General features: G+C 61.6%; 51 protein-coding genes and 1 pseudogene (1 of these 52 cut by a window edge). 24 read left to right on the forward strand and 28 right to left on the reverse strand.

What is annotated here, in order from left to right:
- The 3 genes from R4P64_RS03075 to ggh form a co-directional block, all read right to left on the reverse strand.
- A partial coding sequence (locus R4P64_RS03075; protein WP_317819228.1) for an isopeptide-forming domain-containing fimbrial protein occupies positions 1-3,381 on the reverse strand: 3,381 nt, incomplete at its 3' end.
- A gap of 966 nt (positions 3,382-4,347) precedes the next feature.
- Complete coding sequence (locus tag R4P64_RS03080) at positions 4,348-5,094, reverse strand: glycoside hydrolase family 25 protein (protein WP_045065998.1); 747 nt, start codon at positions 5,092-5,094, stop codon at positions 4,348-4,350.
- 62 nt (positions 5,095-5,156) lie between these two features.
- On the reverse strand, positions 5,157-6,494 hold the full coding sequence (ggh, locus tag R4P64_RS03085; RefSeq protein WP_317819230.1) for a glucosylglycerate hydrolase: 1,338 nt from the start codon (positions 6,492-6,494) through the stop codon (positions 5,157-5,159).
- Positions 6,495-6,621: 127 nt separating this feature from the next.
- On the opposite strand from ggh, the gene R4P64_RS03090 reads away from it, so the two are divergent.
- Positions 6,622-7,533 (forward strand): cation transporter, encoded by a 912-nt coding sequence (locus R4P64_RS03090; RefSeq protein ID WP_033235253.1) that lies wholly within the window; start codon positions 6,622-6,624, stop codon positions 7,531-7,533.
- A gap of 46 nt (positions 7,534-7,579) precedes the next feature.
- Here R4P64_RS03090 and R4P64_RS03095 read toward each other — a convergent pair whose 3' ends face one another.
- The 8 genes from R4P64_RS03095 to R4P64_RS03130 form a co-directional block, all read right to left on the reverse strand.
- On the reverse strand, positions 7,580-8,029 hold the full coding sequence (locus R4P64_RS03095; RefSeq protein ID WP_258190609.1) for a RidA family protein: 450 nt from the start codon (positions 8,027-8,029) through the stop codon (positions 7,580-7,582).
- A complete protein-coding gene (locus R4P64_RS03100) occupies positions 8,022-9,611 on the reverse strand; it encodes a gamma-glutamyltransferase family protein (RefSeq protein ID WP_317819231.1) in 1,590 nt (529 codons plus the stop codon). The genes R4P64_RS03095 and R4P64_RS03100 overlap by 8 nt, the downstream gene beginning before the upstream one ends.
- Positions 9,608-9,997, reverse strand: a complete 390-nt coding sequence (locus R4P64_RS03105) for a Rieske (2Fe-2S) protein (protein ID WP_033235411.1) — start codon at positions 9,995-9,997, stop codon at positions 9,608-9,610. Before R4P64_RS03105 ends, R4P64_RS03100 begins: the two co-directional genes overlap by 4 nt.
- 38 nt (positions 9,998-10,035) lie before the next feature.
- Positions 10,036-11,475, reverse strand: a complete 1,440-nt coding sequence (locus R4P64_RS03110; protein ID WP_317541740.1) for an aldehyde dehydrogenase family protein — start codon at positions 11,473-11,475, stop codon at positions 10,036-10,038.
- Complete coding sequence (locus R4P64_RS03115) at positions 11,475-12,716, reverse strand: NAD(P)/FAD-dependent oxidoreductase (RefSeq protein ID WP_317819233.1); 1,242 nt, start codon at positions 12,714-12,716, stop codon at positions 11,475-11,477. Before R4P64_RS03115 ends, R4P64_RS03110 begins: the two co-directional genes overlap by 1 nt.
- A complete protein-coding gene (locus R4P64_RS03120) occupies positions 12,713-13,063 on the reverse strand; it encodes a Rieske (2Fe-2S) protein (protein WP_033235258.1) in 351 nt (116 codons plus the stop codon). The genes R4P64_RS03115 and R4P64_RS03120 overlap by 4 nt, the downstream gene beginning before the upstream one ends.
- A gap of 87 nt (positions 13,064-13,150) precedes the next feature.
- A complete protein-coding gene (locus R4P64_RS03125; protein ID WP_045066006.1) occupies positions 13,151-13,870 on the reverse strand; it encodes a TenA family transcriptional regulator in 720 nt (239 codons plus the stop codon).
- Positions 13,871-14,006: 136 nt separating this feature from the next.
- Positions 14,007-14,453 (reverse strand): heme-binding protein, encoded by a 447-nt coding sequence (locus R4P64_RS03130; RefSeq protein WP_317819234.1) that lies wholly within the window; start codon positions 14,451-14,453, stop codon positions 14,007-14,009.
- A gap of 173 nt (positions 14,454-14,626) precedes the next feature.
- On the opposite strand from R4P64_RS03130, the gene R4P64_RS03135 reads away from it, so the two are divergent.
- The gene (locus R4P64_RS03135; RefSeq protein ID WP_242484911.1) at positions 14,627-16,324 is read left to right on the forward strand and encodes a PucR family transcriptional regulator; all 1,698 of its coding nucleotides are present in this window, start codon (positions 14,627-14,629) and stop codon (positions 16,322-16,324) included.
- Between the two features lie 2 nt (positions 16,325-16,326).
- On the opposite strand, the gene R4P64_RS03140 is transcribed toward R4P64_RS03135, so the two are convergent.
- Complete coding sequence (locus R4P64_RS03140; protein WP_317541748.1) at positions 16,327-17,706, reverse strand: MFS transporter; 1,380 nt, start codon at positions 17,704-17,706, stop codon at positions 16,327-16,329.
- A gap of 290 nt (positions 17,707-17,996) precedes the next feature.
- Here R4P64_RS03140 and R4P64_RS03145 point away from each other — a divergent pair, with 290 nt between their 5' ends.
- Positions 17,997-19,592 (forward strand): hypothetical protein, encoded by a 1,596-nt coding sequence (locus R4P64_RS03145; protein WP_317541750.1) that lies wholly within the window; start codon positions 17,997-17,999, stop codon positions 19,590-19,592.
- A 63-nt stretch (positions 19,593-19,655) separates the two neighbouring features.
- Positions 19,656-20,369, forward strand: a complete 714-nt coding sequence (locus R4P64_RS03150) for a YoaK family protein (RefSeq protein WP_080711773.1) — start codon at positions 19,656-19,658, stop codon at positions 20,367-20,369.
- Positions 20,370-20,457: 88 nt separating this feature from the next.
- Here the strand turns inward: R4P64_RS03150 and R4P64_RS03155 are convergent, their stop codons facing one another.
- Positions 20,458-21,459, reverse strand: a complete 1,002-nt coding sequence (locus tag R4P64_RS03155; RefSeq protein WP_317819235.1) for a PHP domain-containing protein — start codon at positions 21,457-21,459, stop codon at positions 20,458-20,460.
- A 60-nt stretch (positions 21,460-21,519) separates the two neighbouring features.
- Here R4P64_RS03155 and R4P64_RS03160 point away from each other — a divergent pair.
- The 4 genes and pseudogenes from R4P64_RS03160 to R4P64_RS03175 form a co-directional block, all read left to right on the forward strand.
- A pseudogene (locus tag R4P64_RS03160) lies at positions 21,520-21,921 on the forward strand (TIGR03668 family PPOX class F420-dependent oxidoreductase); the annotation flags it as partial.
- On the forward strand, positions 21,922-22,638 hold the full coding sequence (locus R4P64_RS03165; protein WP_317819741.1) for a cyclase family protein: 717 nt from the start codon (positions 21,922-21,924) through the stop codon (positions 22,636-22,638).
- A 143-nt stretch (positions 22,639-22,781) separates the two neighbouring features.
- Complete coding sequence (locus R4P64_RS03170) at positions 22,782-23,912, forward strand: ABC transporter permease (protein WP_033235263.1); 1,131 nt, start codon at positions 22,782-22,784, stop codon at positions 23,910-23,912.
- Positions 23,909-24,592, forward strand: a complete 684-nt coding sequence (locus tag R4P64_RS03175) for an ABC transporter ATP-binding protein (RefSeq protein WP_033235264.1) — start codon at positions 23,909-23,911, stop codon at positions 24,590-24,592. Before R4P64_RS03170 ends, R4P64_RS03175 begins: the two co-directional genes overlap by 4 nt.
- Here the strand turns inward: R4P64_RS03175 and R4P64_RS03180 are convergent.
- From R4P64_RS03180 to R4P64_RS03190, 3 genes are read right to left on the reverse strand one after another with little or no spacing between them, the layout of a single operon-like run.
- A complete protein-coding gene (locus R4P64_RS03180) occupies positions 24,516-25,448 on the reverse strand; it encodes a metal ABC transporter permease (RefSeq protein WP_317819237.1) in 933 nt (310 codons plus the stop codon). The two genes, R4P64_RS03175 and R4P64_RS03180, sit on opposite strands and share 77 nt — an antisense overlap.
- 3 nt (positions 25,449-25,451) lie before the next feature.
- Positions 25,452-26,183 carry a metal ABC transporter ATP-binding protein gene (locus R4P64_RS03185; protein ID WP_317541754.1) on the reverse strand — a complete coding sequence of 244 codons (732 nt, stop codon included), beginning with the start codon at positions 26,181-26,183 and terminating at the stop codon, positions 25,452-25,454.
- Positions 26,180-27,103 (reverse strand): metal ABC transporter substrate-binding protein, encoded by a 924-nt coding sequence (locus tag R4P64_RS03190; protein ID WP_092805261.1) that lies wholly within the window; start codon positions 27,101-27,103, stop codon positions 26,180-26,182. The genes R4P64_RS03185 and R4P64_RS03190 overlap by 4 nt, the downstream gene beginning before the upstream one ends.
- A 77-nt stretch (positions 27,104-27,180) precedes the next feature.
- Between R4P64_RS03190 and R4P64_RS03195 the strand changes: the two genes are divergently transcribed.
- The 6 genes from R4P64_RS03195 (at position 27,181) to R4P64_RS03220 (ending at position 31,045) form a co-directional block, all read left to right on the forward strand.
- Positions 27,181-27,855, forward strand: coding sequence for an SDR family oxidoreductase (locus tag R4P64_RS03195; protein ID WP_233365568.1), 675 nt, complete (start codon positions 27,181-27,183; stop codon positions 27,853-27,855).
- A gap of 116 nt (positions 27,856-27,971) precedes the next feature.
- Entirely contained in the window at positions 27,972-28,121 is a 150-nt protein-coding gene (locus tag R4P64_RS03200) for a hypothetical protein (protein WP_287160744.1), read from the forward strand.
- Complete coding sequence (locus R4P64_RS03205) at positions 28,118-29,017, forward strand: TIGR04222 domain-containing membrane protein (RefSeq protein WP_287160746.1); 900 nt, start codon at positions 28,118-28,120, stop codon at positions 29,015-29,017. Before R4P64_RS03200 ends, R4P64_RS03205 begins: the two co-directional genes overlap by 4 nt.
- Positions 29,014-29,892 (forward strand): TIGR04222 domain-containing membrane protein, encoded by an 879-nt coding sequence (locus tag R4P64_RS03210; protein WP_317819239.1) that lies wholly within the window; start codon positions 29,014-29,016, stop codon positions 29,890-29,892. Before R4P64_RS03205 ends, R4P64_RS03210 begins: the two co-directional genes overlap by 4 nt.
- On the forward strand, positions 29,889-30,713 hold the full coding sequence (locus R4P64_RS03215; RefSeq protein ID WP_317541761.1) for a DUF692 domain-containing protein: 825 nt from the start codon (positions 29,889-29,891) through the stop codon (positions 30,711-30,713). Before R4P64_RS03210 ends, R4P64_RS03215 begins: the two co-directional genes overlap by 4 nt.
- Positions 30,710-31,045, forward strand: a complete 336-nt coding sequence (locus R4P64_RS03220; RefSeq protein ID WP_287160750.1) for a hypothetical protein — start codon at positions 30,710-30,712, stop codon at positions 31,043-31,045. The genes R4P64_RS03215 and R4P64_RS03220 overlap by 4 nt, the downstream gene beginning before the upstream one ends.
- Here R4P64_RS03220 and R4P64_RS03225 read toward each other — a convergent pair.
- The 8 genes from R4P64_RS03225 to leuS all read right to left on the reverse strand — a co-directional run bounded on the left by R4P64_RS03225 (position 31,034) and on the right by leuS (position 40,698).
- On the reverse strand, positions 31,034-31,828 hold the full coding sequence (locus R4P64_RS03225; protein WP_033235271.1) for a family 1 encapsulin nanocompartment shell protein: 795 nt from the start codon (positions 31,826-31,828) through the stop codon (positions 31,034-31,036). The genes R4P64_RS03220 and R4P64_RS03225 overlap by 12 nt on opposite strands.
- Positions 31,825-32,892 carry a Dyp-type peroxidase gene (locus R4P64_RS03230; protein ID WP_095888072.1) on the reverse strand — a complete coding sequence of 356 codons (1,068 nt, stop codon included), beginning with the start codon at positions 32,890-32,892 and terminating at the stop codon, positions 31,825-31,827. The genes R4P64_RS03225 and R4P64_RS03230 overlap by 4 nt, the downstream gene beginning before the upstream one ends.
- 56 nt (positions 32,893-32,948) lie before the next feature.
- A complete protein-coding gene (locus tag R4P64_RS03235; protein ID WP_317819240.1) occupies positions 32,949-33,905 on the reverse strand; it encodes an SMP-30/gluconolactonase/LRE family protein in 957 nt (318 codons plus the stop codon).
- Positions 33,906-33,938: 33 nt separating this feature from the next.
- Entirely contained in the window at positions 33,939-34,895 is a 957-nt protein-coding gene (locus R4P64_RS03240) for an alpha/beta hydrolase (protein ID WP_317819241.1), read from the reverse strand.
- 1 nt (position 34,896) lies between these two features.
- Positions 34,897-35,271: a nuclear transport factor 2 family protein gene (locus R4P64_RS03245; protein WP_317819242.1), complete on the reverse strand. Its 375-nt coding sequence runs from the start codon at positions 35,269-35,271 to the stop codon at positions 34,897-34,899.
- Between the two features lie 65 nt (positions 35,272-35,336).
- Positions 35,337-36,017 (reverse strand): HEAT repeat domain-containing protein, encoded by a 681-nt coding sequence (locus tag R4P64_RS03250; RefSeq protein ID WP_317819244.1) that lies wholly within the window; start codon positions 36,015-36,017, stop codon positions 35,337-35,339.
- Positions 36,018-36,080: 63 nt separating this feature from the next.
- Positions 36,081-37,586: an MFS transporter gene (locus tag R4P64_RS03255; protein ID WP_287160757.1), complete on the reverse strand. Its 1,506-nt coding sequence runs from the start codon at positions 37,584-37,586 to the stop codon at positions 36,081-36,083.
- A 265-nt stretch (positions 37,587-37,851) separates the two neighbouring features.
- Positions 37,852-40,698 carry a leucine--tRNA ligase gene (gene leuS, locus R4P64_RS03260; protein WP_317819246.1) on the reverse strand — a complete coding sequence of 949 codons (2,847 nt, stop codon included), beginning with the start codon at positions 40,696-40,698 and terminating at the stop codon, positions 37,852-37,854.
- A gap of 102 nt (positions 40,699-40,800) precedes the next feature.
- Here leuS and R4P64_RS03265 point away from each other — a divergent pair, with 102 nt between their 5' ends.
- Together R4P64_RS03265 and R4P64_RS03270 are read left to right on the forward strand one after the other, a co-directional pair.
- A complete protein-coding gene (locus R4P64_RS03265; RefSeq protein ID WP_317819248.1) occupies positions 40,801-41,280 on the forward strand; it encodes an SdpI family protein in 480 nt (159 codons plus the stop codon).
- Between the two features lie 5 nt (positions 41,281-41,285).
- Complete coding sequence (locus R4P64_RS03270) at positions 41,286-42,242, forward strand: DUF1648 domain-containing protein (RefSeq protein WP_317819250.1); 957 nt, start codon at positions 41,286-41,288, stop codon at positions 42,240-42,242.
- Here R4P64_RS03270 and R4P64_RS03275 read toward each other — a convergent pair.
- Complete coding sequence (locus tag R4P64_RS03275; protein ID WP_317819252.1) at positions 42,239-42,907, reverse strand: FadR/GntR family transcriptional regulator; 669 nt, start codon at positions 42,905-42,907, stop codon at positions 42,239-42,241. The two genes, R4P64_RS03270 and R4P64_RS03275, sit on opposite strands and share 4 nt — an antisense overlap.
- 175 nt (positions 42,908-43,082) lie before the next feature.
- Here R4P64_RS03275 and R4P64_RS03280 point away from each other — a divergent pair, with 175 nt between their 5' ends.
- Positions 43,083-44,216 carry an MFS transporter gene (locus R4P64_RS03280; RefSeq protein WP_308191093.1) on the forward strand — a complete coding sequence of 378 codons (1,134 nt, stop codon included), beginning with the start codon at positions 43,083-43,085 and terminating at the stop codon, positions 44,214-44,216.
- A gap of 4 nt (positions 44,217-44,220) precedes the next feature.
- The gene (locus R4P64_RS03285; RefSeq protein ID WP_033235281.1) at positions 44,221-45,201 is read left to right on the forward strand and encodes a bile acid:sodium symporter family protein; all 981 of its coding nucleotides are present in this window, start codon (positions 44,221-44,223) and stop codon (positions 45,199-45,201) included.
- Between the two features lies 1 nt (position 45,202).
- Here the strand turns inward: R4P64_RS03285 and R4P64_RS03290 are convergent, their stop codons facing one another.
- Together R4P64_RS03290 and R4P64_RS03295 are read right to left on the reverse strand one after the other, a co-directional pair.
- On the reverse strand, positions 45,203-45,808 hold the full coding sequence (locus R4P64_RS03290) for a YqgE/AlgH family protein (protein WP_116104206.1): 606 nt from the start codon (positions 45,806-45,808) through the stop codon (positions 45,203-45,205).
- A gap of 12 nt (positions 45,809-45,820) precedes the next feature.
- Positions 45,821-46,516: a TetR/AcrR family transcriptional regulator gene (locus tag R4P64_RS03295; RefSeq protein WP_045066036.1), complete on the reverse strand. Its 696-nt coding sequence runs from the start codon at positions 46,514-46,516 to the stop codon at positions 45,821-45,823.
- A gap of 153 nt (positions 46,517-46,669) precedes the next feature.
- Here R4P64_RS03295 and R4P64_RS03300 point away from each other — a divergent pair, with 153 nt between their 5' ends.
- From R4P64_RS03300 to R4P64_RS03310, 3 genes are all read left to right on the forward strand, one after another.
- Positions 46,670-47,611: an NAD-dependent epimerase/dehydratase family protein gene (locus tag R4P64_RS03300; RefSeq protein WP_317819260.1), complete on the forward strand. Its 942-nt coding sequence runs from the start codon at positions 46,670-46,672 to the stop codon at positions 47,609-47,611.
- 100 nt (positions 47,612-47,711) lie between these two features.
- Positions 47,712-48,146 carry an SRPBCC family protein gene (locus tag R4P64_RS03305; RefSeq protein ID WP_033235285.1) on the forward strand — a complete coding sequence of 145 codons (435 nt, stop codon included), beginning with the start codon at positions 47,712-47,714 and terminating at the stop codon, positions 48,144-48,146.
- Positions 48,147-48,172: 26 nt separating this feature from the next.
- Positions 48,173-49,468: an MFS transporter gene (locus tag R4P64_RS03310; RefSeq protein WP_317819261.1), complete on the forward strand. Its 1,296-nt coding sequence runs from the start codon at positions 48,173-48,175 to the stop codon at positions 49,466-49,468.
- On the opposite strand, the gene R4P64_RS03315 is transcribed toward R4P64_RS03310, so the two are convergent.
- Positions 49,465-50,916, reverse strand: coding sequence for a CCA tRNA nucleotidyltransferase (locus R4P64_RS03315; protein WP_317819262.1), 1,452 nt, complete (start codon positions 50,914-50,916; stop codon positions 49,465-49,467). The two genes, R4P64_RS03310 and R4P64_RS03315, sit on opposite strands and share 4 nt — an antisense overlap.
- Before the next feature lie 192 nt (positions 50,917-51,108).
- Between R4P64_RS03315 and R4P64_RS03320 the strand changes: the two genes are divergently transcribed.
- The 3 genes in view from R4P64_RS03320 to R4P64_RS03330 are tightly spaced (at most 2 nt apart) and all read left to right on the forward strand, a layout consistent with a single transcriptional unit that may run on beyond the window.
- Entirely contained in the window at positions 51,109-51,588 is a 480-nt protein-coding gene (locus R4P64_RS03320) for an NUDIX hydrolase (protein ID WP_080711774.1), read from the forward strand.
- A gap of 2 nt (positions 51,589-51,590) precedes the next feature.
- Positions 51,591-53,930: a DUF6049 family protein gene (locus R4P64_RS03325; RefSeq protein ID WP_410055762.1), complete on the forward strand. Its 2,340-nt coding sequence runs from the start codon at positions 51,591-51,593 to the stop codon at positions 53,928-53,930.
- Positions 53,927-57,671, forward strand: partial view of a murein biosynthesis integral membrane protein MurJ gene (locus R4P64_RS03330; RefSeq protein WP_317819263.1) — the 5' portion only. 164 nt of this gene lie beyond the right edge of the window; only the first 3,745 of its 3,909 coding nucleotides appear in the window; its start codon is at positions 53,927-53,929; its stop codon lies off the right edge, out of view. The genes R4P64_RS03325 and R4P64_RS03330 overlap by 4 nt, the downstream gene beginning before the upstream one ends.

Here is a 57,671-nt window from a genome sequence, read left to right on the forward strand (position 1 = left end):
CTTGATGTCCTGACCGGCAACAACATTCGAACCCGAAGCCGGATCAGAGGACTTCACCACAGCGATCTTCGGAGACACCACCGGATGCGTCGTGCACAGCTGCGTCGCCGGATCACACACCTCCGGAGGATCAACCGGAGGAGTCGTACCCGGAACAACGAAGTTGTTCACGAACACCCCACCGACGACATCGGCATTGACCTTCACCGAATACGTCACCGTCTTGCTCTCGCCGGCCGCCAGGGTTCCCGTCACCGAGAAACCATCCGCACCGACCATCGTCGCAGCCAACGGAGCATCAGCAGTCAAACCACTGAGAACACCCTTGTCCACAACCTGACGCAGATCGTCGAAGTACGCGACCTCACCCGCACCGTTACCGGTGTTCGTGAACGTGAGCGTGTACTTGATGTCCTGACCGGCAACAACATTCGAACCCGAAGCCGGATCAGAGGACTTCACCACAGCGATCTTCGGAGACAGGACAGGATGCTCGGTCGTCACCGGCGGAGGAGTGATCTCCGGACCGGTCGGCGGCTTCGCAGTACCGGTGACCTTGTTGTTGATCAGAACGCCGCCGGCAACACCGTCGTTGATCTTCACCTGGTAGGTCAGAACAACCGACTTACCCGCTTCGAGTGCACCGGTCCACGAGAGCATGGTCCCCGACAGAGTCGGAACAGCGGCAGGAGCACCATCGACCGTCGCCTTCAGCGAACGGTCCACCAACGTCGCGTTGTCGAGAACCTTCGACAGATCATCGGTCAACACCACCGGATTGAGCGTCGTCTTACCGGTGTTCGCACCCGTCACCGTGTACGTGATCGTCTGACCAGCATTGACGCCGGTACCCGGCGCCGGATCCGCTGTCTTCGCGACCGTGAATCCCGGAACCGAGTGATTCGTCTCCACCGAAGGAGGAGTGATCTCCGGACCGGTCGGCGGCTTCGCAGTACCCGTGACCTTGTTGTTCAAGACTGTGCCCGCGGCAACGCCGTCGTTGACCTTCACTTCATAGGTCAGAACAACGGACTTACCGGCTTCGAGAAGTCCGGTCCAGGAAAGCGTGGTGCCCGACAGCGTCGGGGCGGCGACAGGAGCACCGTCGACGGTCGCCTTCAGCGAACCGGGAACGACAGCAGCATTGTTGAGAACCGCACCCAGATCATCGTTGATCTTTACCGGATCAAGGTTCGTCTTGCCGGTGTTGGTTCCGGTGACGGTGTACTTGATCGACTCGCCGGCCTGAACCGTCGAACCGGAAATCGGATCAGCAGTCTTCTCCAGTTTGAAGCCGGGAACCGAGTGATTCGTCTCCACCGTAGGAGGAGTGATGTCCGGACCGGTCGGCGGCTTCGCAGTACCCGTGACCTTGTTGTTCAGAACCGTGCCCGCGGCAACGCCGGCATTGACCTTCACCTGGTAGGTCAGAACAACAGACTTACCAGCCTGGAGATTGGCGGACCACGACAAAATGCTGCCCGACAGGGTCGGAGCAGCGACAGCAGCACCGTCGACGGTCGCCTTCAGCGAGCCCGGAACGATAGCAGCATTGTTGAGAACCGCACTCAGATCGTCTTTGATCGTCGCGGGAGTTAGGGCCGTCTTGCCGGTGTTAGCACCGGTGACCGTGTACGTAATGGTATCGCCGGCCTGAACCGTCGAACCTGTCGCGGGCACAGCGGTCTTCGCGACTGTGAACCCGGGCATGGGATGCGTCGTGCAGAGATTGGTTGCAGGATCACATGTTGTGGGAGGAGTTGTTGTCCCCGGAACGAGGTAGTTGTTCAGGACTTTGTTACCACCGTCTTTGACCGTGACGGTGTAGGTGACTGTCCCTTTGCCGCCGGCTGGCAATGTGCCGCCGACTTTGATTTTGTCGGCGCCATCCAATGCAGCGGTGAGTCCGCCCGTAGCAGCACCGACCGCAACCGTTCCGTCATCGATGACGTCAGCGAGGTAGTCGGTGTAGTCAATCGTCGCCGGGGCAGTACCCGGGTTCTCGAAATTGAGTGTGTAGGTGATTGTTTGGCCGATATTAACCGTCTCACCGGTAGGTGGTGACGACGACTTCTTCACGAGAACCGGCGTGTTCTTGACCTTGCAGTAAACATTGTCACCCGGTGTGAGTGCTGCCTGCGCAACGTCACCGACCCTGAGTGTCTGGGTCACACCATTTACCTGGCAATCCCATGATGTCGCGTAGTTCGCGGTCTTGGTCGCCGAGGTAGTGGGCTTCTCCCAGAACGTGACAGGAGTAGGCGTCGTATCTGCGAGGAGCGTACGCCAGCCAGTCGATGCCGTTGTATCTGTAGCGCCGGTCGTGGTGCTCTTGATCTCGGTCGCTGCAGCAGCACCCGCGTTTGCGTGGTGGCCGGTGCTCATGCCGATAGTGAAATCGTCACCGGGGGTGACGCGCGTGAGGTCCTTGTCGATCTTGACCTTCGAGAGCAGGACACCGAAAGCCAGACCCTGACGAGAGGTGGCCAGAACGGTATTACCGAACGTCGCCGCGAAGTTGGTCGGAGCGGTCGATGCAACAACCAAAGTGCCCGGCGAATACTCCTGGTTGTTGACCAGGTTCCAAGAATCACATCGGACGGTGGTGGCGGGCATAGCCGTCAGCCCACCGTCACAAGCGCGAATTCCAGGGTAGCCAGGTTCGTCAACACCGACTGTGCGCGCGATTTGTCGCAGCGGCTTGTCCGAATTGAAGGCGAGGAACTCTTTGTCGGTTGACGTGTTTGCGTCAGTCGACTCCGCATCGGCTGCTACGAGACCGTAGTTGTACACCGTGCCATTGGGCCCGGTCATCACGATGTTCTTGAGCGACACCGTCCCGCCGGATTGTCCATTCACGGAGGACTTCTGGTAGATCGCGGGCTTGATCGTCGACGGCACACCCGTGTAGGCGGACGTTCCCAGCGCTGAGTAACTCAACGTGGGGAGTGCCTTCGCTTCGACCCCCTGATGCGTCTTTCCTGCTACCGAGTCGGTGAGGAAAGCCTTGAAGTTGATCTTGTAGCCCTCGGTGAGCTGGATTTCCATCGACTGCCCGGCCGCGGATGTAGCCGCGGCTTCGTTGAGCGCCGACATGTCGATCCAACAGATGTTCTGCGAGAAAGGGCCAGTGTTAGGGGCGCTGAAGGCACAGCCATTTGCGGGCTGTTCATCCGGCAGCACAGCGGCGCGAGCCGGCGTCTGAGCCTGAACGGGACCGCCGAGCGTCGCGGCCGGCTGTGCTGATGCAACTACTGCCGTCGCGCCGGAGATACCGAGAATCAACGCGATGGTGGTCCACACCACCGTCCACGCTCGCACCCAGGGCGGTAGCCCTGCGGTGAACATTGCCGACCTTGTCGGCGGTAAGTCGTTAGGCATTTCTAGCTCCCCAGGATGTGCCTGATCGATATTCGGTGGACGGAGATGCGAGAGCGATGGCGCGAACTCCCGTTTGATCGGTTGGTTCGGGTCGGTGCGCCGGTTTTCGGCTGATCGACCTCGCACCGGACGCTGCTGCCGGTCCTGCCATTCGAGCTCCTCTTCGGGTAACACCTGCGTGTTGGAAGAGCCGTCCTGTGCAGGACTTTGGCCCTCGAGATCCATGCAAATCGAGAGCAATCTTCCAGTTATCTCGATCAAGATAACAGATAACCGGGAGCTTGCCCACCGAAAGATGGACAAAGCAGACTGATAGTCGCTTTCCTTCGTTGATCGAACAAGGTCCGCTGGGCAGCTTTGGTCAACCGGACAATCTGACAAAATTGGCCGTCGCTGGGTCACACACGACTCGAAACGGCGTTTTGGCTGGATACGCCGGGTCGCTGGAATAATGGGGCGTCCTGGCAGATCTAGACAAATGACCAGTGCGCATAACCGCTGTTGGATGCACCACAGCGTATGAACTTCGACCCGGAACACTTACAACCGACGATGGTTCCGTCGGCAGCCCGAACGCGCCGAAATCGAATGAACGATCGCGATCAATTCATTCAGGGCCGTAGGTAACGAAGTGAGGGGAAGCCCCGATAGACGGATGGCAGGGGGCTCAAAACGCCACTGGTACGTGCTGTAACCACCCGGTAAGACCAAACTTCAAGTCCGTTTTGTGAAAATTTCCACGGGGGATTTCAGCCAATTTCCCACCATAGCTATCATCTGAGCCCACGTAGCTAGCAAAGTGTTCCCCGATTTTGGCTACCGTTCCGCTGAATTTCTCGTAACCACTGAGCTACATGCGGACCAATCGGTCACGCATCACGGGACACAGCAAACAAATTTCCAGGTCCTGAATAGGGCCAGAGGGCCCGAAAAGGACACTGCAAGAGCGCAAGCAGTCGCACACGCCTAGCTGCTGCCGAGCCCCACGCTGTTGGAGTAACGGCCGAAGTCACCCTGGGCTCCGCTGTAGACATTGATATCGGTGTTACCGACAATCCCCGGTATGCGTCCTGTGCTCGTGTACTGCCAGAAGGTCCAATTCGACCACCCACCAGGCAAGGGTCCCGGAGCGCTCTGACCGTTGTAGTCAGCAATCCAAAGCGGGTAGTGGTTGAACTCGGTTGTGTTCGCCATCTGCGTGTACCAGAAGTTGGGATACGTGTAGATGATCGGCTGCCGTCCCGTCAACGCCTGGACGGTGTTCAGGTACCGGTGAGTCCAGTCGATCACCTGTGATGCCGGCAGGCCTTTTGCGTCTTCGAGATCGAGGACGGGAGGCAAATCTCCAGGACCGTTGATACCGAGGACCATCGCCGCGTAGAACGCAGCTTGCGCTTCCGGCGACGCTCGCACGTCTGCGTAGTGATAGGCGCCGCGCGCAACGCCCGCAACGCGCATGCGAAGGCAATCCTGGACGAAATACGGATTCACGTAGTTCAGCGACTCTGTCGCTTTGACCATCGCGAACTCATGCCCCGACGCCCGCACCTGGAACCAGTCGATACCGGTTCCATCCACATGCTGCCAAGACGAAACGTCCGGCCCGCGGGGAGCATCAGCCGCAGCGAGACCCGGGGCCGTCAATGCAACGGCCGCAGCCATCACGATCGGGGTTAGTCTGCCTAAGGTCCTGACGGTGCGTCGCTCGGCCATTCCCCGAGCGTAGGGACTGCTGCCGGATTTGTCTGTTGTTTCACGAACTATTCAGACGCTGGTCATCCCAACCAATCGAGAACCGCTGCCGCCGTCCAGGATTGCTGCATGCTGCCCAACGGCTCACCCGTAAAGGGTTCGTAATACTCGGCAAAACTGCCGTCACTGGCCTGCCTGAGTCCCTCCGACCGGAGAACATACGATCGTTCAGCCCATCCACGACGCGCAAACGCCCATGAGAACAGCCAGGTGATCACCGGCCAGACAGGTCCACGCCAATACTCACGCGGACGGAAATCGCCGGACACCGGGGAAGTGGACGGCGGGACGGCAAATCTCATGTCCGGATGCCCGCAGAACTTCGGCCCCTCGAAGGTTCGTAACAGCGAACGTTCAGCATCGCGACTAAGTCCACCACACAACAATGGCGCAAACATCGCGATGGTCTCGGTATTCACCCAGCGTCCCGTACGGAGATCAAAATCCTTTGCCGCGCCGCTTCTTTCGTCCGTCGTGGCTATGACACCTCGACGGAATCGGTCTGCCCAACCGCGCAGATCTCGCACATCGGAGTTCGGCCGCGAATGTTCCTCGCCGATGGTCGCCAGGACATCGCAGGCCATAGAGAAGACGGCTGAGACAAATACGTCCTCGACTGCAAAACTCATTGCGGTAGAAAGCTGTTGGTCGTCGTAGCGCACCGATTTCATTTCTTCGAGCAGCCACAGATAGCGATCGTATTCGTGATCCTTGGGACGTTGCGTCAGGTCCGTTACAACAGCAAGGTCGGCTCGCTGGTACGCAGGAACCTGTCCCGCAACAACATTCCCGTACGCCGCATCCCAACGTGGAGAGTTGTCCATCCCCGATTCCCAGCCGTGATAGAGCGCTATCCGACCATTACCGTCGAGATCTCGTGCCTCGGCAAGCCAACGATGCCACCGAACCAGATCATTCCACCGCCGATCCAAGAACTCCTCGGCAACCGCTCGCGTCGTACGGCCGTGACGACGTGAATGATCGAGGATTCGTTGCACGGCAATCGCATGTACCGGCGGTTGGGTAATCCCGGATGTCGCCGTACCTATCGGCGCATGCGCAGCCAACGCATTGACGTCCCACCGCGTCGGACCGGGAAAATAGCCGTCGACGCCGTTTGCAAAAACGATGTGCGGGATCATTCCGTTCTTCCACTGCGCGTCGAGCAAGGTATCGAGTTCTACAACGGCTCGTTCCACACTCAACGGAGCCAATCCGACAGCAACAAACGCCGCGTCCCAACTCCACATATGTGGATAAAGCTTGGGAGCAGCGCTAGTCATCGTGCCCAGATCATTACCGCGCAGCAGATAGGCGGCTCGGGCAGCGAGCTGTGTCGGGGTGAATCCACGGTCGGCCATAGAAGTCTATTTTGCGTCGAGTACGGCTTCTGCGCTCATCGGAGTGGCGCGGTGAGTCTTTCTCGGAACCACTTTGCTGGTATTCCTACGGGAAGAAGTTACTAAACCGACAAGGCGGTTGCGGGTCATGGGCATCAAAGAAGAGTCAGCGGAGCGCGAGCGCAAGACCCTGCGGTACTCGCTGATGGTTGCGACAGCCTTGGCCGTCCTGGCCGCGGTGTGGGGGTGGATCTCGCAGTCTCAGGTAATCCTGCTCGACGGTGTGTACGCACTGATCGGCATGGTTCTGACCTGGATGTCGCTGCGCGTCTCCCGGATCGCAGATTCAGGCCCGACGGCGCGCTTCCCGTTCGGCAAGGAAGCTCTGATTCCGGTGGTGATCGCCATTCAGGGCATGGCATTGTTGGCAACTCTCGCGTACGCCGCCGTAGAGGCCGTACGGGTCATCCTGGCCGGCGGAGCCGATGTGACGGCCGGGTCGCTCGCAGCTTACGGCGCGATCAGTGCAGCAGTGTCCGTACTGATCTGGCGCTACGTCGGAAAGGTCGACCGCACATCCGATCTCCTGGTGGCCGAGGCCAGGCAGTGGGGAGCCTCGGCCGCCTTCAGCGCGCTGGTTGCCGTAGGCGCCGTTGTCGCAATGATCCTGGGGCGCACCGATTTCTCCGATGCCGATCGATACGTCGACTCCGTGCTCGTCCTGATCGGCTGTGCGATGCTGGTCCCACAACCCTTGGCTCTGTTGCGAACTGCTCTGGTGGAACTGCTCGAAGGCGCTCCCAGTCAACAGGTTCAGGCGCATGTCCACGACGCGATCGCAGCTGTTCGCGATGAATTCGATTTGGATGAACCAGCCCTGACGATGAGCAAGGTTGGCCGCAAGCTGTACATCGAAGCCATGTTCATGGTCCCTCCCCATACGTGGGAGATCGACGACGAAGATGCGGTACGACGCACATTCGCCAAACACCTCGCCGATCTGCCGTACGAACCATGGCTCAACATCGAACTGACCACAGATCCTGCCTTGATGCTGTAGACCTATCATATTTCGCTCGATGCGAGGTCTCACGGAGCCAAACCGACTATGCGTGAGGCTTCATATCGACCACGGCCGTGATGTCGACTTCCACCGGAGCACCTGACGGAAGGTTCTTGACGCCAATCGCGGCACGAACGGGAAGTGCTTCCCCACCAAGTATTTCAGCGATCACCGCGGACGCACCGTCGGCTACTGCCGACAGATCGAAGAAGTTGTCTGCGCAAGCCACATACACCGTCATGCGCAGACAGCGCTCGACTCGATCCATCCCTCCTGCGACCGAAGCAATTGCGGTGAGCGCATTCCGAGCGCACATCCCCGCAGCGGTAGCCGCATCCGCAATGTCTACCGCCTCGCCGACAACTCCGGACACTTGGAGGACTCCGTCGATCCGCGGTGTCATCCCCGCACTGTAAGCAATCGAGTCGTGAACTGTTGCCGCCATGTACTGTCCCTGCGGCACGGGCCCTCGCACAAACGAAATATCAGACACCTAGAGCTATCCCTTCCTGTCGAGGATCGGCTGCGCCGCTGAGTAGCCCACGCTCACGATCGAGTGAAATCACCTGAGCGCTGCCACCACCATCCCATGCTCCCTGAAGCGTCACATCGTGTCCTCGACTACGTAATTCGGACAACGTGGACTTTCCTATCCTTGATTCGCACCGAAGCTCAGCGGGCCGACCGATCACGTCTGAATCACTGCCCGGGTAAACCGTGAATCGCGGTGCCGCCACAGCCTCTGCCGGGTCGAGTCCGTGGTCGAGCAAATGGGACAGCAATTGCATGTTCCACTGGACCTGCCCGTCTCCACCCGGGGTGTTACCCACGTGAAGCAGTGCCCCCGCGGTGTCTGCTGCTATCCAAGCATTGAGAGTATGCACCGGTTTACGTCGCGGCGAAGCCGAATTTGGATGCCCTGGAATCAGATACGCACCACGACCGAACCTGTTGTTGAGTACTACCCCCGTACCCGGGACCGTGATCTTGGAACCGAAAGTGAAGGCAAGGGAATGAATGAAGCTGACCGCTCTTCCGTCGGAGTCGACGGCGACGATCGACGTGGTGTCCCCGCCGGCCACACTGAACTCCCGTCGCCTCGAGTTCGCATCCAATGATGCTCTCGATCGGGCCACTGTGTCGGGTAGCAGCAGTGTTCTCCATTCGTCATTGTCACTACCGCACAGTGCAAAGCGATCCTCGAAGGCGAGGCGGGCCGCCGATGCCAATCGGTCGATCGCGGGTGCCGCCATCCATGGCGAGTACCCGACTACACGGTCGCACAGAGCGGCTTGCTGAAGAACCATCCAGCCTGGCGTCGGCATCGCCGTCTGATATACCACCGCACCCGCGTACGTGCCGGCTATGGCGGGTTCCGGGTCGACCTTGAATCCATCCGCCCACTCGTTACCGCTGAAAGGCGCCCCACGTTCACGCAGTGTCGACACAGCTTTCTGAGCGAAGGATCCGAGATAGAAGTCCGCGGGATCGGACGCAAGTGAGCGAATCGTTCGAGCTAGATCAATTTGGGGGAGTTGTTGCCCCACATGAGGTAACCCGCCGCCGGGAAGATAGACAGCGGCGAGGCCGGGATCCAGCGCAATCGCCAGATGGGCTTCCCGGATGTCTTGGAGGGTCTTGGCTGAACACGGTAAACCTCGTTCGGCGCTACCTGCCGCCGGTTCCCACAAGTCAGACAGAGAACGTGTCGCCCCATTGGCATGAAGTGCTGCCAGGGCCGCAGGGGCGCCCGGTACGGCAACACCAAGGGGTCCGTCCAAGGGAATCGAGGTCAAACCTTGATCTGTGTAGAAATCCGTCTCTCCACCGTCTGGCCCGAATCCACTTCCTCCGACCGTCCAGACTCGTCCGTCGGGCTCACGCACTACAGCGAAGGCGTCTCCACCGATTCCGCATTGTCCTGGCAGTGCCAGCCATGTCATCGCCGCGATGGCGAGTGTCGCGTCGATCGCATTGCCGCCGTCGGCGAGAACCTGCACACCGATCGTGCTGGCTGCCGGATGACTGGAAGAGACCATGCCCCTGGTCGAGAGGGTTGGTGGCCTTGTGGTCATGTCAGGCCGCGGGTTGCACGTCGGCGGGGAGCTGAAGTCGTGTCCGATGGGTCGAACCCGACGAAAATCTCTCCCTCTCGTTCTTCGACGGCGTATGTCTTGATAGCCACCGTGGCCGGCGGATATACCGGCTCACCCGTCTCGAGATCGAAGACACTGCCGTGACATGAACAACCTATGCCGTCCTCCACGAGTTTGCCGGAAGACAGGAGACAGTCAAGATGTGTGCAGTAGTTGGACGTCGCGTACGCCTTACCGTCGAGTCGGGCGACGGCGAATTCGTGCTCGCCCGAAAAGAATCGACGGACAAGTCCTTCCGTCACCTGACCCGACCGAGCTACGCGGACGAACTCGACATTATCTGCTGCGGTCTTCTCTGGTTCCATGACGGTCCCCTCTCCGATTGTGCTGTGGTCGGCGGCGCTCATGCAAGCCCGCTCAGGTAAATCGTCTTCTCGCACTGGTAGAAACCCATCATCGATTCGCCGGCCTGCTCTTTGTTGGTCTGCGTGCTCGACGCCTTGAATCCACCGAACGGCGCGTTCATGCTCATGCCCGTCGTGGGTTGATTGATCTTCACCAGTCCCGTCTTCGTCCGAGCGGCAAAAGCCAACGCTGTTGCAATGTCGTTGGTTACGACCGAAGAGCTCAAGCCGTACTCGGTATTGTTTGCGAGGTCGACTGCACTATCGAAGTTTTCGGTGCGCAAGAAGACCAATAGTGGACCGAATACTTCTTCGGTTACGATGCGCATTTCGGGTGTTCCGCCAGAAAAAACCGTTGGGGTAACAAAGAAACCGTCAGCATTGTCATCGTGCGGCGTTCCACCGCAGATCAATTCAGCTCCATCGTCCAGACCTACCTGAACATAGTCCAAGAACTTTCGGTATTGTCCTGCGCTTGCCAACGCACCCATCGTGACGCCCTCGTCGCCGCCGGCCCCGACGACCAACTTCTGTGCCAGTACAACAACTCTGCTGAGTAGGTCATCATGGATGGCATCAACCGCAACAACGCGGCTTGTTCCGGTGCAGGCTTGGCCAGATAACCCGAAGGCGCCCTTCACAATCAATGAGGCTGCCTTGTCGAGATCGGCACCTTCCAGCACTACAACCGGATTCTTACCGCCCATCTCGAGCTGACTGCGGCGTTCCGGACCGACGGCGGCGTGGATCGCCCGTCCGGTCTGGGTGGACCCCGTGAAGGTGATGGCATCGACGCGGCTGTCTGCAACCACGGCTGCGCCTGCCTTTCCTGATCCTTGTACCAACGCGATAACCCCGGGAGGCAATCCACCGGCAAGTAGTGCCTCAACAAGACGCTGCCCCATCAAGGGAGTCAACTCGGATGGCTTGAGTAGCAGCACGTTTCCGGCGGCAAGTGCCGGTCCGATCTTTCGTGACGGTATGTTCAGCGGGAAGTTCCACGGCGTGATCGCCCCGACAACGCCGACCGGTTCACGGACGGTGAACACGAGACCTTCTCCCGGCGACGGGTATGTGGTTCCGGTAGTGCGAACAGCCTCGGCCGCATAGAAGCGCAAGTTCATCGGGGTACGCCCGACTTCCATGGTCGCTTCTGCGCGAGTCTTGCCTTCTTCTCGAACGAGTTCGTCGACGAGAGCCGCCGCATTCGATTCAAGGTTCGCCGCAGCAGCTTCCAGAATTTCTGCACGACGTTCGGGTGCGGTCGCAGCCCACGCCGGGGCTGCTTTGATCAATGCGGAGACGGCAATTTCGACGTCATCGTGTCCGGAGTCCGGGAATGTGCCAATTACGTCGGATCGATCAGCCGGATTACGACGCTCGAACGTCGCGCCGGACTGTGCAGCGACCCATCTACCGTCGATATAGTTCAGGCCCATCAGTTGCTCGCCGCCAATTCTTCGTCATCCAGCAGATCAAAAAGGTCAATATCGATGTCTCGCAACCGGTCTGCGCTACACTGTTTGCCGATCAGCTCACGCGCTGCCCCGATGTCGTCGCCGCGGTCGAGCGCGAATGCCCCACGCACAATTCCGTCATCGAGATAGAATGCTGTGAACTCTCCGTCGTTCACGTTGCCTCTCGTGACGATCTCGGTATGTTGGGCGCGGCCGGTGAATTGAAGATTGACGCCGAACTGGTCGGACCAGAACCAGTGCGGTGCATCGTTGACACCTTCGCGACCCAGCATCAGGTTTGCCGTCGCTGCACCCTGCCTGCTGGCGTTGTCGAAGTGCTCGACCCGCATATGGCGTCCCGCCCTGTCGGAATAGCGTGAAGCGACATCCCCGGCTGCGAAAACGTTGGGCGTTGCTGTACGTCCTTGCACGTCAACAACTATTCCATTGTCGACGGCCAGTCCCGATGCACGTGCGATCTCCACATTCGGTTCGATTCCGATTCCGATGACAACAACATCGGCGCTCACGATCTCACCCGAACTCAGCGAGATGCGAACCTCCGACTGTCCGGTGTGGACCGCCGTGACGTCGACGCCGGTAACGACGTGCACTCCATTGTCGCGCTGCAATCGGGTGCAGACGGCGCCCATTTCTGCGCCGACGATATGAGCGAGCGGGATCGGCGCTCGTTCGATGACCGTAACCTCGCACCCCAGACTTCTTGCTGTCGAGGCAATTTCGAGACCCACGAACCCGCCGCCGATGAGCGCTACGTGCGTTCCCGGACGAAGGTGGGTCGACAAGCGCTGTGCATCGTCGATAGTGCGGAGATAGTGCGTGCGTTCCGGGGCAGGTCCGGTGACGGCCATCGTACGTGGCCGACCACCGGTTGCGATGAGCACCGCGTCCGCCGCGATCGTACGGCCGTCAGCCAACTCGACGACGCCCGCGCCTGTGTCGATGCGACTCGCCGCAGTGCCGGTCAACAATTCCACGTGGTTCTTTTCACGCCAGGACGGCGGCAGCAGCATGAGGGAGTCGAGCGACTCCGTACCGGCAAGAAATTCCTTTGACAGAGGTGGCCGTTGATACGGCGCATGGTTCTCGTCGCCGATCAACACGATACGGCCGTCAAATCCCCTGCGGCGCAGCGTACGTGCTGCAACTGCGGCAGTCTGTCCCGCACCGATGGAGACGATGGTGTCGAGGGTTGCGGTCATGACAAGGCCTGTTCTCGTTCGGACGCCACAACGGTGCGCGGTGTCAAATCCACGTAGATGACGTCGTCTGCGACGGTTACGGGATAGGTCGGTTGGCAGAGGTCTTGGTCTTCTTCGTAGCCGGACTCGAGGTCGAAAGCCCATTGGTGTCCTGGGCAGATCACCCGCCCATGCAGAATCGTGCCCTTTGTGAGGGAGCGATCGGCGTGTATGCACAGGTCACGGAACGCATAGATACGCCCGTTGGCTTGAAAGAGTGCGATCGCGGTCGCGCCCACCTCGACGCGCAACTTGGTGCGCCTTCCGAGGTCGCGCAGGGCCGCGACGGCGGTCCAGTTCGTATCCATGTCTTCCCTTCGACAACTCGAGAATTCGATCGACTCGGCAGATGGCGGAGTCACCGTTCCGCCACCCGCCGGGACAATCAATCAGCTTCAGGCAGTGATGAGTTCGAGGTCAGACGCCACATAGGTGTCGTAGAGTCCCTTGGTGTAGCTGAAGCGCATTTCCGCACCCCACTTGACCAGCTGCAAGCAGCGGGCCTGCAACTCCGGGGTGTCTGCGTGGTCGAGCACGATCTGGTAGCCGCGCTCACCGTGCACGACATCGGATGTGATGTGCAGTTCGAAGAATTCGATCTCGTCCTCGGTGAATCCGTATACTTCTCGAAGCGGAATTATCTGCTTCTTGTAGATACTCGGGACCTGTGATTCCAGCCCGACAACCAGCGCTGCCGTCGCGACAACAAAGTGTTCACGCTGGGAAACGGCGTAGCACCAGGACTGTAGTCCGCGAGTTATGGCACTCATATTGGACGGATTCTCGATCTGCTCACGAGTGGTGCCGCATGCCTCACCGAACTTGATCAACAGATCGGTATGGCGAATATCTGCCAGTTCCTCCTCGTACATGTTCTGGAGAGTGAAGTCCTTGGCATTGGTGAACGTGTCGGGAGTATTCGAGTAGATGTTCGCGAGGTAGTCGGCGAACGGTCCGACGTAGTGGTAGTGGTTTTCGGCCCAGCGCGCGAAGTGGCGCTTCTCGAGCTTTCCATCTGCCCACGCCTTGCTGAAGGAAGCGTTTGCGGCCTCGCGGCCAACCAGCGCTCCTTCGAGAGCTGCGCGGAAATCTTCGCGGTTCAAGAGTTCGGTCATGATCTGCCTCGTTCTTTCTTGATGTTAGAAGATGATTCGTTGCCGACGGTAATAGGCGTTGCGGCGGTTCACTATGGTCAAAAGATCCGAATATCAACGTCTTTCGAGTGCACTGTGCACTTTTCGAACGAGTTTGTCAGACGTTGGCAGACGTGAGCGCCTCGAACTCCGCAAGCATGGCGGCACCTACTGCTTTGTCCTGCTTGCCATTTCCGCCGCTGATACCCACTCCCCCGACAATCTGACCGTTGTACAGCAAGGGGAATCCGCCGACGAATACGGCGAACTTACCGGGGAGCATGTGGCTGATGCCGAATGCTTCGTTGCCGGGAAGGGCTGGACCATCCGGGGCCTCGTTGAACAAGTGCGTTGCGCGCTCATGTCCTGCGGCGGTGAAGGCTTTGGCGATCGAGATGTCGACTCCGGTCAAACGTGCACCTGGCAACCTGTGCAGCGCAAGCACATTGCCCCCGTCGTCGACAACACACAGTGTCTGCCTGACGCCGATCTCTTCTGCCTTCGCACGTCCGGCGGCAAGCAGCGGTAGAGCATCGTCGAGTGTGATTCGGTGAACTTGGTGCATATCGTCTCCGTCGTGTTGGTTGGGCTGATAGATGGATTTCTACCAGCCCTGATCCCTCCGCACGATGGTCAAAAGAACCCGGACGAGCAGCACTGTGATAGTCATACTGCACATGACATGGGCTGGTTCCGTAGGTCATACTGCACACTTGATCCACCGCGAGGAGCGCAGTCATGAACCATCGACAGACCGAGAACATGACGGACTCGGAGCAATTCGAAGCCGAACGATTATCGCTACGGGGTCTCCTCGAGGAACCGATCTTCGACAAGGCGCACGTGCTGTCAGGTTACGACCAGATGGACTCCCAGGTTACGTGGTGCCTACCGTGGGACGAGGTGTTGAGCAGGCCGGATTCGCTGGTAGGCGTCGTTGTCTACACCCGTCCGGATACTCTTTCGGGCGCCGCCCTGGCATTGAAATCGCTACTCGCGCGTGGTGCCAGTGCTGTGATCGTCGACGGGACGGCTCCTTCCAGCACAGTCTGGCCGAAGGCACTACCGGCGGTGGAATTGGCTTTCCCCGTTGGATTTACCGTGCTGAACAAACTCCTCGCCGAGCGCGCACTCACTCAGGAAGCTCATGTGATGCGGTACGGGGTGATGGTTCATCAGTCTCTTGCTGCCCTACTTCACCGTGGCGCCGGCGTACCGATGCTCGTTCGCGAAGTAAGCTCTCTCACCTCTCGCCCCGCCCTCGCCCTCGACGTCCGGGGAAGGTTGATCGTCCAGTCCGGACTACCCGCCGAAGACAGCGAAGCGACTGCGGCGCTGGTGCAGTCCCTGACGGCAGCCCTTCCGAGCAGGACGGAAGAAGAAGTTCTCCACGCACATGAAGTGCATGTTCTCGAGCTTCCTCCGGCGCATTCGAATTCAGTTTCCGTGACAGCAGTTGCCTCTGCCATGCATCTCGCCGGTCGGCATGAGGGATGGGTTGTCGTCCTTACGCTCGCCGGCAAACCACGGCGGCACGACATCGCTCAGTACAAGGTAGTCGTGGAGCAAGCCGGCTCGATTATCGGTGCCGAGATGCTACGGCAGCGAAGCGTCGACGAAGCTGAAGAGCGCGCCAAGGGCGACTTCGTTCAAGCCCTTGTCCACGGAAACTTCGCCAGTGACCTCGACCTGAAAACTCGCGCCGAACTCCACGAAATTGATCTCGACCTCGACTACATCGTCTTCGTCGCACCTGGATTGGTCGACCGGACGGGCCCGCATCCGGGTGCAAGTATGGTGCGTCTCGCCCGGTACGCGGCAGGCGTACTGCCCCAGGTGGATGTCGCCTCCCACGTAACCGTGATCGGCGATTTTCTCATTGTCGTCAGGTCACTGCGAAGCGAGAGTCAGGACGAGATCGACGACTATGCCAATGCCATGTCCTTTGATCTGGAAAAGCGTCTGGGACAGCGCATTCCGGTGACTCATGGCCGACGATCGCATGGAGCGAAGAATATCGCCGCAAGCTACCGTGACGCTCGAATTGCACTCGGTATCGCAGCGCGACTCGAACTGTCGGGTTCGGTCTCGTACCGAGATCTCCGCGGATTCGGGGTGCTTGCGGTTGCGGCCGAGTCAGACGAAAGCCGTCGGTTGATCGACGACATACTTGGGCCACTACGAGGCCCCGGCGGACCACCGGACTTCGAGAAAATCCTGTTTGCTTATCTCGCCGAAGCCGGAAACATCAATGCTGCGGCCCGCAAACTTGGCTTGCATCGAAATACGATGATCTCCAAGCTTGATCGGATCTCTCGGTCGATGGGTCTCGATATCAAGCAAGCCGAAAATCAATTCACGATCTGGTTGGCATTGAGGTTGGATCTTTTGGCCACGGTGCGGGCGGGGGTTGACCGAGAGACGCGGAACACCTGAAATCACGCCGCGATTGGATCCTCGCCGACAAAGGTTGCCGCGAACCCGACGGCAACAACAGCCGAGGTGATCCCGAATAGGAGGGCAAACGGACTGTCTGCCACGTTAACGGCGATTCCGACCCACGCGGCGCCCACTGCAGACCCGCCGAAACGGATCAGATTGAACAGACCGAGCCCCGTACCTACTGCGCCGGCAGGTGAACGGGTCGAGCCTGCTGCAGCAGGCGTTTGCACCATCGCGACTCCGACTCCGACAACAATCAGCACCCCGCTCAAGGACCACATGTTCCGGACGTCGAGCTGAAGAATCGTTGCAAGAACGCATAATCCGACGATCAAGATCGACAAACCGCAGCGCATCGTCATTCGGCCGCCGAGCCTGTCCACGTAGCGTCCGACTACCGGCGCTGAAACAGTCATCGATAGCGGCAGTACAAAGAGAACAAGTCCAGCCGAGGTCGTGGAGCTGCCGCCTGAAGTCAGGTAGAGCGGTAACGCAAGCAACGTGGCTCCCAGCGCGAACATCTGAGCAAAAGCCGCGAGTGCGCTTCGCAGGAAACGTGATTCGAGGACCAGATCTATCGGAACGAACGGGTCCTTCGCCCGTAGGCACCAGGCAACGAACACAGAAACCAGCGCGATTCCGGCAACAACGAGAATTCCACTCAGCCAAGCATTTCGGCTCCCTTGCGAAGCGAGACTGATCCCGAGGACGATGGAACCGGCGCCGCAGGTCAGCGTGATCGCACCCACCCAGTCCAGCTGCATCTTCTTCGCGGGGTAACGCGGAATGAACTTCATGGTGGCGAAGTAGCCGATGAGCGCCGCTGGGATGAGTGGAACGAATACCCATCGCCAGCCCATCAAGTCGCTCACCACACCGCCCAGTGAAGGTCCCATGGCCTGCCCGATTCCGTTGACTGCAGCCCAAGCCCCGACTGCTCTGGCCCGCCGTGCCGGGCCGAACAGCCAGGCAATGAGACCCATGACGGCGGGCGCGAACGCGGCCGCCGCAACACCTCCGAACGAGCGCCACATCACCAGCACCGGGAGTGACGGTGCCAATGCCGCGCCCAGCGAGCAAATCGCAGTGCCGATCAACGCTGCGCAGTAAACCCGCCTGCGCCCGAACCGATCACCAATCCAGCCTGCCAGGGGCATCGCCGCTGCGAAGGTCAACAAGAATGCGACGACAACAAAAATTCCACTACTCAATGGAGCTTCGAAATCGTCGAGTATGGCCGTGAGTGGGACGTTGACGATGTTGTTGCTGACCGTCCCGACGAAAGTTCCCACCAGCAGTGCGGCAAGTGCGGGTGATGTGCCCCCGTCAACTCCCGCATTCATCCTCGATGCGGTCACGCTCGTAGTTGCACTCATCATGCTATCCGTTCCATTGCGGTTTGAAGGCAAGGCACAGAGGAACCACGTGCCCAGCTAAGGTTAGGGTACCCACATTTTATGGCCAGAATGTCATCGAAAAGCGCAGTCGCGCAACAATTCTTAACTCAACGGTCATATCGCCGCGCCGTTTTGCGCAATATGGGACATCCTGCACATCTAGGATCGGACTCGAGTGTGCAGACTAGCCGTTGACCCTGGAAACCGCCCCGCGCACTATCACTCAATCAGTTATCGCGACTTTGGCACGAACTCATAAGGGGCGCAACGTGGAAGTAAATCTAACTGCCGCACACTGGGTGTACCTCGCGGGCATACTCGTCATCCTGGCCACAATGATGCTCAGAAAGAACATAGTCGTGCCGGCGGTACTGGGTACATTTCTGACTGCATTCGTCTTTTCCGACAGCCTTGTCACTGGACTCGCATCAATCTTCAACGCAAGTCTCGTCGCCGCCAAAGAACTGTTCAACATCTTCCTGATCATCGCTCTGGTAACTGCGATGCTCGGAGCGTTGCGTCAGATGGGCGCCGATCGACTCATGGTTGCGCCGTTCCGGAAAGTTATGCGCGGTGGCACAAGTAGTTTTCTCGTTCTTGCCGCCGTGACGTACATGATCTCGCTGTTCTTCTGGCCCACACCGGCGGTTCCGCTCATCGGGGCGGTCTTGATTCCGGTCGCAATCCGCGCGGGTCTCTCGCCTATGGCAGTCGGTATGTCGATCGCCATCTGTGGGCAGGGAATGGCGCTCTCGGCCGATTACATCATCAAGGTTGCGCCTGGCCTGTCCGCAACTGCCGCCGGTGTCGATCCTGATGTTGTTGCCGACCGCGCTCTTGTCATGTCACTGATCGTGGGACTCACCGCATTGATCATCACGTGGCTGACGCAGCGCCGCAATATGCGAGCACCATCGCCCGAACTTCTCACGGAATGGGAATCGCGAGCCGAGCACGAGAACGGCCGCTCGACCCAGGCTGACGGCGACTCCGCAGGCGGCACTCCGGTACCGAGCGGAACCCTGCCTGGTACCGGAGCGGCGCGCGGGTCGAAAGTTCTGGTGACGGCCGGAGCGAATGTCGGTGTGTCGGTGGCCGAACGCGTCGACACCGATGACTCGTCGATGAAGGCAACCGTCGACCACGTATTCAAAAGCATCAGGGCCGCACGTACATTCGCAGTTCTGGTGCCGCTCGCCTACCTTGCATTCATTGTGTACCTACTCATCGGCAAATTCACTGACATCGTCCCGGACCTCAAGGGTGGCGACGCCGCGGCCATGGTCGGTGGTATCGCCGCGCTCATTCTGTTCGCGGCCGCGGCCACTAATGACAAGCAAGGATTCTTCGAGACGACCTCCGAGCATCTGATCGACGGTCTCGTTTTCGCCTTCAAAGCGATGGGGATAGTGCTTCCCATCGCAGGATTCTTTTTCATCGGGAACGGCGACTTCTCTGCCCAGATACTTGCTCTACCAGCCGATACAGCAGGCCCGACGCTACTCTTCGATCTCGTGAATGCAGGCCAGTCCCATCTACCGCAGAATCCGTTTGTCACATCGTTCGCGATCCTGATCATCGGAATGATCGCCGGACTCGAAGGATCAGGCTTCAGCGGCCTGCCACTTACCGGGTCATTGGCCGGAGCCCTCGGCCCGGCAGTAGGAATGGATCCGGCAACCCTCGCAGCAATTGGCCAGATGGGCAATATCTGGTCTGGCGGGGGAACTCTCGTTGCCTGGTCATCACTTATCGCGGTTGCAGGTTTCGCCAGAGTGTCAGTCCTCGATCTCGCCCGTAAATGCTTCATCCCCGTCTGTTCAGGACTCGTGCTGATGACCATTGTTTCGGTTCTCATATTCTGAACCCGTCTCCTGTTGCCGGGGAGACAACACTCCCCGGTCTCAGCTGTATTCTCAGGAAACTTCATGACAATCTCGTACAAGCAAAACACCGATGGCACCACCGCAAGCGCAAGTTTCAACCACGAAAGCATCGGCGTTGCAACGATGATGGCCCTGACCTTCGTGACCGGACTAGTCGACGCGGTCGGATACCTCGGCCTCGATCGGGTGTTCACCGGCAACATGACCGGCAACATCGTCATACTGGGTATGGCCGTTGCCGGCGCCGACGAGCTTCCCGTACTGGGGCCAGCAATCGCACTGATTGCCTTTACCTTTGGGGCGTGTACGTGCGGGCTGCTGCTTCGCGGGTCGCCTGCAGGATGGCACACACGGACCACAGCACTATTCGCGACAGGTGGAATAGTTCTCCTTGGCTTAGCCGTATCGATGTTCGTGGTCGGCGACACCATGTCGGCAGTCCAACAGATCGTCTTCGCAGCGGTTATTGCACTGGTCATGGGCGAGCAGGCAGCGGTAGCAAGGGCTCTCGCGGTCAAGGATATGACCACGGTCGTGGTCACTTCGACCCTGACCTCGCTTGCAAGTGAGACGTTCTTCGGAACGGGATCCGCGTTGTGGAATCGGCGCGTCGGCGCGATCGTCACCATTTTCGTCGGCGCAATTGTCGGAGCACTACTTCTGTTGCTGCACGTTGCGCTCGCGTTGTTGATCGCTGCGTGCATCACTATCGCCGTTTCATTTATCGGCCACCGCTACCTGACCCGAGTTGATTGAGATCAGCCGTCGTAATCAACATGGAAAGCAGTAAGAGCCCTCGGTCTTCGGCGCGGTCGCAGCGGACCACCGCTGCCTTCCAGCCCTCTCAGTTGCCAGCCCATTCGAGGAGCGCGTCCGCCGTCCACGTGTTGATCACCCGATCGGCGTCGACGCCGCACTTTTCGGCGCGCTCGCACCCGTAGCCCTGCCATGCCAATTGGCCGGGAGCATGAGCGTCGGTGTCGATGGAGAACATGCAGTCGAGATCGAGGGCCAACTCGATCAACCGCGACGGCGGATCACGACGTTCGGGCCGGGAATTGATCTCCACAGCAGTACCGGATTCGCGGCAGGCCTCGAACACTTTCTCGGCGTCGAACTGCGATTCGGGACGAGTACCGCGACCACCCTCGACAAGCCGGCCGGTGCAGTGGCCGAGAATGTCGACCCGCGGATTACGCACCGCGGCAAGCATTCTGCGAGTCATCGCCTCGCGTTCGGATCGCAGTTTGGAATGCACACTCGCCACCACGATGTCGAGTTCGTCGAGCAGATCCGGGTCCTGATCGAGGGAACCGTCTTCGAGGATGTCGACCTCGATCCCCGTAAGGATCCGGAACGGGGCCAGTTCCGCATTCAATGCGGCAATGACGTCGAGTTGAGCTCGCAGGCAATCCGCGGACAGCCCGTTGGCGACGGTCAGACGCGGTGAGTGGTCGGTGAGCGCGCAGTAGTCATGGCCCAACGCGGCAGCCCGTCGCATCATTTCCTCGATGGGGCTGCCGCCGTCGGACCAATCGGAGTGCGTGTGCAGATCGCCGCGCAAAGACTGCCGCAGCGGGCCGTCGCCGATAGGTTGCGCCTGTCCCCGCAACTCGGCGAGGTACTCGGGAACACCGTCGTACGACTGGGCAATGATCGTCGCTGTTTTGGGTCCGATGCCGGTGAGGGCTTTCCAACTGTCGGCCTTGCGACGCGATTCCTTCTCGTCGTCCGACAGCCCTGCGAAGACCTCAGCGGCACGCCGGTAGGCCTTCACTCGGTGCGTCTCGGCCCGCGATCGTTCGAGCCAGTAGGCGATCTCCCGAAGCGCTTCATCCGGTTCCATGGGTCCACTGTTCCGTCAGCAGCCGCTCGCGGCAACCCCTGATCCACTTACGCTGTGGATATGGACGATCCGAAAGCACGATTCTCCACAGCACGAGTAGCACGACTGGCGACCGCCGATACCAACAGTGTTCCCCACATCGTGCCGCTCGTGTTTGTTGTTGTCGGCAACACCGTCTACTCGTGTGTCGACCACAAACCGAAAACCACAACCGCACTTCGCCGGCTGAAGAACATAGCCGCGACGGGCCACGTCAGCCTGCTGGTCGATCGCTACGACGACGACTGGTCGCAGCTGTGGTGGGTACGGGCGGACGGTGATGCCGAAATTCTGGAGCCGGGAACCGACGAGGCGGAGAGCGCGATCGACGCCCTGGCTTCGAAATACCCTCAATACGTTGACACCCGCCCGAACGGCCAGGTGATCGCAGTACGCAATGTTCGCTGGTCTTCGTGGGAATCGCTGCAAAGCAACAGCTTTGGCACACCGCATCGCATCGTCTCGCTCTCACATGTCAACGACCCCGCATCCACGCCGATCTTTCCCGGCGACCCGGAGTTCGCCCTCGAGACGGCCACCACCGTCGAAGCTGACGGCTATTACCTGCAGTACGTCAAGCAGGGTGAACACACCGGAACACATTGGGGCGCACCGGCACATTTTGAACTCGGCGGCCTGACCGCGGATCAATTGGATCCTTCCGACCTGTACTTACCCGCAGTGAAAATCGACATCCGGGAGAAGTCTGCCCGGAATTCCGACTACATTCTCAGGGTCGACGATCTGGTCGACTGGGAATCGAGGCACGGGCGGATACCGGACGGCGCTGCGGTGATCTTGTGGACCGGCTGGGAATCCCGTTGGGGCACAGATCTGTACGCGAACATCGACGCCTCCGGTATTCATCAGCCGGGCTTTGGCGTCGACGCAGTTCGGTGGCTCCTCGATTCCGGACGGTTGGGCCGACGAGGCGCCCTGGGTACCGACACCTTCGGACCCGACGCCGGGAGCGACGACAGCTACGCCGTCTCCACCCTGCTGTACGGCGCCCATCGCATCAGTCTGGAGAATCTTGCCAACCTGAGTGCCCTCCCCACCACGGGTGCGCATGTGCTTGTGGGAGGCACTGTCAATCGTGGCGGTTCCGGGTCGCCGGCGACGGTGTATGCGCTGATCTGACGTAGATAACGACACTTACCGACACCCTGTCGACATGTTCCCGACAGGGCGTCGGTATGATTACGACACAGTGTCGTAATAGCTACAGCGTCGTAATTGTCGTACAACCGTCGGCCAGGTCGCCGACACACTTCGGAGGCATCATGTTTCTGGCCGTGCGCGAACTCGTGTTCGCGCGAACTCGATTTTTGCTGATGGGCGCCGTGATCGCCCTCATCTCGATCCTGATGGTGATCATGGCCGGACTGTCTTCCGGCCTCGTCAACGACGGCGTATCGGGCCTGCAACGCACACCGGCACAAGCCTTTGCTTTTGCCGAAGGCACCAAATCCGATTCCGCATTCAGCCGTTCGGTGGTCACCGAAGAGCAGGCCCAAGCCTGGCGTGAGCGTCCCGACGTAGCCAATGCAGCCCTGTTCGGAAACATGATCGTGAATGCAAAAACCCAGAACGGCACCCCCGTCGACCTCACACTTTTCGGGATCGAGCCTGGCTCGTTCCTCGAACCTGCGGCCGCAGAAGGTACCGCGCTGAGCGGCGAGAACACCGTCATCGTCAGCAACACCGCCCGCGACGAGGGTGTGAATCTCGGCGATACAGTCACCGTCGACCGCCTCGGAACGGATCTAACAGTTGTCGGATTCACCAGTGACCAAAGAACTTTCGGCCACGTCGACGTTGCGTATGTTCCGCTGAGCACCTGGCAACAGATCCATGCCGGCACCAAGGCCGGTGAGGCACCGCGCGCCGACGCCTACAACGAGGGCAGTGTTATCGCCATCCAAGGCGTCGACGGTGTACTTCCCGATCTGAGTGCCGGCGACGCTGCTGCCGGAACCGCATCGAAGACGTTGACTGAATCTTTCGAATCCTCACCGGGTTACAGCGCCGAGATGATGACGATGACGATGATCAAGGCCTTCCTGTACGCAATATCAGCCTTGGTGGTCGGTGCGTTCTTCACCATCTGGACGGTGCAGCGCAGCCGCGAAATCGCAGTCATGCGCGCCATGGGAGCGTCCACCGGATTTCTGCTGCGAGACGGTCTGATGCAGGCTGTGATCGTCCTCGTTGCATCCGTATTGACCGGTGTGGCCGTAGGTTTGGGTCTCGGTAGCCTACTCACCGGATCCGGGATGCCGTTTGCTCTCGAGGCGGGCCCCGTCGTCAGCGGTGCAGCACTGCTCACCGTCCTCGGTCTTGCCGGAGCCGTTGTTGCCATCGCCCGCATCTCGTCTGTGGACCCCCTTGCCGCGCTAGGAGAAAACCGATGACCGTTACAACTACCACGCTCGGATTGAATCTTGCTGCGGCGCAGCTCTGTTTCGGCGACGGCGACAACAACGTCACCGCACTCGACAATGTCGACCTGAGTGTGTTGCCCGGCGAGATCGTAGCCGTCGTCGGCCCGTCCGGTGCCGGAAAATCCAGTCTGCTTGCCGTTGCCGGTGGACTGACAACCCCGACGGGCGGCACCGTGACCGTGAACGGCACCACCATTACCGGCCTGTCCAAGAAGAAACTGGCCGAGTTTCGCCGCGACAACATCGGATTCGTGTTCCAGTCCGGCAATCTCATTCCGGCGTTGAGCGCGACCGATCAGTTGCGTCTGGTCGAGAAGATCACCGGCCGAAAGGGATCGAAAACACCGGCAGAATTGCTCGAGGCCGTCGGGATGACCCACCGCGCCAGCAGACGACCGGGTCAGCTGTCCGGTGGTGAGCGTCAACGAGTGGGCATTGCGCGCGCTCTGATCAGCGATCCTTCCGTACTGTTGGTGGACGAGCCCACCGCAGCGCTCGACCGGCAACGCAGCCACGACATCGTCGAACTACTTGCCCGCGAAACTCACTCGAGCGGCGTCGCCACCGTCATGGTCACCCACGATCACGAAGTGCTTCGTCACTGCGATCGAGTTCTGGAGATGATTGACGGGCGCCTGCAGGCGCACTGAGCGATCGTCTGCGCCGCTGCACAATCCACTTGGCCAGAACCCCGTGCCTGGGGCTGAACAGATAGACCAGAGTGAAGACGATCCCTTGCGTCATCACCACCATGCCGCCGGACGCGGTGTCGAGGTAGTAACTGATGTAGATGCCGGTGATCGCGCATGCTGCCGATATGGCGGGCGCGATCATCAACATCCGCGAAAACCTGTCGGTCAGAAGGTAAGCCGTTGCACCGGGAATGATCAGCATGGCAACCACCAGCACGACCCCGACGGCCTGCAGCGCGACCACGGCGGTGAGCGCGAGAACTCCCAACAGCAACGCACTGAGCCGCTTGGGGGAGAGCCCGATTGCGTTGGCGTGGACGGGATCGAAGGCAAACAGCGTGAGATCGCGGCGCTTGACCAGTAGTACGCCAAGGGCCAAAGCACCGAGCACCGCCACCTGCAGAAGATCCGACGAACTCACGCCGAGCAAGTTACCGAAGATGATGTGATTGAGGTCGGTCTGGCTCGGCGTGACCGAGATCAACACCAACCCGAAGGCAAAGAGTGTGGTGAAGACGATCCCGATCGCGGCGTCCTCCTTGACGCGACTCGTGTTGCGTATCAATCCGATCAACGCGACGGCGATCAGCCCGAAGATCAGAGCGCCGATGGCAAACGGTGCTCCGACGACGTAAGCCAGCACCACTCCCGGCAGGACGGCGTGGGACACGGCATCACCCATGAGCGACCACCCGATGAGCACCAACCAGCAGCTGAGCACGCCGCACACCACCGCGGCGACTACGGCAACAGCCAAGGCGCGCACCATGAATCCGTATTCGAGCGGATCGAGAAGTAGTTCCACGATGTTCATCGATCAGGTCCTGTCCATCACGTCGAGGCCGAAGGCGAGGGCAAGGTTCTCCGGCCGAAGCACGGTATCGGGGTCGGAATGGACCAGTACCTTCCGCATGAGAAGTACCGCTTCGTCACACAGTTTCGGAACCGCGTGGAGGTCATGCGTCGAGACCAGAATCGACCGTCCGTCGGCCGCCAATTCCCGAAGAAGTGTGGAAATAGTTGCCTCGGAACGCTTGTCGACGCCCGCAAAAGGCTCGTCGAGCAACAGGATCGACGCGTCCTGCGCAATACCGCGCGCAACAAACGCGCGCTTCTTCTGACCACCGGACAGCTGCCCGATCTGGCGGTCCGCGAATTCTGTCAGTTGCACTCGCTCCAGAGCGTGGGCAACAGCATCTCGATCAGCGCGTCGTGGACGCCGGGTGAACCCCATGTGCCCGTACCGGCCCATCATCACCACGTCGCGAACACTGATCGGAAAACTCCAGTCGACGTCCTCGCTCTGCGGAACGTATCCGACGTACCCCTTCTTGCGGGCCACCATCGCCTCGATGCCGGCGATACGCACAGACCCGCTGTCCGGCTTGATCATTCCCATGATCACCTTGAACAACGTCGACTTTCCCGAGCCGTTCATCCCGATCAGACCGCACACGCTGCCCGAGTTCAGCGTCAGGTCGACGTGCTCGAGCGCATGCACGTCGCCGTAGTGGACGCTGACGTTCTCGACGCGGATCGCTTCGCTCATGATGTGCCTCCGGTGAGTCCGCCGAGGATGACGTCGGTGTCGTGACGAATCATGTCCAGGTACGTGGGCACGGGGCCGTCTGCTTCGGACAACGAGTCGACGTACAGAGTGCCGCCGAATTTCGCTCCCGTTGCGCCGACAACCTGCTGCATCGGGGCATCCGAGACCGTCGACTCGCAGAACACCGCGGGAACTGCGTTGGCCCGGACGAAGTCGATGGCCGCAATGATCTGTTGCGGGGTGGCTTGCTGCTCGGCGTTGACGGGCCAGATGTACGCCTCACTGAGCCCGGCATCTCGGGTGAGGTAGGAGAACGCGCCCTCACAGCTCACCAGCGCGCGTTGACCGGCAGGCAGCGTTGCCAGTCCGCTGACCAGCCGATCCTGCACCGATTGGAGTTCCGCCTTGTACTTCGCCCCGTTCTCGGCAAATGCTGCGGCATTATCCGGATCAAGATCGCTGAACGCGGCCACCATGTTGTCGACATAGATCTGTGTGTTCAACGGCGACATCCACGCATGCGGATTGGGCTTGCCCGCATAGGCGTCACCAGCGATGGGAATGCCCTCGACGCCCTCACTCACCACGACGTGCGGCACGTCGAGGCCGTCTACGAACTTGGCGAACCACGCTTCGAGATTCATGCCGTTGTCGAGGATCAAATCGGCCTCGTTGGCACGACGAATGTCACCGGGAGTCGGTTCGTATCCGTGGATCTCGGCTCCGGCCTTGGTGATCGACTCGACGCGAAGATTGTCGCCCGCGACGTTCTGCGCGATGTCCGAGAGGACGGTGAACGTCGTCAGTACTACCGGGCGGTCATCGTCGGCGGAGTTCACCGCAGAGCATCCAGCGAGGAACACTGCCGCCAGAGCAACAATCCCCAGGCGGCGGTAGTTTTTCGCGTCGCGAGTCGTCATAGTAAAACTCTAATGTCAGGGCTATCAAATACACAAGTTCGGGTAGCCGAACAATCATGGGTCGTTAAGCTCAGCCCATGCGTCCTACTGCCTTGATCACCGGTTCCAGCCGCGGCCTCGGAGCTGCGATAGCGCGCGAACTCGCACCGACCCACGACCTGGTGCTCGGCGCCCGTTCTGCGGCTTCCCTCGAGGCGATCACCGCCGAACTGCCCGGTTCCACATCGTGGCCCGTCGACCTCACCGATTACGACGCCGTCGCCGCATCCGTTCCCGTCAACAAGCTGAATGTCCTGGTCCACAATGCCGGTATCGCGGATCTCGGGACCATCGAGGAATCCTCGGTCGATCAGTGGCGGCGCACATTCGAGGCCAATGTCATCGCCGTAGCCGAACTGACTCGCGTACTCCTTCCCGCTCTCCGTGCCGCCGGCGGTCACGTCGTGCTGATCAACTCCGGCGCCGGACTGCGCGCCAATGCCGGCTGGGGATCGTACGCAGCCAGCAAGTTTGCACTCCGGGCGTTCGGCGACGCATTGCGGCTCGAGGAACCGTCGTTGCGCGTGACGTCCATCCACCCGGGCAGAATCGACACCGATATGCAGCGCGAGATTGTTGCCGGGGAGGGCGGAAACTACGAACCGAGCAGCTTCCTGAAGGCCTCCACTGTGGCACGTGCGGTGCGCACTGCCGTCGAAACTCCCGCCGACGCCCATCCGACGGAGATAGTTCTCCGACCTACCGGCCGGTAAAACTCCTGTTCGACGGTAACGGAATGGTGACGATCGACCCCTGGATATCGCTTTCTCGCAACGCGCCCCGATACTGACATCAGTTGTAGGACAAGGACGTTGAAAGGTGGAGCGCAATGAATAATCATACGGACAAGTGGGAACTTTCCACTGAACCTTGCCGCGCGCGATACGTCGCCGCCACCCACGGCGCGTTGGCGATCGCCCGCCCCCTGACGCCTGCTGAAATGGGCATCCTGACCGACAGCGGGGGGTGGGGAGGATGAGCACCTACGCAGCCGACACCTGGGGAATTCCCAGCCAGACCTTCCTGCAGTGGTACCTCGTAGCCGCTGCAGTCGCTGTTGGACTGTCTCTCTACAGCCGAATGGCAGCACGCCGGTCACCAACAGTTGTCGACGCGGTTCGACGGCCACTGACGCCCCCCGAAGTCGGGGCCCTGACGAGCGACTACCAGGCCATCCTCGCCTCGATGGCAATACTGCGCAGCGCCGATCTCATCACCACCGCCGGGAAGGCCGCACGAGTCCTGACCAAGGAGGACAAGGGTCGCCTGGACTGGTTTACCCGCACTCTCCACAAGCGACTCGGCAGCGGCACAGTACCGCTACGTCAGGTCCGCCTGCTCGGGCGGATGAATGTCGCGCTCGCCCAACTCCGTACGGGACTGATCGACGGGGGCTACCTTCAGCGCCCGCAGCAGGGCGTCGACGCACTCTTGCGAACCACCCCTCTGGTGGCAGTCATCGGCCTCGGCGTGGTCCGGTTGATCTTCGGCGTGGCCGGCGGCAAGCCCGTCGGATTTCTGCTTCTGACGATCGTCGTGTTGGCAGCGTTGATTCCGTTGCTACGCATCAATCGTCGACGCACTGCGTTAGGTGAAAGCGAACTGCGTCGACTCAAGCATGAGAACTCGTACCTCTCGCCCAAACTGCGGCCGTCGTTCACCAGCTACGGGCCATCTCTCGCCGGGTTGTCGGCAGCCCTGTTCGGTTCCGGCGCACTGGTTCTGGTTGATCCGGCTTTGGCAGGAGCTGTGGCTGCCGGCGCGGCGTACAGCCCCGGCGGTGGAGGCTCGAGTTCCCACAGTTGCGGCTCGTTCTCGGGTTCGGATGGTGGCGGTAGCAGCAGCAGTTGTGGAGGCGGGGGGTGCGGAGGATGAACGCCTACGCCGCCGACACCTGGGGAATTCCCAGCCGAGAATTCCTGTACGGCTACATCATTGTCGCGATCACGCTGGCGATTCTGACCGTCTTGTGGCGCTTGACGCTTCGAGCACGCCAGGTCCCCGTCGACTTCATCGATCAGCTCACCCCACCCGAAGTCGGCATGCTCACGGGTGAGGCCCGCGCTATCGCAGCATCGTTGGCAATCCTGCGCGGCGCCGGTCTGATCACGATCGACGGCGCGGTTCTCCGGCCGCTGGGACCAGGTGACGCGACACTCGATTGGTACACCCGCACGGTCTACGACAAGTTGGCCGAGCAAGCCTCACCCCACCGTCGACGCCAACTGGCCGAACGAATGACGGTGGAATCGGCGCAGCTGCGGGACTCACTGGTAGACAAGGGATATATGACGGCGCCGAGTACACGGCGGTCGATCTGGTTCGCCACTCTTCCCCTGAAAATCCTGGTGGCAGTCGGAGTCGTGAGAATCGTGTTCGGGGTGGTGGGCGACAAGCCTTTCGAGTTCCTGCTTCTCGCTGTGATCGCCACAGGCTTCATGATCCCCGTCCTCGGATTGACGTTCGATCGCACAGCATCAGGCAACGCGGCGCGGTCTGCGTTGACGAAGTCTCACGACTACCTCGCTCCACGCAACAACCCCGCGTTCTCCGCCTACGGACCACGATTGGCCGGCATGTCCGCGGCTCTCTTCGCCGGATCGGCGTTCCTGATGATCAATCCGGCGCTGGCGTCCGCAGCGGGAATCGGCGCCGACGGAGGAAGCAGTGGAGGCGGCGACAGCAGCGGAAGTAGTTGTGGCGGTGGCGGCGGCGGATGTGGTGGCGGCGGCGGAGGGTGCGGGGGATGACTCTCCACGGCCTCGGAATCGGATGGCGCCCCGAAATCTCGGGAATCATCGCTCAGCTGGACGACCTCGCGTTCTGTGAGGTGATTGCGGAATCCCTCGGCAGTTCACTGCCGCCCGAACTGGAACGGCTAGCCGTTCCGGTTATCCCACACGGCATTTCCCTGTCGCTGGGTGGCGCGGACCCGCTAGATCCTCGGCGCGTCGAGCACCTGGCCCAGGTAGCCGGGCTGCGCGGCGTGCCGATGGTCAGCGAACACATCGCGTTTGTCCGCGCCGGCGGCATCGAAGCGGGGCACCTGTTGCCGGTTCCCCGGACGTACGAGGCTCTGGATGTCCTGACGCGCAACATCACCCACATCCAGGAGAGTCTTCCCGTACCACTCGCGGTGGAGAACATCGCGGCTCTCTTCGACTGGCCGGACGACGAACTCACCGAGGCCGAGTTTCTGTCGGAACTGATCGAACGCACCGAGGTTCGGTTGGTACTCGACATCGCGAATGTCTACGCGAATGCGCTCAACCGTGGCCTGGATCCATGGACCGAATTGTGCCGACTACCCCTGGAACACATTGCGTATTGCCATATCGCCGGTGGCAGCGTGCACGACGGCAAGTACCACGACACCCACACCGATCCCGTTCCCCGGCAGGTCGTGGAACTGCTCGAGCAATTCACCGCGGCGGGGCACCATCCCGCGATCATGCTCGAGCGGGACGGTAATTACCCACCAGCGCACGAACTTCTGGGCGAACTCGATGCCATAGCCGATGCTGCAGGACTGCGTCGTATCACCGCGAATACCGAGTGGTCACGCACATGAGCAGCCTCGGAGCACGTCAAGAGGCCCTGATACGGGCGTTGGTCGCGGGCGGTGAATTACCGCCGGGATTCAATGCAGCGGACACCACTGTCGCGTCGGTGGCCCTGATTCGCAAGCGCGCCGGAGAAGTGGCGCACCACCTTCCGATGGTGCGCCACACCCTTGGCGATCGATATCTCGAGTTGTTCACGGCCTGGGCCGTCGGGCGACCGAAGACGTCGTCACATGCCGACGCCCAAGCGTTTGTCGCCCACCTGCAGGACATCGGCGAACTGCCGCGCCGGCCCTGGTATCGACGGTTACCAGTTCAGTATCGACGGTTACGTCAGTGAGACAACGGCTTCACTGGTGTACATGAGGAATGTCATCGACTCCTGGAAGTACAGTTCCACCGATTCGGCATCATGCGACAGATAGCCGATCGACAGATCCTGCCCGATGTGCAACTCGTAATCGCCACCGCGCGTGGACATCAGGAACGCACCGTCGATAGCCGGAGCCCAGATGATGTCGCCGTCGAGCACCCGCCTGATGTGCTCGCGAATCGGGTAGCCGTGGTCGGAGGTTTCATTGATCTGAGTGAACGCATCTGCGTTGAGCAGCAACGAATACGGGCCGTTGACACCGGCCAGACGCAACGCCGTGAGAGCCTGGCTGATGGCCTCGGGGTAATCCTTGGCGTCGGCAGGCAGCTTCAGTTCAGGGTTCGAACCACTCGCGCGCACACCCGTGATATTTGCCGCCGGGTATCCCTCGAACACGGCACGATCCTCGGCAAAGGCGATCTTCTGCGCCGCGTCCTTGACCGGCTGCCAATCGGAATCCTTTGCGCCGCGCTCGACGTCGTCGATTGCCTGGCGACTGACGGTGAACGGCACCCTCAGTTCGATGATCGGCTGCGACTGACGAGCGTGTGCGATCACCCCGTCCGCGAGTGAACTGATCGGAACCTGATGCCCCAACGCAACACAGGCAAGATCGTCGCCCGACGGACCCTCGACGTCGACAACCCGGCGGCCGGCAACGTGACGCTTGAAGGTGCGGCTGGCCTCTTCTTCGATCTCGGCCCACGCTGCTGCCGAAATGGGTGCTAGGTCGCGGTGCAGGTTTGTCATTGCTGGGCACTCCTTTTGAGACTGCCGATTCCGAGAGAACCGTCAGAGATGGGCTTTGTGAACGTTGCTTCGGGGACGAGCCTGGCCGGCACGTCCGGTGGATCGTCGAGAAAATCCGCCGTCGGAACGAAGAAATTGATACCGGTGACGGCGGTCGAGAAATCGAGAATGCGGTCGTAGTTGCCGACGGGATTCCCGATGAACATGTTGCGGAGCATCTGCTCGGTGACCGTCGGCGATGCCGAGTAACCGATGAAGTAGGTGCCCATCTCCGCCGAGCCGACATGGCCGAACGGCATGTTGTCACGCAGAATCTGGATCTGCTCGCCAGATTCGTCCTCGATGACGGTGAGTGCGGTGTGAGCGTTGGAGGGCTTGGTGTCGTCGTCCATCTCGAGGTCTTCGAGCTTGGAGCGTCCGATGACGTTCTCCTGCTCCTCGACGGGCAGAGCATTCCACTCCGACATGTCGTGGAGATACTTCTGGACGATGACGTAGCTGCTGCCCGCGAACTCCGGATCCTCGTCGCCGACAGTGACCGCGACATATGCCGCTTGTCCGGACGGGTTCTCGGTGCCGTCCACGAACCCCATCAGATCGCGCTGCTCGAAATACTTGAATCCGTGCACCTCGTCGACCACGGAAGCCGCCCCGGCCAACCTCGTCGTCACAACCGAAGCGAACTCGAAGCACAGATCCATCTGACGGGCCCGGATGTGGAACAGCAGGTCACCCGGCGTGCGGGGAGCGTGGTGTTTGTCACCCGTCAGCTCGACAAACGGATGCAGTTCCGCAGGTCGCGGGCCCTCGAACAATCGGTCCCAGGCATCCGAACCGATGCCGACCACGGTGGCCAAGCCACCTGCGGGAACCCGGAATCCGATGGATCGCTGCAGCCCCGAGATATCAGCCAGAACGTCGTGAACTGCCTGCTCACCACCCTCGTCGATGGTGAAAACCAGGAAGATCGCAGCCTCCGTGAGCGGCGTCAGCAGTGGCTGGGGTACCGCGGGCAGGCTTGTCCCAGCTCTCTCGGCCTCGTCGATCGCACTCGTTTCCGCCATGCAGACCAGTATGGCCGATTTGGACACTCCCGGCAGCAGTAGTCGAGAAGTCCGACTTACGGTGTCGCCGCCTGAGCACCCGCGTCGAATCCCGCCGGAATCTCGAAGATCTTTCCGTCGAACCCGGCCCGGTAGAGGTGTCCGGCCGCAAATCCGGAATTGCCGCGCCCGTAGGTCAACACACTCGACGCCTGAAGTCCGCTGGTGAGCGCGCAGTACTGACCGGGGCCGTCGATACGCCACACCTCACCGCTGATGTCCGTGGGGACGATCGCGCGGTCATGCGAATCCAACGTCAAACCATCTGGGGCTGAGAATATTTCGAGACCACTGAGATCAACGAGCGACTCCGAATAGCCCGGATTGTCGACGGAGATGCGGCTGACCCCCGGATTGGCAAACGTGCGCGACACGTAAAGCCAGCGATTGTCGGCACTCAATGCGGCCCCGTTAGCACTCGGGAGGCTCGCCCACGCCGGGTCTACGGCGCCGTTGGGGCTGACCTTTCCGATCAGCGAACCAAAATCGTTGGTGGCATAGATCGTTCCGTCATGTGCCACGGCAAGACCATTTGCAGCGCTCAGACCACCGGCGATCGGCGTCACGACACCCGAGTTCACGTCCACCCGCGCGACAGACGCAGTCCGCGTCAGATCGCCGATCAGCACGCCGGCGTTGGCTCCGGTTCCCACCAGCAGCGAACCGTCCGTATCCCAGGCCAACGCACCCGCCCCGCCCGGAACCGTCGCAATCGGGACTGCTGCCGCACCCGGCGCGTCGATCCGAAAGATGCGCCCGCTCACCAAGTCCGTTGTGTACAGGCGGCCATGTCCGTCCACGGTGACGCCCTCGAGGGCCGCGCCCGGAATCTGAGCGCTGAGGATTGTGGGGGACGATCCAGGGCAGAGAGGAGCAGCCTCGGCGCCGGACACCCCCAGCGCCAGAAGCGAACCGGCAACCAGAGCGCCGGTGATACCTACCCGAATACCGCGATCGAAGATCCTGGTTCGCATCTGCGCAAGGCTAGACCTTCTGACGGATTACGCCTAGAGACCCCGAAGAAACGAGATCAAAAGTTCATTGACCTCGGTAGCACGTTCCTGTTGTACGAAGTGCCCCGCGCCGCCGAGAAGGTGCACACCTCGCAAGTCGGGGACGGTGTCCTTCATGCGGTCCAATGCCTTGGGGCCGGTCATCGCGATGACCGGATCGTCCGCGCCGGCGATGAAGAGCATCGGAACACCGATGTGAGCGCCGTCGAGATCCTCATTGCGTTCCCAATTGGCGTCGTAGGCTCGGTACCAGCTCAATCCTCCAGTGAATCCTGTTGCAGTAAAAGTCTTTACGTAGACATCGAAGTCCTCTTCCGTGAGCCACGACCACGGCAACGCGGGCGCCTCGGGGAGTACGTCCAGGTAGCCGTTTCCCTCGGAGGGGTGATCCCACACATCGAGGTATCGATAGGCACCGGACAAAGCGTGGAAGAGTCGCTGCAGGAATTCACGCGGCTGGGCGTCGAGTTCCCGCTCCGCCACACCCGGTTCCTGGAAATAGTGGATGTGCAGAAAGTGCTTGCGCGCCATCGCGGCGTAGATGGTAGAGGGTTTGGCGGGAAACCTGTCGGGCGCGTAGGGAACTGCCAACGAGACCAGTCCCGCAACACGATCGGGGTGGCGCAGAGCGGTGGTCCACGCAGCCGGTGCGCCAAAATCGTGACCGACAAAGACGGCTTTGTCGATTCCGAGAGCGTCGAGAAGCGCGATCATCCGGGCGGCGACCGCGTCGTTGGTGTATTCGTCGATCGCATCGGGACGGGTAGTACCGCCGTAACCGGGCATGTCGAGCGCAATCGCCCGAAAACCGGCTTCCGCCAACGCTGCCGACTGATGCCGATAGCTGTACCCGAGGCCGGGAAAGCCGTGACACATAACCACGGCTGTCCCAGAACCGGAATCGTCCATCTGCCAACGGAATCCGTCGACATCAATCGTCTTCACCGTCATATCAGGCGGTGATCATGTCTTCCTGGTTCCAGAATGCACGCATCGACAGGATCTTTCCGTCGTCGTCGAAGGTCATGACGTCGATGGGTGCGATGGTCAGGGTCTGCTCGCCGAGCTTGGTGATCAGCGAGAAGTGGAATGCCGCTTCGTTTCCGGCGATGCGGAGGGTCTGAAGGTGAGCTTCCTGGTCGAAATTCTCGATCACGGAGTAGAACTCGAGAATGGACTCGCGGGTGGTGCGCACGTCGGAACCAACCGGGTCTTCAACCGTTGCACCCTCGGCATACAGGGCCACAACCTGGGCGGCAGTGCCCGTGGCAACTGTCTCGATGTAGGCGTCGACGGTCTTGCGGATTACCTCTGCGGACGGTGCCATGGTCTACCCCTCGTAGTTAGAACAGGTTCTAATTCTGAGGATAACCTACGTCTCTGATCCACGGGTCAGGTTTCGAGCACCTTACGCAGGCGAGCCTTCTTCCGGTTCTCCCGCACGATCCAGACGACATCGGCGTCGTCCGACGCCTCCAGGGAGACGAATGCCGGCAGGGCATTCTCCGGATCCGCCGCGACCGCGACGCTCCAGCAGTATCCGAGCGCCTGCCGGAGAGTACGTGTGTCGGCGTCACGACGGGAATCAGCTGGTTGCGAGACGATCCACTCGGTAGCGTCTCGGCACACCCGGACGGCCAGCACAGCGTTGGTCTTGTCCTTCAGCAGCCGCGGCTCGCAGATCCCGGCAGCCGCTGCGCGCAGCGTCAATGGATGGGCGGAACGTGCCCACTGCTCGATGATCGCCCGCAACAATTCCGGATCCGTGTCACCCATCGCCTGAACAGCCATCGCGGCAGCTTCACGTGCACGCCACGACGCACTGGTGGTTGCCTCCGTCAGACTGTCCAGAACAGCCTTGTCGCGCGAACGAACAAGGATGAATCCGAGCCCGACGATCCCACAGCAGCGGATGTATTCGTCTTCGGACTCCACCGCCTGCAGGATGTCGTCGCTGTCGGCGCCGCGCGCGAACTCGAGCATGAGCGCGAGGTTCGCGCGCGGGCCGGGCAATCCTGAACGCTCCTGCAGATAACTCCACAGTTCATCGCCGTCCAGATCCGCGAACGTCATGGGAGTCCTTTCGTCGGTACACCCAATCCTGTCAGCCCGGATCTACACGCGCAGCATTTCCGATCAGTGAGCAGGGAGGAGGGACGTCTCCTGCGCCGCGCCGTCTTCTGCGCCGATCTGGACGATGTTTCGCGGCAGGAACACAGCTGCGATCGCGCCGAGAACTGCTGCAGCAGCGCCGATCAGGAACGCGATACGCATGCCCTCGTCGGTGTAGAACACAGCGCCCTCCATCGCCATCGCGATGTGCGAGTTCAAGACCGTGAAGGCGATGACGGGAAGCACTGCGGGGAAGATGCTCTGGAAGACCGCGACCATGCTCGCCGTGGTCGCCTGCAACTGCGGCGGCACTGCTTCGATGAGCAGGTTCGGAATCGACGCGTAGCCCATACCCATACCGACGCCGAAGATTCCGGCAAAGATGATGAGCAGCGGCTTGTTGTCGTGGATGGTCGCTGTCAAGGTGAACCCGACCGCCATGAGGGTCATGCCGATGATCATCAGCAGACGAGGTCGGATGTTGCGGCCAACGAGGAAGCCGACGATCAAGCCACCGACCACTACCATGCCGCCCAGAGGCGCCTGGAAGATCGCGAATCCTTCTGCCGTGACGCCGAATCCGTATCCCAATCCGAGGACTGCTGGGGTCATCACCATCATCGGTAGCAGAATCGTGAATACGCCCGAAGCGCCGTAGCAGAACCCTGCGCCGACGGCAGTGAGCATCACCGAACGCTTACCGAAGTAGCGCAGGTCGATCAGCGGCTCACGGATGGCGCGAGCAGAGGCCACCCACGCGATCAGTAGCGCGACGCCGCCGATCAGATAAGCCAGCGTCGAACCACTCGTCCAGCCCCAGGTCGGACCGAAGCTGACGCCGATCAGAATTCCTGCGATACCCGATCCGAGGAGCGCCGCACCGATCAGATCGACCGACGAGCGTAGTCGCACAGCAGATTCCGCCGTCGAAGCGAAGATCATGCCGCCAAGGATTATCAACCCGACGAAGAAGAACCAGAAGATGCTCCGGAAACCGTGGTTGTCGATCAACCAACCCGTGAGGAACGGCGCCGGAATAGCGATCAGACCCATACCGGAAGTTGCGATACTGACTGCCAGCGCAACAGTTTTCGGCGGAAACACATCTCGAATAAGGGAGTAGCTCAAGAACAAGCACGGAACGAGCAGACCCGTCAGCGCCCGGCCCAGAATCAGGACGGCATAGCTCGGCGCGATCGCCGAGATGAAGGATCCGACTGCTGCACCCGCAACCGCCAGGAGCAGGATTTTTCGCTTGCCGTACATGTCTGCGAGCTTGCCGAGCAGTGGCGACGCGACCGCACCCAGCAGCAGGAACGACGTCAGCAGCCAGGCTCCCTGCGTCGTTTGATAGTGCACCGAAATTGCGGGCAACGCCGTGGAAATCATCATGTAGCTCACTGCCAGCATTTCCAGGAGTAGAACGATTGACGCCAGCGAGAACACCAGTCGCGGAGTCCACCGCTCCGGTATCGATGTCGGTTCGGACAGACTGGGAGACGAACCGGAGCTGTGGACATCAGACGCCATGGCTGGAGATCCTTTCGGGAAATCTGCGAATTCGATTGACCCCCTGTCGAATACAGCCAACCGGGGGCCTTGCTGGGATGTGCGGTGAACGACAGCTACCGATCTCGGTAACGTGTTACCTGCATCACAGCCCTCGCGTCGAACGCGCGCTACGCCATGTTCCGCGGAGCGGGACAATCAGGACAACGACTGAACGGCCCCCAGATACGACTGTGCGCCGTTTCGGTAGCGGTAACTACCAAAACGGCGCACGTGCGCGAAGCGCCTACAGAACTATGTTCACCATCTTGCCGGGCACGACGATCACCTTGCGGGGCGCATTGCCCTCGAGCAGGGCAACGATCTTCTCGTCGGCCAGCGCGATCTCCTCGACAGCCTTGCGATCGGCGTCGGCCGGGACGCTGATGCGGCTACGCACCTTGCCGTTGACCTGGATCGGGTACTCGACGGTGTCCTCGACGAGCCACTTCTCCTCGACAGCCGGGAAGGGCCCGTGCGCAAGGGATTCCGTGTGACCGAGGCGTGACCACAGCTCTTCTGCCAGGTGCGGTGCCAGGGGAGCGAGCATCAGCACCAGCGGTTCGACGGCGGAGCGCGGAGCGCCGCCGGGGAAGGCCTTGGTGAGGTGGTTGTTGTACTCGATCAGCTTGGCGGCCGCAGTGTTGTCGCGCAGTGCGGTGTAATCCTCGCTGACACCGGCGATTGCCTTGTTGAGTGCACGAAGCGTCTCTTCGCCCGGGGCGTCGTCGGTGACGCGGGGCTTGCCGGTCTCCTCGTCGATGACAACACGCCACACGCGCTGCAGGAAGCGCGAAGCACCGACGACGTCCTTGGTCGCCCAGGGACGCGAGGTGTCCAGCGGACCCATCGACATCTCGTACACACGGAGCGTGTCCGCACCGAATTCGGCGCAGATCTCGTCCGGCGCAACGGCATTCTTCAGGCTCTTGCCCATCTTGCCGTACTCACGGTTGACCTCGGCGCCGTCGTAGAAGTACTTGCCGTCCTTCTCGACGACCTCTTCGGCGGGCACGTAGACGCCGCGGGCATCCGTGTACGCAAAGGCCTGGATGTAGCCCTGGTTGTACAGGCGACGGTACGGCTCGCTCGAGGACACGTAGCCCAGGTCGAAGAGCACCTTGTGCCAGAACCGCGAGTACAGCAGGTGCAGCACCGCGTGCTCGACGCCGCCGACGTAGAGGTCGACTCCACCGGGATCGTTGGGGCCGTGCAGCTCCGGACGCGGGCCCGTCCAGTAGGCCTCGTTCTGCGGATCGCAGAACGTGTCCTGGTTGGTGGGGTCGATGTAGCGCAGCTGGTACCACGAGCTACCGGCCCACTGCGGCATGACGTTGGTGTCGCGGTGGTAGGTCTGCAGGCCGTCGCCGAGGTCGAGTTCGACGTTGACCCAGTCGGTTGCCTTGTTCAGCGGGGGAGAGGGCTCTGAGTTGGCGTCGTCCGGATCGAAGGACACGGGTGCGTAGTCCTCGACCTCCGGAAGAACCACCGGCAGAGCCGAATCCGGTAGAGCATGCGCGTTTCCGGCAGCGTCGTACACGATCGGGAAAGGCTCGCCCCAGTAACGCTGACGCGCGAAGAGCCAGTCGCGCAGCTTGTACTGGATGGTGCCCTTGCCGTGACCGGACTCCTCGAGCTTGCTGATGACGGTGGCCTTGGCCTCAGCCACGTCCAGACCGTCGAGGTAGTCGGAATTCACCAGAGCGCCGTCACCGGAGTACGCGGCCTCCGAAACATCGCCGCCGGCAATAACTTCGAGAATATCGAGACCGAAAGCGTTGGCGAACTCCCAGTCACGGTGATCGTGTCCCGGAACAGCCATGATCGCGCCGGTACCGTAGCCGGTCAGAACGTAATCGGCGATGAAGACCGGGACCTTGTGGCCGTTGACGGGGTTGATCGCGTAGGAACCGAGGAAGACGCCGGTCTTCTCCTTGTTTTCCTGACGCTCCAGGTCCGTCTTGGCAGCGATCGACTTACGGTATGCCGCAACAGCTTCCGCAGGAGTGGTGGCGCCACCGGTCCAGCGTGCGTCGACGCCTTCCGGCCATTCGTCGGCAACAAGCTTGTCGACCAGATCGTGCTCGGGAGCCAGCGTCACGTACGTGGCACCGAACAACGTGTCGGGGCGCGTCGTGAATACGTCGATGCCGTATTCACCTGCCGCAAAGGTAACTTCGGCGCCGTACGAGCGGCCGATCCAGTTGCGCTGCATGGCCTTGACCTTGTCCGGCCAATCCAGGTATTCGAGATCGTCGACCAGGCGGTCGGAGTACGCGGTGATGCGCATCATCCACTGCTGGAGGTGCTTGCGGAAGACGGGGAAGTTGCCGCGGTCGCTACGACCGTCGGCAGTGACCTCTTCGTTGGCCAGAACGGTTCCCAGACCGGGGCACCAGTTCACCATCGAATCGGACTGGTAGACAAGGCGGTACGAGTCCACAACCTTGGCCTTCTCGGCCACGGTCAGAGAAGCCCAGTCGCGGCCGTCGTCGACAGTGCGCTCACCGGACTCGAACTCGGCTTCCAGCTCCGAGATACGACGGGCCTTGCCGGCCGCCTTGTCGTACCACGCGCCGTGGATCTGCAGGAAGATCCACTGCGTCCAGTGATAGAAGTCGACATCCGTCGTCGCCAGGCTACGACGCTCGTCATGGCCCAGGCCCAGGCGTCGGAGCTGACGCTTCATGTTGGCGATGTTCGCTTCGGTGGTCGTGCGCGGGTGGGTACCCGTCTGCACGGCGTACTGCTCGGCCGGCAGACCGAAGGCGTCGTAGCCGAGGGTGTGCAGGACGTTGCGGCCGTGCATGCGATGGAAGCGCGCAAAGACGTCGGTGGCGATGTAGCCGAGCGGGTGGCCGACGTGCAGACCCGAACCCGAGGGGTACGGGAACATGTCCTGAACGAACAGCTTGTCGGCGGGCACGCCGTCGGGGGAGGAGAGCGGACCGACCGGATTGGGCGCGTTGAACGTGCCCTCCTCGCTCCAGCGGTCCTGCCAGCGCTGCTCGATCTGGCCGGCAAGCTCCGCGGTGTAGCGGTGCTGCGGGGTGGCGTCGACTGGTGAATCGGGGGACTGCGGAGACTCGGTCACTGTGGTCGCTATCTACTTGGCTGCCGTTGAATACCGTTAACCAGGGTAGAGCCTGCGCCACCCGGGCATACCATCAACTCCACTCGCGCCTATCCTGTATGGGTGATCGTTGTTGCTGTAGTGCTGTTCGTGCTCGCTCTTGCCGTTGGTGGAGTCGCTGTTGCCGGACTGATCGGCAAGCTTCCGCGTAACCGCTGGGCGGGTATCAGGACCCCGGATACGTTGCGAAGCGAAGAATCGTTTGCGCTCGCCAACAAGGTGGCAGGCCCGACGATGGCCGCTGCGGCAGGCCTCCTCGTTCTCGGTGGCATCGGCGCGTTGACGATGAGCACCGCCATGGGCCTCGCCATCGCTCTTGTCGCCGTGGTGGGCGCAGTGTTCACCGCTGGTTTCGGCGGCAGCATCGGCGCCCGAGCGGCCGCAGCCCTGCCCGAGCAGAGCGGTTGCGGCAACGACTGCAACTGCGGACACACCGAAGAACCCGCGGCCGAAACCCCCGAAGCCAAGGCAAATGCCGCCGACTGCGGCACCGGCTCCTGCGGTGCCTGCTCGCTCAAGGATGCTTGCCAGCCGACTCATTGATTCACGTGAAACATCGTGTAATCGATCCCGCCGGGGCATTCTTCGGTCTCCTTGTCCCCGTGCTGTGCGCGCTCGGTGGCGTTGTACTCACAACACTGTGGGACCCCCGGCTCCCCGACAAGATCGCCACGCACTGGTCCATGACGTCGGCCGACGGCTTTGCGACACCCACGACCAGCGCGTGGACGTTTGCTCTGCTGACCATTCTGTTCGGCGCCGGACTCTCGGCAATCGCAGCTCTCGCGCCCGCAATGCTGATGATGCGTCGATTCATGATCGTCCTCGGCCTGATCGTGGTGGGCATCATCACCGGTGGCCAGGTCGCATCGCTTCACGCTCAACTCGACGTGGTCGACCCGTCGTCCGTTCCCGCGCCCATCGGAGCCCTCGCGGCCGGAGCGCTCGGAGGATGCGTCGTCGGCCTGTTCGGAGCGTCGTTGCTACGCGACTATCGCCAGCGCACCGCGGCGACGGAAGCTCCGAACCGCACTCTGCCCCGAAGCGACGCTGCACTGCCCATCACCGACGACGTCGGGTTTTCCACCAAGGGTTCCGTGATCTTCGGACTGATCATGGCGGCGCCCGGAATCATCCTCGGCTTGGTCAGCTCCGTCTGGTTCTTGGCACTGTTCCTCGTGCTTGCCGTGTTCTGCGTGACCCTCGTTCGCTTCCGCGTTGTTGTCGACACCACCGAGATCAAGGTGTTCAACATGGGCATGCCTGCCATGACCTACGGCGTCGACGAGGTTGTCGGTGCCAAGGTCGCGGAGATCAAACCATTTGCGGATTTCGGCGGCTGGGGACTCAAGAGCAAGGGGCGTCGCAACTACGGCATCGTCACGCGCACCGGCCCCGCGGTCGTCATTACTTTTGCGGGCGGCGACAAGCTCACCGTCACCACCCCGAAAGCCGACGACATAGCCGGCGCATTGAACAGCCTCGCCGACGCCCGGAGCAGTTAATCGATCGCGCTCGTCCCGATCGCTTCCTTCGTCTTCTCGAGATAGCCACACGCGGCACTGCGGGCTCTGTTGACATCTCGGTCCTCGATGGCTGCCGCGACTCCTCGGTGATGCAGCGACGTCAATGACGGCGGGTGCACACCTTCCGTCACGTTGTAGGTGGCTCGAACGGTTTCGAGGATGCCGGCAAACAATTCCTTCAGAACCGGATTGTGTGCGGCCTCGACAACCGCGATGTGGAAGCCGAGATCGACCTCGACAAAATCGTCCCCGGCGTGGTCTCGCTTCTCCGCCAGCTCACGCAGAATCCGGACGTCCTCGTCCGTGCGCCGCTCGCACGCCAATCGGACCGCCTCGACCTCGAGCGCCCGACGCACCTCGAAGACGTACGTCATCTCTTCGACCGCGGCGTGGCGGCCCAGCAGACCGCCGATATCCGTCCGCGCCCGGACGAAGGTGCCCGATCCCCGCCTGATCTCGAGCACCCCGGTGGATGTCAGGGTCTTGATTGCCTCTCGGACAGTGTTCCGCCCGACGCCCAGGACGCTCATCAGCTCCGGCTCAGTCGGGATGCGATTGCCGACGGTCCACGAACCGTCCGCGATCTGCGCACGCATCCACTCGAGGGATTGTTCGTACGCCGATTCCTTGCGAACCACTGTCATCTGCCCATCCTCACAGCTTTTGCGCCATTCGCGCCATTCGTTCCGCTCCCTTACGATACGTAGGACGACCCATGTATTTGAGGAGGGGCTTCCCACGTCCACGACAGCACTCACCGCGCAAACCGCAACCCGCCGGACCAATCGACACTTCTACGGTGTCGGCTACGTCCTCACCGTGATCCTGCTCGGCGCGAACATGCCCACCTCCGTCTACGGGCTCTACCGCAGCGAGTTCGGATTCACGCCCACAATCCAGACGCTCATCTACGGCGTCTACGTCGCTGGGTTGGTGCCGGCGCTGCTGTTCTTCGGCCCACTCTCCGACTTTCTCGGCCGACGCGCCGTGCTCCTGATGTCACTGGCTTTGAGCGTCGCCGGAACGCTTGTCCTCGCTTTTGCCGACGCCACCGTCTGGCTGTTTCTCGGTCGGATCGCACAAGGAATTGCGGTGGGCGCAGTCAGCGCGGCCGGTAGCGCTGCGCTCGTTGAACAGGAGCCGACGTTCGATCACCGGCGCGCAGCTCTCGTCTCCACTGTGACGGGTGCGCTCGGGGGCGCGCTGGGACCGCTCGTCTCGGGCGCAATTGCGCAATACCTGCCCCAACCGCTGCGCCTGCCGTACCTGATTTTCCTTGTCGCGTTTGTTCCCGCCCTCATCGTTCTGTTGCTGCTACCGCGCGGCACAAGGACCGCTCGCCCGAAGAGCCTGTTCCAGATTCCCCGCGTTCCCGCGGTAATCCAGCAAACGTTCTGGCTCAGTTCACTTGCTGTCGCACTCTCCTGGGGAGCGGTCGGCCTGTTCCAATCCGTAGTCCCGTCGTGGATGACCAGCTTGCTCGGGATCAACAATCTTCTACTTGCCGGCGGCGCTGCCGCACTGGTCATGATCTGCTCCGTGATCGCTCAACTCGGTGGCAGCCGGATGGACCCCCGCGCGTCCACGATCGTCGGTCTCGGAATTCTGGCTCTCGGGATGATCGGGTTGCTTGTCGTCGATATCGTTCCGAGCCTCGCACTGCTGAGCGTTGTCACCATTGTGGTCGGCGCCGGGCACGGATTGGTGTTTGCCGGCGGCATGAAACGAGTCAACGCCGCGGCGCGAGCACACGCCCGCGAAAGCCACGGCGCGATCCTCGCGGCGTTCTTTACCGTCAGTTACGCGGGGTTGGCGATACCGTCCATTCTCGCGGGCATCGCCATCACCGTCCAAGGGATGCAGACCGCGATAATCGAACTGTCGATCATCGGAGCAGTCTTGTGCCTGGTCATGATGACCTTCAACGCCCGCGCAGCACGTCGTTATCCTTAGCCAGGTGAAGTTTCTCAGCAGGTTCTACATCGACGGGTTCATCCTCGGCATCATCATCGCCGCAGTGCTCGGAAGTGTGTTCCCGGTATCGGGCACCGCTGAGACAGTGCTCGACTGGGCCACCAAGATCGCCATCGGCTTCCTGTTCCTGCTCTACGGCGCCCGCCTCTCGCCGCAGGAAGCCTGGAAGGGCGTCAAACACTGGCGGCTGCACAGCGTCGTGTTGGCGTCGACGTTTATCCTGTTCCCCTTGATCGGCCTGGCACTGCGATTCCTGTCGCCGACGCTGATCAGCGACGAGCTGTACACCGGCATCCTCTACATGTGCCTGGTTCCGTCGACGGTTCAGTCGTCGATCGCCTTCACGTCAATTGCCAAGGGAAACGTTGCGGGCGCGATCGTCAGTGCGTCGTTCTCCAACCTGATCGGCGTCTTCATCACCCCGCTGCTGGTGGTTCTACTGATGAACACCACCGGCGAGGCAACGGTCGATTTCTCGGCGATCCTCGACATCGTCGTGCAGTTGCTGATCCCGTTCATCATTGGCCAGCTGATCCGGCCACTGGTAATCGGCTGGCTTCAAAAGTACGCAGAGCCAACAAAGTTCGTCGACCGCGGGTCCATCCTTCTGGTTGTCTTTGCCGCCTTCAGCGAGAGCATGAAGGAAGGCATCTGGAGCACGATCACGATCTGGCAGATCCTGATCCTGGTGGCGGTGTGCTGCGTGATCCTCGCGGTGGTGCTTGCGGTGACAACCTTCGCGGGGCGCAGGCTCGGCTTCGATCTAGCCGATCAGATCGTCATCATCTTCTGCGGATCGAAGAAATCCTTGGCGACGGGCCTGCCGATGGCGGCTGTCCTGTTCGCGGGTCAACCTGTCGGCCTGATCGTGTTGCCGCTGATGATCTTCCATCAAATCCAGCTGATCGTGTGTGCCGCGCTGGCGCAACGCTTCGCGAACCGGGATCCCATCAGAGTTGGTTAGATCAGTTCCGCTCAACCTCGATGGGATGAGTGGCCAGCATGGCCAGCGGCAAGGGCTGGCGTCGTAGCACCCGGGCCCACACATCGATCCGCGACGGCGTCACAACGTCCGACGGCAAGGAAGCGGTCACCATCCAGTCGTCACGCTCGAGTTCCGAATCAAGCTGCCCAACAGTCCAACCCGAATACCCGGCAAAGATGCGAATTCCCTCGACCAGCGGAGCAATCACGTTGGGATCGGAATCCAGATCCACCATCACCACCTTGCCGTCGACGCGCCGCAAACCCGCGACACCGTCGATGATTGCCCCGTTGCGCGCGGTGCCGAGACACAGTGCGGAATCGCGTTTCACCGGCCCGCCGACGTAGAGGGCCGACGGATTGGCGGCCAGTGGCGCCCACTGCGGAAGGACGTTCTGCACAGTCGTCTCGCTCGGCCGATTGATCACGACCCCAAGACTTCCCGCGTCGTTGTGTTCGATCATGTAGATGACGGTGCGACGGAACGCAGGTTCAACGAGGTCGGTGGACGACACCAACAAGCTGCCCGGCCCAACCACGGGTTCGATCCAGGCCATACGGTCTTCGGGTTCTTCTGCGTGCGACACACCTACATCATCTCACTCCAAGCCCGCCATTCCCGCGAGCAAGGCGAGGTGCCGCTCGAAAAGCTCGGCCGGTTCGGTGAAGGTGTCCGATCCGTACTGCCCGAACACCTCGAAGTTCACAGAACCGAACAGCGACACCCACACCAAGGTTCCGCGGGTGATTGCCTCGGGCCGCAATTCGACGCCCATCTCCGCGCGCACACGTTCCAGATCCGCCTTCAAGGGTTCACCGACTGCTGCGTCGGGGAACGATGTGAGGGCACCCGCCCGATGCGCGCTGTCGACTATTGCGATCAGCCTGGTGACCACCCGCGTGCCCGGCCCGGTGGTTTGCTCACCCGGTGCGTTGTAGCCGGGCACCGGACTGCCGAACAGCAGTCCGTATCTAGCGGGTTCGCGTATCGCCCAGGCCCGCACGGCTCGGCCCAACGCCAAAAACTGCCCCCGATAATCTTCTGCCGCAACAGCATCCACTGCAGCATCCACTTCGGCGCCCAGCTCGGTGTAAGCATCCACGACAAGAAGGGTGAGCAGTTCGTCGCGGCTGGCCACATACCGGTAGACCGCCGAGGATACGACGCCCAGATCTCGCGCCACCGCGCGAAGCGACAGAGCCGCAGCGCCGACCGCTGCCAGATGCTCGCGGCCGATCCGGGTGATGTCTTGCAAGGTCTGTTCACGCGCGCGTTCGCGGGGGGTGCCGGCCATGGACACAGCTTGCCTCAATTCCGAGAGCAGAGCCAACAAACGAGAGCAGCGCCAATAAAAGAGAGCAGTGCTCTTGACATTGCACACCATGAGGCGCATCCTAGAAAACGAGAGCAGTGCTCTCCAACCCACGAACCTCAGGTAGGAGACATCATGTCGAACCTCGAAATCGTCACCGGCGCAGGACCAGTCGGATCCACCGTGGCGCTACAACTCGCCGAGCAGGGGATCAACGTCCGTCTCCTGACCAGATCCGGAAGCGGACCTACGCACCCACGGATCGAGCGTCGACGCGTCGATGTGTCGGATCGAGACGCACTGCGCGCCGCCGCCGACGGCGCCACCGCGATCTACCACTGCATTCATGCCGCCTACAACGCCGCGGACTGGGAACGCGAACTCCCCGCGGCAGAAAAAGTCATCCTCGACGTCGCAGCCTCGTTGAATGCCGTTGTGGTGTTCCCCGAAAGCCTCTACGCGTACAACTCCGACACCGTGATGACGGAATCCGACCCCCGCAACGTCAGCGGCGGTAAGCGCGGAGTGCGCGCGATGCTACTGCGCACCCGCGAAGCCTCTGCCACACCCACCGTCAGCGTGGTGGCGTCGGACTTCTTCGGCCCCTACGTGCGCACAGCTCACGCCGGCGAACGCATGGCTCCGAAAGTGATGGCAGGAAAGAAGATTCGGGTAATCGGATCGGCAGATCAGCCACACTCCTTCACGTACGTACCCGATCTTGCGGCAGCGATGATCGCCGCGGCACACAACCCGGAACTGTGGAACTCCGTCCTGCACGCACCCACCGGACCCGCGCTCACCCAACGCACCATTGCCGAGGCGTTTGCCGACGCCGCAGGAGCCCCCGCCGCCAAGGTGGGCGTACTCCCGGCCTGGGTTCTCGATACCGTCGGCAAGGTACACACCGATACCCGCGAACTGGCAGAGATGAACTACCAGTTCACCAAGCCTTTCGTGATGGATTCGACTGCCAGCGAAGCCCTCCTCGGGCTGTCGCCGACGCCACTCGATCAGGCAGCGCGCGAAACTGTCGGCTGGTGGCGAGCAGAACAGGCCCGCACCGCGGCAGCCTGAAGAGCACGCACCTTTCCAATGAATGGGATTTGCGTTCCCACCCGGCCCACGAGCTCCCTAGTGTCCACGTCACACCGAGCGAAGCACTAGAGAGGTACTTATGCCCACGCTTCTACGAACAACCACTCTGCCCGTCGAGCCGGACCAGATCTGGTCTGTGATCAAAGGATTCGACGAACTCGCCTCGTGGCACCCGCGCGTCCCCCCTTCCGAAATGGAAGAAAGCGCAGACCCGACCACGCCAGGTGCTGTACGCCGATTCATCGTCGACGGCAATGTCGTAGCACGTGAAGAGTTGATCGAGCATGACAACAGCGGCCGAACGTACAGCTACGAGGTACTCGACCAACCGCTTCCGGTCAAGAACTACATTGCGCGCATCGAAGTAGTGCCGACGCCTGACGGCTGTGAAGTCAGGTGGACCGCCACTTACGACGGAGGCGACGAGATCATCCCCGTCGTGGAGAACGCCTTCGGCGACAACGTGTACCTGGTTGGCCTCGATGCACTGCGGGACCGGTTCGACGGTCGATAGTTCGGTTCCCGCTAGAGTTTCACTACATGACCCCAGCCTCGAACCGCCGCGAGGCTTGGTCCCGGACGCTCCACACTGTGCGGGAATCCCCGGGCCTCGGACGGTTGGCGCTTGTCCGCTTCTCGAGCCAGTTCGGCGACGGGTTGTTTCAGGCCGCGCTGGGCGGCGCGATCCTGTTCAACCCGGAACGCGAGACGGATCCCGTGGCGATTGCGGCGGGGTTTGCCGTACTGCTGCTGCCCTATTCGATCATCGGACCCTTTGCGGGTGCGCTCCTAGATCGCCTCGACCGGCGCCTCGTCCTGCTGTGGGCAAGTGTTCTGCGCGGTCTGCTGATCCTCACGACCGCTGTTCTGCTCGCCAGCGGGGGAGGGGACACGCCGCTGCTGTTGTGCGCATTGGCGGCTATCGGGGTCAGCCGATTTGTTGGCGCCGGAGTCTCGGCTGCACTCCCGAAAGTGGTTCGGCAATCCTGGTTGGTGGCCACCAATTCCGTTCTCACAACCGCAGGTTCAGTGGTGTCGGCCCTGGGCGCAACCGCGGCGGTGAGCATTATCGGGATTGTGGGTGCCGGTGATCGGGCGTCCGCAATCGCCGTGGCGTGCGCTGCCATCGGATCGGCGGTCGCAGCTGTGGCGGCAGCACGGTTTACCGCCAGATCACTTGGCCCCACCTCCTCGGAAAGAACCAACACGGGCGCTCTTCATTCCGTTCTGACGGGCCTGAAGACCGGAGCCACTGCCGTCTGGGAGGCTCCCGGTGTCACTACCACGATGATCGGAATCGGCTCGCACAGAATCTGTTTCGGCATCAACACACTGATCATGGTGCTGGTGCTTCGGGACACGTCCAACGGCTCGGCGCTCCCTGGTGGGATGGCGGGATTCGGTGTTGCCGTTGGCGCTACGGCCATCGGCATGCTGATCGCCGCACTGATCACACCGTTTGTGATTCCGCGGCTCGGTCGCTCGCGAACCGTCACCTACGCACTGACGGCCGCCGTGATCATCCAACTCGTTTTTGTCACCACACTGACGCAGGGATCACTCCTGATCGCCGCGTTCCTTCTCGGCGTTGCCGGTCAAACCGTGAAACTGGCCGGCGACGCGGCGATGCAGATCGACATCGACGACAACCGTCGTGGCCAGGTTTTCTCCTTGCAGGACACCGTGTTCAACGTCGCGTTCATCGGTGCGATCGCCGCCGCGTCGACGGTGATCGCACCCGACGGTAAGAGCGTCGGATTAGCCCTTGCCGGTGCGGGCGTCTACGCCGCCGGATTGTCGGCGGTGTTGATCAACCGCAAAAAGCGAGAAGGCTAGGACTGCTGGGCAGCCCACCACGTCAACAATTCGGCCTCGGCCTCGTCCCGGTCGAGGGGACCACGATCGAGACGCAACTCCTTGAGGAAGGTCCACGCCTTACCCACCTGGGGACCGGCAGGAATGTTCAACAGTTCCATGATGGCGTTGCCGTCGAGATCGGGACGCACCCGAGCGAGGTCTTCCTGCTCGGCGATACGGGCGATCCGCTCTTCGATGTCGTCGTAGGTGGCCTGCAACTGCGCGGCCCGACGCTTGTTGCGGGTGGTGCAGTCGGCGCGCACCAACTTGTGCAAGCGGGGGAGAAGTTCACCGGCATCTGTGACGTACCGGCGCACGGCAGAGTCCGTCCACTGCCCCTTGCCGTAACCGTGAAAACGCAAGTGCAGGAACACGAGCTGCGAGATGTCGTCCACCATCTGCTTGGAGAACTTGAGGGCACGCAAACGCTTGCGCACGAGCTTGGCACCGACAACCTCATGGTGATGGAAGCTGACGCCGCCGCCGGGCTCGTTACGCTTGGTGTCCGGCTTGCCGATATCGTGAAGCAGTGCGGCCCAACGTAATACGAGGTCCGGGTCGCCGTCCTCGAGGTCGATGGCCTGCTGCAGCACCGTTAGCGAGTGCTGGTAGACGTCCTTGTGCTGGTGATGCTCGTCGATCTCGAGCTTCATCTGCGGGATCTCGGGCAGCACGTAATCCGCCAAACCGGAATCGACCATGACGTTGATGCCGTCCAACGGGTACATGCCGAGCATGAGCTTGTTGAGCTCGGTCTGCACACGTTCGGCCGTGATCCGCTCGATCTGCGAAGCCATGTCCTTGATGGCGTCGAAAACGCGATTGTTCAACGTGAAACCAAGCTGAGATACGAACCGTGCCGCGCGCAGCATCCGCAGCGGATCGTCGTTGAACGAGTTCTCGGGAGCCGACGGCGTATCGAGTTCCCCGGCGAGCAGAGCGTCCATGCCGTTCAGCGGATCGACAAACGTGAACGAACCGTCGGCGCCTATCGCCATGGCCATGGCGTTGACCGTGAAATCACGCCGCACCAGATCGTCGGCAAGATTCTCGCCGTACCGGACTACCGGATTACGCGACACACGATCGTAGGCATCCGCCCGGAACGTCGTGATCTCGATCTCCTGGCCGTCCTTGATCGCGCTGATCGTGCCGAAATCGATCCCGGTATCCCACTGCTTGTCGACCCAGCCCTTGAGCAGAGCCTGCACCTTCTCGGGGCGCGCGTCCGTCGTGAAATCCAGATCACCGCTGAACCGGCCAAGGATTGTGTCGCGCACGCTGCCACCTACCAGGTACAGCTCGTGGCCGGCCGCTGCGAAGCGCTCACCCAGCGGGGTCAACACATCGGAGAGCGTGCGCAATGTGTCGGAAGCGTCGGCAAGGAGCCGTGCACGGCGATCGGCATCGGAGGTAGGGGCAGTCACGTCGATTGAGCTTACTTAAGGTGCGCAAATAGCAGAACGCGCATATCAACGCGAGCACCCGGTTTGCGCGGGTTACCGGCCAACCAGACGATGCCAACTAGTATCGATGGGGTGTCAGGTGCCGAACGAACGAACAGGAGCCGCCGCAACTCGCGGCGTCGTCCTGCCGTCGGCAATCCTGAACGATCCCCGATGCGTACAGTCCGCGAAACTTCGGCGGGCGGATTGGTCGTCGACGGCTGGGGCGGCCCGCCCGAACGCCTGTGTGCTGCACTGATCGGACGAACCGACCGCCGTGGTCGTCTGTTGTGGTCACTGCCCAAGGGACACATCGAGCAGGGCGAGACCGCCGAGCAGACGGCAATGCGTGAGGTCGAGGAAGAAACGGGCATTCAGGGAACCGTCCTCGCGCCACTCGGCAGCATCGACTACTGGTTTGTCACCGAGGGCCGACGCGTCCATAAAACGGTGCACCACTATCTCTTGAGATTCCTCGGCGGCGAACTGTCCGACGAAGACGTCGAGGTCACCGAAGTGGCCTGGGTACCGCTCGCGGAACTGCACTCACGCCTGGCGTACGCGGACGAACGAAAACTAGCCGAACTTGCCGCACAGATGATCGCCGAGATGCCCCACGCCCCCATGCTTCCGAAGGAACCGGACGCAGGATGAAAATGGCTCTACGGCGAGCGGGCATCGCCGCTCTGGTGATGGCCGCTGTCGGTGTGACGGGATCGCTCGGGGCGGGCCCGGCACACGCGCTCCCCGCCTCGCACGACAAACACGTTCAGGCACCACGCACCAGCACCGACGGCAAGTTCCTCGAGCTGTCCATCGAATCCACGACACCGACCACCGTCACGACAACCAGCACGCCCACCGTCGTGGTGAAGGGCACGGTCAAGAACGTCGGCGACCGCCCAGTCGAAGACGTCGGAGTGCGGTTGCAACGAGCGCCGGCCATCGACAATGCAGCCGACGTACGCGATGCCCTCGAATTCGACCAAGCCATCTTCGACACAGTCGGCGAGTTCGACACCGTCGCCACCAGCCTCGAGCGGGGCGAATCCAGGCCGTTCACCCTCTCGCTGCCACTGCGCAGCACTACCGGAACCTCACTCGAGATCTCCGAGCCCGGCGTCTACCCGATGCTTGTCAACGTCAACGGCACCCCCGAATACGGCGGCGCAGCCCGGCTCGACGACGCACGTTTCCTCCTCCCGGTTCTCGGCGTTCCCAGCGCGACCAACACAAGAACGTCAAGCACCTCGGCTACAGCCGTCGTCGCACCCGACACGTCCAACCCCGTCGGCGTGACGATGATGTGGCCGCTCGCTACCGCTCCCAGCCTGGTCGGCGGAATCCCCGGATCCGTCAATGACCCCGTTCGACTGATCAACGACAACCTCGCCACCGAACTCTCGGACGGCGGACGCCTCGACGCGCTTGTCGACGCCGTCGAAAATGCCACGAAACCCGAGATCGACGCCGACAACAAGGTGCGGGATTCGCTGTGCCTCGCCATCGACCCCGACCTCGTGATCACGGTCGACAACATGACCCGCGGTTATCTGGTCGTCGACAACGCGGCAGACCCCACCGGCGCAGCCCACGACGGTCGCGGACAGGATGCGGCGTCCAATTGGTTGTCGCGAATCAAGACCCTGGCAGCATCGATGTGTACGACGTCGGTTCCGTTTGCGCAGGCAGATCTCGCGGCAGTCGGTACCGTCGCCCATCCCGAACTGACGGCGACGGCCATCGACCGGCCGGCCGACATCGTCGACACCATTCTCGGCGTGACTTCGCTCCGCAATTTCGTGTGGCCGGATTCCGGAGTCCTCGATTCCGTCACCGTTGACACTCTGAGCACCAGGCCGACAACCACCCTCGTAGCGGCCTCGTCCGTGGATTCGAGCGAGGCACAACTGTCCTCGCGCATCACCGACACCGTCGACGCACTTGCCTTCGACACAGCGGCGGCCGCAGCTTTTGCCGCGACCGGATCCAACCCGTCGACGCCGTCGTACATCGACGAGGACACCGCGCCGCAACTCGAGACGGAATCGCGGGTTGCCCGGAGACAGGACGCACTCGGCGCGATGGCGTGGTCCGCGTTGACTCCCACCGCCGTGCCACGCAATCAGATTCTGGCGCCGCCGCAACTATGGAGCGCCGACGCGGAGGACGCCGGCGCGATGCTGTCGATGCTCGCCACGCTCATCCGCTCCGGCCTGGCGACACCACAGTCCCTTCCGGCGCTGCTCGGCACACAACCCGGCGCTACGGACACGGCAACTCTCGAATATCCGGAGCGGGCAACTCAGGACGGTCCGCAAACAGCGGTCATCGACACGGCACAGGCTCAACTGCCCCGAATCGATGCGCTCGAACTCTCACTCGTCGACGACCCGCAGGTTCTGCTCACGCCGCGCTCCTTCACCGCCCCGCTGCGTGAGGATCTGTTGCGCGCGATGAGTTCGGCCAATCGGCGCGATACCAGTATCTTGTCCGTCCGGAATGCCGAGCGTGCCGCAAGCATCCGCGCAGGCAACGTGACCACCAGCGTTAACGGCCTGTATCAAGCCGTCAGCGTCGTATCGCCGGGCGGCGTGTACACACTGGCGTCCGGTCAAAGCCCGCTGCTCCTCGTGGCCCGCAACGAACTGCCGATCGCCATCAACGTCAACCTGCGGGTGGACGCTCCGCCGGAGATGAAGATCAGTGACATCGGTCCCAAACAATTGCCGCCGCGCGGTAGCCGACAATTGACTGTGCCAGCGGAAATGAATGATTCCCGCAAGGTGGTCGTGAGCTTCTCGCTCACCACCACCGACGGGTTCCAATTGGGCAGCCCGACCAGCGTGACCGTACGGTCGAATGCATACGGTCGTCCGTTGGCCGCTGTGACAGCCACAGCAGGAGGATTGTTGTTGTTCTTGGCCGGACGACGGCTGTGGCATCGATATCGGGGTCAGCCCGACCCAGCTGATGAAGGGTACAAACGTTCATGACCGGGAATCCGCCTGAGGGCAAACGGTCCGCGATCACGCGCCGGAGCACCGCAACCGCGTCACATCCGCGCATGCCACCGTGGGAACGCGGGTACCCGATCCAGCCGGTCAACCCGGACGCACGTTTCGACGACTCACCCACCATGACCATTCCGGTCATCCGCGACTACCCGCGGTACCGGGAAGCGGAAATGGAGTTGGCGAACCGTCCCGTCTCCGAGTCCGGTGACGTAGACCCCGACTCGCATGTCCTGCCAGGAGACCGCAAGGAATCCAACTCCCGACTTCTCGCGGCGACGGGTTCCATCGCCATCGCGACGCTGACGAGCCGCATCACGGGATTCGCCAAGCAGCTGATGATCCTGATGGTTCTCGGTCCGGCCATCGCCAGTTCGTTCACAGTCGCCAGCCAGATCCCGAACATGATCGCGGAGCTGGTTCTCGGCGCAGTGTTGACCGCGATCGTCGTGCCGGTCCTTGTCCGCGCCGAACGCGAAGACAAAGACAAAGGCGAAGCCTTCATCCGACGCCTCTTCACGGCGTCCCTTGTCCTTCTCGGCATGGCCGCGCTCCTCGCGACCCTCGCCGCACCTGTGCTCACCAAATACGTCTTCCTGTCCGAAGACGGCAAGGTCAGCACCGACCTGACGACAGCTCTTTCATATCTGCTGCTGCCGGCGATCCTGTTCTACGGGCTGTCTGCGCTGTTCACGGCGTTCCTCAATACCCGTCAAGTCTTCAAACCCGGAGCCTGGGCGCCGGTCCTCAACAACATGGTCGTCCTCGTGGTACTCGTGATCTATCGCCTGACGCCAGGTGAGATCTCGCTGAATCCGGTCTCGATGGGTGACGCAAAACTGCTCACCCTCGGCATTGGCATCACCGTCGGCGTCATCGTGCAGGCTGCCAGCCTCATTCCCGCGCTACGACGCGAGAACATCTCCCTCAAGCCGCTGTGGGGTCTCGACGACCGCCTACGTCAGTTCGGCGGCATGGCCGTCGCCATCGTGTTGTACGTCCTGATCAGTCAGATCGGCATGATCTTCGCGACGCGCATTTCCTCGCACGCCGACGAAGCCGGCCCCGCGATCTACAGCCAGGCCTGGCTGCTGCTGCAGTTGCCGTACGGCGTCCTCGGTGTGACAGTTCTGACCGCGATCATGCCGCGCCTGAGCCGCAACGCCGCAGCCGACGACACCCCGGCCGTCGTCGACGATCTGTCGGTCGCCACGCGTCTGACCATGATCACGCTCGTTCCGATCATCATGTTCCTCACCTTCATGGGCCCCCAGGTCGGTGAAGCGCTCTACGGTTACGGCCGCTTCGGACCTGAACAGGCCGAACGTCTCGGCACCGCGGTGAGCTGGTCGGCATTCACGTTGATTCCGTACGCGCTGGTGCTGATCCAACTCCGCGTGTTCTACGCCCGCGAACAAGCCTGGACGCCGACGTGGATCGTTCTCGGAATCACCGCTGTGAAGATCGCCTTCTCCGCTCTCGTCCCACTGGTTGCATCCGACACCGATCAGGTCGTGATCCTGCTCGGTGCAGCCAACGGACTCGGCTACATCACCGGTGCGGTCATCGGCGGATACCTTCTGCACCGCAGCCTCGGCAACCTCCAGATGGCCAATGTCGGTAAGACCGTATGGTCCGTCGTCGTCGCCTCCCTGGCCGGTTCACTGACAATGATTGCCGTCGACCGGGTACTCGGATTCCACAAACTCACCGAGAACCTGGGCGGTCCCGGATCCTTCATTCGCGTAGCCGTCGGCGGCATTCTCATGCTCGCCATCACCTTCACGATCCTGTACTTCAAGAAGATCCCCGAAGTGCGCTCGGTAACGGTTGCGGTCTCCCGCAAGATTCGTTCTGTGTTGGGTCGCCCCGAACCAGCCTCGAAGTCCGCCACCGGTAATTCGGCGCAGCGCGACGACGATGCTGTAACCGAGCTGATCCCCGCCGTGCGAACGGAATCGAACCAGCACGAACGACCAGGTGCGCTGCCGTACCCTGGTCCTGGAACCACAAGGTCGCAACCCGCACAGACACGGGGATGGGCAACCGAAAGTGAAGGAGCGAGGGTGAGCGACGACAAGGTCTCCGACGACAAGAATGCCGGAACTTCTGCCGTGAAAGAGTCCACGTCGGCTGGGGCAGCGCCTACGGGTGCGCCGCGAGCAGAGGCTCCCCGGAAGCAAACACCACAGCAGCAAACACCACAGCAACAGGCGCCGCAGACACAGGCAATCAAGTCCGAGCCGCCCAAGGCTGTGCAGAACAAGGCTGTGCCGCAAAAGGCTGTTCCGAACAAGGCTGCGCCCCCCAACCCTGTGCCGCCCGCCGGATCTGCCAAGACGCCGCCCGCTGCACCCACCTCTACTTCCCGCCCCTCTCCCCGCGGACCGAAGCTCATTCCGGGTGCCTCCGTCGCCGGCGGTCGCTACCGTCTGCTCGCCCCGCACGGTGGCACTCGTGGACTGCAGTTCTGGGAAGCACTCGACGTCAAACTCGATCGCGAGGTAGCCCTGACGTTTGTCGACGCGGAACAGCGCGGCGACGACAACGCCCAGTCCGGTCCGCAGGCCGTGCTCTCCCGCACCTTGCGCCTTGGCCGGATCAACTCGCCGGGCCTGGCCCGGGTCCTCGACGTCGTCCGCGGCAGCTCGGGCGGCATCGTCGTCGCAGAGTGGACGCCTGGCCGATCACTGCGTGAAATGGCCGAGACGACGCCGTCGCCCATCGGCGCCGCACGCGCGATCCGCAGCCTCGCGGCCGCTGCCGAGGCAGCTCACCGCTCGGGTGGCGCGCTGTCCATCGATCATCCGGATCGGGTGCGCATCAGCATCAACGGCGACGCCGTACTCGCGTTCCCCGCAACGCTTGCCGACGCCGATTCCACCAGCGACGTTCGTGGTCTTGGCGCCATGCTCTACGCCCTCATCACGGCTCGGTGGCCGCTGGCAAAGCCGTCAGCCGGACCCGTCGGCGGGTTGCTCCCGGCCGGCCGCGACGCGTCCGGGAATCCCGTCGAGGTGCGAGGAATTCGTCCCGAGGTGCCGTTCGACATCTCGGCCGTTGCCACGCGCGCACTGCAAGCAGAGAGCGGAATCCGCACTGCCGCAACGGTGCAACACATTCTCGATCAGGCATCCGTCGTCAACGACAAGACGGAACTGATTCCCGCCCTGCGCCTCGGACATCGCGACCCCGGCAACTCCGGACACGCTCTGACGGATCCCGAGGCCATCGAAGCCGAGAAGAAGAAGTCGACGCGCATGCTCGCCGCGTTGACCGCGCTGGGCGTATTCACCGTCATCGTGCTGATCCTGCTCGGCGTGTGGGTTGCCAGCTTCCTCTCCGGGAGCAGTTCCAACACTCCCTTGAGTGAACAGAGCTTCGGCTTGACCTCGGAAGCTGCTGCACCCGAGGAAAGTTCGGCTCCCGCCGCCCCGCCGGTTGCCACGGCCCCTGTCGGTGCGTCGACGGTCGCGGTGTTCTCGCCGCAGGGCACCCCGGATCAGCCGGCTACGGCCAAGAACGCCATCGACGGAAACCCCACAACGGAGTGGTCGACGGACTCGTACTTCCAGCCGTTCCCGGCGCTGAAGAACGGCGTCGGCCTGATGGTCACGCTGGACGACGCCGCGACTCTGAAGAACGTTGCCATCACGTCCGATTCGCCGGGTAGCGTCGTTGAAATCCGTTCTGCCCCTTCTGCCGGAACAACTCTCGATCAGA

It is taken from the genome of Rhodococcus sp. IEGM 1366 (genome assembly GCF_033142425.1).
GTDB lineage: Bacteria > Actinomycetota > Actinomycetes > Mycobacteriales > Mycobacteriaceae > Rhodococcus_F > Rhodococcus_F globerula.

Bases quoted from the DNA above. Each gene is read 5' to 3' on its own strand.
- R4P64_RS03080 (WP_045065998.1), bottom strand. From the start codon at position 5,094: ATGGCCGAGCGACGCACCGTCAGGACCTTAGGCAGACTAACCCCGATC.
- R4P64_RS03180 (WP_317819237.1), bottom strand. From the start codon at position 25,448: ATGAACATCGTGGAACTACTTCTCGATCCGCTCGAATACGGATTCATG.
- R4P64_RS03105 (WP_033235411.1), bottom strand. From the start codon at position 9,997: ATGGAACCAGAGAAGACCGCAGCAGATAATGTCGAGTTCGTCCGCGTA.
- R4P64_RS03275 (WP_317819252.1), bottom strand. From the start codon at position 42,907: ATGACAGTGGTTCGCAAGGAATCGGCGTACGAACAATCCCTCGAGTGG.
- R4P64_RS03205 (WP_287160746.1), top strand. From the start codon at position 28,118: ATGAGCACCTACGCAGCCGACACCTGGGGAATTCCCAGCCAGACCTTC.
- R4P64_RS03250 (WP_317819244.1), bottom strand. From the start codon at position 36,017: ATGACGTTCGCGGATCTGGACGGCGATGAACTGTGGAGTTATCTGCAG.
- R4P64_RS03310 (WP_317819261.1), top strand. From the start codon at position 48,173: ATGACCCCAGCCTCGAACCGCCGCGAGGCTTGGTCCCGGACGCTCCAC.
- R4P64_RS03155 (WP_317819235.1), bottom strand. From the start codon at position 21,459: ATGGAACCGGATGAAGCGCTTCGGGAGATCGCCTACTGGCTCGAACGA.
- R4P64_RS03240 (WP_317819241.1), bottom strand. From the start codon at position 34,895: ATGACGGTGAAGACGATTGATGTCGACGGATTCCGTTGGCAGATGGAC.
- R4P64_RS03215 (WP_317541761.1), top strand. From the start codon at position 29,889: ATGACTCTCCACGGCCTCGGAATCGGATGGCGCCCCGAAATCTCGGGA.
- R4P64_RS03320 (WP_080711774.1), top strand. From the start codon at position 51,109: ATGCGTACAGTCCGCGAAACTTCGGCGGGCGGATTGGTCGTCGACGGC.
- R4P64_RS03190 (WP_092805261.1), bottom strand. From the start codon at position 27,103: ATGACGACTCGCGACGCGAAAAACTACCGCCGCCTGGGGATTGTTGCT.
- R4P64_RS03150 (WP_080711773.1), top strand. From the start codon at position 19,656: ATGACAATCTCGTACAAGCAAAACACCGATGGCACCACCGCAAGCGCA.
- R4P64_RS03135 (WP_242484911.1), top strand. From the start codon at position 14,627: ATGAACCATCGACAGACCGAGAACATGACGGACTCGGAGCAATTCGAA.
- R4P64_RS03120 (WP_033235258.1), bottom strand. From the start codon at position 13,063: ATGGATACGAACTGGACCGCCGTCGCGGCCCTGCGCGACCTCGGAAGG.
- R4P64_RS03090 (WP_033235253.1), top strand. From the start codon at position 6,622: ATGGGCATCAAAGAAGAGTCAGCGGAGCGCGAGCGCAAGACCCTGCGG.
- R4P64_RS03230 (WP_095888072.1), bottom strand. From the start codon at position 32,892: ATGGCGGAAACGAGTGCGATCGACGAGGCCGAGAGAGCTGGGACAAGC.
- R4P64_RS03170 (WP_033235263.1), top strand. From the start codon at position 22,782: ATGTTTCTGGCCGTGCGCGAACTCGTGTTCGCGCGAACTCGATTTTTG.
- R4P64_RS03305 (WP_033235285.1), top strand. From the start codon at position 47,712: ATGCCCACGCTTCTACGAACAACCACTCTGCCCGTCGAGCCGGACCAG.
- R4P64_RS03100 (WP_317819231.1), bottom strand. From the start codon at position 9,611: ATGACCACAAGGCCACCAACCCTCTCGACCAGGGGCATGGTCTCTTCC.
- R4P64_RS03140 (WP_317541748.1), bottom strand. From the start codon at position 17,706: ATGAGTGCAACTACGAGCGTGACCGCATCGAGGATGAATGCGGGAGTT.
- R4P64_RS03130 (WP_317819234.1), bottom strand. From the start codon at position 14,453: ATGCACCAAGTTCACCGAATCACACTCGACGATGCTCTACCGCTGCTT.
- R4P64_RS03220 (WP_287160750.1), top strand. From the start codon at position 30,710: ATGAGCAGCCTCGGAGCACGTCAAGAGGCCCTGATACGGGCGTTGGTC.
- R4P64_RS03195 (WP_233365568.1), top strand. From the start codon at position 27,181: ATGCGTCCTACTGCCTTGATCACCGGTTCCAGCCGCGGCCTCGGAGCT.
- R4P64_RS03225 (WP_033235271.1), bottom strand. From the start codon at position 31,828: ATGACAAACCTGCACCGCGACCTAGCACCCATTTCGGCAGCAGCGTGG.
- R4P64_RS03125 (WP_045066006.1), bottom strand. From the start codon at position 13,870: ATGACCGAACTCTTGAACCGCGAAGATTTCCGCGCAGCTCTCGAAGGA.
- R4P64_RS03255 (WP_287160757.1), bottom strand. From the start codon at position 37,586: ATGGCGTCTGATGTCCACAGCTCCGGTTCGTCTCCCAGTCTGTCCGAA.
- R4P64_RS03175 (WP_033235264.1), top strand. From the start codon at position 23,909: ATGACCGTTACAACTACCACGCTCGGATTGAATCTTGCTGCGGCGCAG.
- R4P64_RS03245 (WP_317819242.1), bottom strand. From the start codon at position 35,271: ATGGCACCGTCCGCAGAGGTAATCCGCAAGACCGTCGACGCCTACATC.
- R4P64_RS03185 (WP_317541754.1), bottom strand. From the start codon at position 26,183: ATGAGCGAAGCGATCCGCGTCGAGAACGTCAGCGTCCACTACGGCGAC.
- R4P64_RS03295 (WP_045066036.1), bottom strand. From the start codon at position 46,516: ATGGCCGGCACCCCCCGCGAACGCGCGCGTGAACAGACCTTGCAAGAC.
- ggh (WP_317819230.1), bottom strand. From the start codon at position 6,494: ATGGCCGACCGTGGATTCACCCCGACACAGCTCGCTGCCCGAGCCGCC.
- R4P64_RS03110 (WP_317541740.1), bottom strand. From the start codon at position 11,475: ATGGGCCTGAACTATATCGACGGTAGATGGGTCGCTGCACAGTCCGGC.
- R4P64_RS03115 (WP_317819233.1), bottom strand. From the start codon at position 12,716: ATGACCGCAACCCTCGACACCATCGTCTCCATCGGTGCGGGACAGACT.
- R4P64_RS03210 (WP_317819239.1), top strand. From the start codon at position 29,014: ATGAACGCCTACGCCGCCGACACCTGGGGAATTCCCAGCCGAGAATTC.
- R4P64_RS03300 (WP_317819260.1), top strand. From the start codon at position 46,670: ATGTCGAACCTCGAAATCGTCACCGGCGCAGGACCAGTCGGATCCACC.
- R4P64_RS03200 (WP_287160744.1), top strand. From the start codon at position 27,972: ATGAATAATCATACGGACAAGTGGGAACTTTCCACTGAACCTTGCCGC.
- R4P64_RS03235 (WP_317819240.1), bottom strand. From the start codon at position 33,905: ATGCGAACCAGGATCTTCGATCGCGGTATTCGGGTAGGTATCACCGGC.
- R4P64_RS03325 (WP_410055762.1), top strand. From the start codon at position 51,591: ATGGCTCTACGGCGAGCGGGCATCGCCGCTCTGGTGATGGCCGCTGTC.